The sequence below is a fragment of the Emcibacter sp. genome (assembly GCF_048269205.1).
Lineage (GTDB): Bacteria > Pseudomonadota > Alphaproteobacteria > Sphingomonadales > Emcibacteraceae > Emcibacter.
Genome location: NZ_JBLXJC010000003.1, coordinates 1 through 56824 on the forward strand (window position 1 = coordinate 1; position 56824 = coordinate 56824).

56 protein-coding genes and 2 tRNA genes are annotated in these 56824 nt (G+C 55.1%); 44 read left to right on the top strand and 14 right to left on the bottom strand.

Features of this window, described 5'->3' with window-relative positions; all coding sequences use genetic code 11:
* Positions 1–401: 401 nt before the first annotated feature.
* Positions 402–833: a CBS domain-containing protein gene (locus ACN0YD_RS12340; RefSeq protein ID WP_417320220.1), complete on the bottom strand. Its 432-nt coding sequence runs from the start codon at positions 831–833 to the stop codon at positions 402–404.
* 438 nt (positions 834–1271) lie between these two features.
* Between ACN0YD_RS12340 and ACN0YD_RS12345 the strand changes: the two genes are divergently transcribed.
* The 14 genes from ACN0YD_RS12345 to ACN0YD_RS12410 all read left to right on the top strand — a co-directional run bounded on the left by ACN0YD_RS12345 (position 1272) and on the right by ACN0YD_RS12410 (position 16894).
* A complete protein-coding gene (locus ACN0YD_RS12345; protein WP_417320222.1) occupies positions 1272–2036 on the top strand; it encodes a DUF1499 domain-containing protein in 765 nt (254 codons plus the stop codon).
* Between the two features lie 173 nt (positions 2037–2209).
* Positions 2210–3484: an ATP-binding protein gene (locus ACN0YD_RS12350; protein WP_417320224.1), complete on the top strand. Its 1275-nt coding sequence runs from the start codon at positions 2210–2212 to the stop codon at positions 3482–3484.
* 115 nt (positions 3485–3599) lie between these two features.
* Positions 3600–4943, top strand: coding sequence for an endonuclease domain-containing protein (locus ACN0YD_RS12355; RefSeq protein ID WP_417320226.1), 1344 nt, complete (start codon positions 3600–3602; stop codon positions 4941–4943).
* The gene (gene murD, locus ACN0YD_RS12360) at positions 4924–6237 is read left to right on the top strand and encodes a UDP-N-acetylmuramoyl-L-alanine--D-glutamate ligase (RefSeq protein ID WP_417320228.1); all 1314 of its coding nucleotides are present in this window, start codon (positions 4924–4926) and stop codon (positions 6235–6237) included. The genes ACN0YD_RS12355 and murD overlap by 20 nt, the downstream gene beginning before the upstream one ends.
* Positions 6238–6403: 166 nt before the next feature.
* On the top strand, positions 6404–7507 hold the full coding sequence (locus ACN0YD_RS12365; protein ID WP_417320230.1) for a toll/interleukin-1 receptor domain-containing protein: 1104 nt from the start codon (positions 6404–6406) through the stop codon (positions 7505–7507).
* Between the two features lie 97 nt (positions 7508–7604).
* Entirely contained in the window at positions 7605–7946 is a 342-nt protein-coding gene (locus ACN0YD_RS12370) for an ArsR/SmtB family transcription factor (protein WP_417320232.1), read from the top strand.
* Between the two features lies 1 nt (position 7947).
* Positions 7948–8967: an ArsJ-associated glyceraldehyde-3-phosphate dehydrogenase gene (locus tag ACN0YD_RS12375; RefSeq protein ID WP_417320234.1), complete on the top strand. Its 1020-nt coding sequence runs from the start codon at positions 7948–7950 to the stop codon at positions 8965–8967.
* Between the two features lie 9 nt (positions 8968–8976).
* Positions 8977–10191, top strand: coding sequence for an organoarsenical effux MFS transporter ArsJ (arsJ, locus tag ACN0YD_RS12380; protein ID WP_417320236.1), 1215 nt, complete (start codon positions 8977–8979; stop codon positions 10189–10191).
* 76 nt (positions 10192–10267) lie between these two features.
* Positions 10268–11089, top strand: coding sequence for a UDP-2,3-diacylglucosamine diphosphatase (locus ACN0YD_RS12385; RefSeq protein ID WP_417320238.1), 822 nt, complete (start codon positions 10268–10270; stop codon positions 11087–11089).
* The gene (locus tag ACN0YD_RS12390) at positions 11089–12105 is read left to right on the top strand and encodes a glycosyltransferase family 4 protein (RefSeq protein ID WP_417320240.1); all 1017 of its coding nucleotides are present in this window, start codon (positions 11089–11091) and stop codon (positions 12103–12105) included. The genes ACN0YD_RS12385 and ACN0YD_RS12390 overlap by 1 nt, the downstream gene beginning before the upstream one ends.
* Positions 12106–12228: 123 nt before the next feature.
* On the top strand, positions 12229–12582 hold the full coding sequence (locus ACN0YD_RS12395) for an HPF/RaiA family ribosome-associated protein (RefSeq protein WP_417320241.1): 354 nt from the start codon (positions 12229–12231) through the stop codon (positions 12580–12582).
* Positions 12583–12690: 108 nt separating this feature from the next.
* A complete protein-coding gene (gene trxB, locus ACN0YD_RS12400) occupies positions 12691–13629 on the top strand; it encodes a thioredoxin-disulfide reductase (protein ID WP_417320242.1) in 939 nt (312 codons plus the stop codon).
* Between the two features lie 276 nt (positions 13630–13905).
* Positions 13906–15960 carry a M3 family metallopeptidase gene (locus tag ACN0YD_RS12405; protein ID WP_417320740.1) on the top strand — a complete coding sequence of 685 codons (2055 nt, stop codon included), beginning with the start codon at positions 13906–13908 and terminating at the stop codon, positions 15958–15960.
* Between the two features lie 58 nt (positions 15961–16018).
* The gene (locus ACN0YD_RS12410) at positions 16019–16894 is read left to right on the top strand and encodes a dienelactone hydrolase family protein (protein WP_417320244.1); all 876 of its coding nucleotides are present in this window, start codon (positions 16019–16021) and stop codon (positions 16892–16894) included.
* 8 nt (positions 16895–16902) lie between these two features.
* Here the strand turns inward: ACN0YD_RS12410 and ACN0YD_RS12415 are convergent, their stop codons facing one another.
* The 3 genes from ACN0YD_RS12415 to desA form a co-directional block, all read right to left on the bottom strand.
* Complete coding sequence (locus ACN0YD_RS12415) at positions 16903–17742, bottom strand: class III extradiol dioxygenase subunit beta (RefSeq protein WP_417320246.1); 840 nt, start codon at positions 17740–17742, stop codon at positions 16903–16905.
* The gene (gene ligA, locus ACN0YD_RS12420) at positions 17742–18131 is read right to left on the bottom strand and encodes a protocatechuate 4,5-dioxygenase subunit alpha (protein WP_417320248.1); all 390 of its coding nucleotides are present in this window, start codon (positions 18129–18131) and stop codon (positions 17742–17744) included. Before ligA ends, ACN0YD_RS12415 begins: the two co-directional genes overlap by 1 nt.
* Before the next feature lie 73 nt (positions 18132–18204).
* Positions 18205–19608: a syringate O-demethylase gene (gene desA / locus ACN0YD_RS12425; RefSeq protein WP_417320250.1), complete on the bottom strand. Its 1404-nt coding sequence runs from the start codon at positions 19606–19608 to the stop codon at positions 18205–18207.
* A 376-nt stretch (positions 19609–19984) separates the two neighbouring features.
* On the opposite strand from desA, the gene ACN0YD_RS12430 reads away from it, so the two are divergent.
* The 6 genes from ACN0YD_RS12430 (at position 19985) to ACN0YD_RS12455 (ending at position 26680) form a co-directional block, all read left to right on the top strand.
* A complete protein-coding gene (locus ACN0YD_RS12430) occupies positions 19985–21301 on the top strand; it encodes an MFS transporter (RefSeq protein ID WP_417320252.1) in 1317 nt (438 codons plus the stop codon).
* Positions 21298–21981: a GntR family transcriptional regulator gene (locus ACN0YD_RS12435; RefSeq protein ID WP_417320253.1), complete on the top strand. Its 684-nt coding sequence runs from the start codon at positions 21298–21300 to the stop codon at positions 21979–21981. Before ACN0YD_RS12430 ends, ACN0YD_RS12435 begins: the two co-directional genes overlap by 4 nt.
* 235 nt (positions 21982–22216) lie before the next feature.
* Positions 22217–24088, top strand: coding sequence for a feruloyl-CoA synthase (locus ACN0YD_RS12440; RefSeq protein WP_417320255.1), 1872 nt, complete (start codon positions 22217–22219; stop codon positions 24086–24088).
* A complete protein-coding gene (locus tag ACN0YD_RS12445; RefSeq protein ID WP_417320257.1) occupies positions 24085–24516 on the top strand; it encodes a nuclear transport factor 2 family protein in 432 nt (143 codons plus the stop codon). Before ACN0YD_RS12440 ends, ACN0YD_RS12445 begins: the two co-directional genes overlap by 4 nt.
* Positions 24517–24540: 24 nt before the next feature.
* Positions 24541–25251, top strand: a complete 711-nt coding sequence (locus tag ACN0YD_RS12450; protein WP_417320259.1) for an alpha/beta fold hydrolase — start codon at positions 24541–24543, stop codon at positions 25249–25251.
* Positions 25252–25342: 91 nt separating this feature from the next.
* Complete coding sequence (locus ACN0YD_RS12455) at positions 25343–26680, top strand: MFS transporter (RefSeq protein WP_417320261.1); 1338 nt, start codon at positions 25343–25345, stop codon at positions 26678–26680.
* A 22-nt stretch (positions 26681–26702) separates the two neighbouring features.
* Here ACN0YD_RS12455 and ACN0YD_RS12460 read toward each other — a convergent pair whose 3' ends face one another.
* The 3 genes from ACN0YD_RS12460 to ACN0YD_RS12470 form a co-directional block, all read right to left on the bottom strand.
* The gene (locus tag ACN0YD_RS12460; protein WP_417320263.1) at positions 26703–27563 is read right to left on the bottom strand and encodes a pirin family protein; all 861 of its coding nucleotides are present in this window, start codon (positions 27561–27563) and stop codon (positions 26703–26705) included.
* A 103-nt stretch (positions 27564–27666) separates the two neighbouring features.
* On the bottom strand, positions 27667–28419 hold the full coding sequence (locus tag ACN0YD_RS12465; RefSeq protein ID WP_417320265.1) for an SDR family NAD(P)-dependent oxidoreductase: 753 nt from the start codon (positions 28417–28419) through the stop codon (positions 27667–27669).
* A gap of 41 nt (positions 28420–28460) precedes the next feature.
* Entirely contained in the window at positions 28461–29204 is a 744-nt protein-coding gene (locus tag ACN0YD_RS12470; RefSeq protein WP_417320266.1) for an SDR family oxidoreductase, read from the bottom strand.
* A 182-nt stretch (positions 29205–29386) separates the two neighbouring features.
* On the opposite strand from ACN0YD_RS12470, the gene ACN0YD_RS12475 reads away from it, so the two are divergent.
* The 5 genes from ACN0YD_RS12475 to ACN0YD_RS12495 all read left to right on the top strand — a co-directional run bounded on the left by ACN0YD_RS12475 (position 29387) and on the right by ACN0YD_RS12495 (position 34576).
* The gene (locus ACN0YD_RS12475) at positions 29387–30283 is read left to right on the top strand and encodes an AraC family transcriptional regulator (protein ID WP_417320268.1); all 897 of its coding nucleotides are present in this window, start codon (positions 29387–29389) and stop codon (positions 30281–30283) included.
* Between the two features lie 99 nt (positions 30284–30382).
* Positions 30383–32668 (top strand): sensor histidine kinase, encoded by a 2286-nt coding sequence (locus tag ACN0YD_RS12480; RefSeq protein WP_417320270.1) that lies wholly within the window; start codon positions 30383–30385, stop codon positions 32666–32668.
* The gene (locus ACN0YD_RS12485) at positions 32665–33123 is read left to right on the top strand and encodes a response regulator (protein WP_417320272.1); all 459 of its coding nucleotides are present in this window, start codon (positions 32665–32667) and stop codon (positions 33121–33123) included. The genes ACN0YD_RS12480 and ACN0YD_RS12485 overlap by 4 nt, the downstream gene beginning before the upstream one ends.
* Complete coding sequence (locus ACN0YD_RS12490; RefSeq protein WP_417320274.1) at positions 33120–34109, top strand: diguanylate cyclase domain-containing protein; 990 nt, start codon at positions 33120–33122, stop codon at positions 34107–34109. Before ACN0YD_RS12485 ends, ACN0YD_RS12490 begins: the two co-directional genes overlap by 4 nt.
* A gap of 2 nt (positions 34110–34111) precedes the next feature.
* Positions 34112–34576: a response regulator gene (locus ACN0YD_RS12495; RefSeq protein WP_417320276.1), complete on the top strand. Its 465-nt coding sequence runs from the start codon at positions 34112–34114 to the stop codon at positions 34574–34576.
* Between the two features lie 45 nt (positions 34577–34621).
* Here the strand turns inward: ACN0YD_RS12495 and ACN0YD_RS12500 are convergent.
* Positions 34622–34696, bottom strand: a tRNA-Thr gene (locus ACN0YD_RS12500).
* Between the two features lie 212 nt (positions 34697–34908).
* On the opposite strand from ACN0YD_RS12500, the gene ACN0YD_RS12505 reads away from it, so the two are divergent.
* From ACN0YD_RS12505 to ACN0YD_RS12565, 13 genes are all read left to right on the top strand, one after another.
* Entirely contained in the window at positions 34909–35046 is a 138-nt protein-coding gene (locus ACN0YD_RS12505) for a hypothetical protein (protein WP_417320278.1), read from the top strand.
* A 65-nt stretch (positions 35047–35111) separates the two neighbouring features.
* On the top strand, positions 35112–35666 hold the full coding sequence (gene dcd / locus ACN0YD_RS12510; RefSeq protein WP_417320280.1) for a dCTP deaminase: 555 nt from the start codon (positions 35112–35114) through the stop codon (positions 35664–35666).
* A gap of 16 nt (positions 35667–35682) precedes the next feature.
* Entirely contained in the window at positions 35683–36981 is a 1299-nt protein-coding gene (murA, locus tag ACN0YD_RS12515) for a UDP-N-acetylglucosamine 1-carboxyvinyltransferase (RefSeq protein WP_417320282.1), read from the top strand.
* A 23-nt stretch (positions 36982–37004) separates the two neighbouring features.
* Complete coding sequence (locus ACN0YD_RS12520) at positions 37005–37499, top strand: DUF2948 family protein (protein ID WP_417320284.1); 495 nt, start codon at positions 37005–37007, stop codon at positions 37497–37499.
* Between the two features lie 135 nt (positions 37500–37634).
* Positions 37635–38312, top strand: a complete 678-nt coding sequence (gene hisG, locus ACN0YD_RS12525) for an ATP phosphoribosyltransferase (RefSeq protein ID WP_417320286.1) — start codon at positions 37635–37637, stop codon at positions 38310–38312.
* Positions 38302–39600 carry a histidinol dehydrogenase gene (hisD, locus tag ACN0YD_RS12530; RefSeq protein ID WP_417320288.1) on the top strand — a complete coding sequence of 433 codons (1299 nt, stop codon included), beginning with the start codon at positions 38302–38304 and terminating at the stop codon, positions 39598–39600. The genes hisG and hisD overlap by 11 nt, the downstream gene beginning before the upstream one ends.
* Before the next feature lie 31 nt (positions 39601–39631).
* A complete protein-coding gene (locus ACN0YD_RS12535; protein ID WP_417320290.1) occupies positions 39632–40123 on the top strand; it encodes a UPF0262 family protein in 492 nt (163 codons plus the stop codon).
* A gap of 4 nt (positions 40124–40127) precedes the next feature.
* Entirely contained in the window at positions 40128–40625 is a 498-nt protein-coding gene (locus ACN0YD_RS12540; RefSeq protein WP_417320292.1) for an arsenate reductase ArsC, read from the top strand.
* A gap of 147 nt (positions 40626–40772) precedes the next feature.
* Positions 40773–40991, top strand: a complete 219-nt coding sequence (gene infA / locus ACN0YD_RS12545) for a translation initiation factor IF-1 (protein WP_139941500.1) — start codon at positions 40773–40775, stop codon at positions 40989–40991.
* 84 nt (positions 40992–41075) lie between these two features.
* A complete protein-coding gene (locus ACN0YD_RS12550) occupies positions 41076–41678 on the top strand; it encodes a Maf family protein (RefSeq protein ID WP_417320295.1) in 603 nt (200 codons plus the stop codon).
* Positions 41675–43090: a ribonuclease E/G gene (locus ACN0YD_RS12555; protein WP_417320296.1), complete on the top strand. Its 1416-nt coding sequence runs from the start codon at positions 41675–41677 to the stop codon at positions 43088–43090. Before ACN0YD_RS12550 ends, ACN0YD_RS12555 begins: the two co-directional genes overlap by 4 nt.
* Positions 43087–43278 carry a DNA gyrase inhibitor YacG gene (yacG, locus tag ACN0YD_RS12560; RefSeq protein ID WP_417320298.1) on the top strand — a complete coding sequence of 64 codons (192 nt, stop codon included), beginning with the start codon at positions 43087–43089 and terminating at the stop codon, positions 43276–43278. Before ACN0YD_RS12555 ends, yacG begins: the two co-directional genes overlap by 4 nt.
* 144 nt (positions 43279–43422) lie before the next feature.
* Positions 43423–43497: transfer RNA gene (locus tag ACN0YD_RS12565), tRNA-Phe, on the top strand.
* Positions 43498–43550: 53 nt separating this feature from the next.
* On the opposite strand, the gene ACN0YD_RS12570 is transcribed toward ACN0YD_RS12565, so the two are convergent.
* The 3 genes from ACN0YD_RS12570 to ACN0YD_RS12580 form a co-directional block, all read right to left on the bottom strand.
* Positions 43551–43907, bottom strand: coding sequence for a YigZ family protein (locus tag ACN0YD_RS12570; RefSeq protein WP_417320300.1), 357 nt, complete (start codon positions 43905–43907; stop codon positions 43551–43553).
* Positions 43908–44025: 118 nt separating this feature from the next.
* Positions 44026–46620: an autotransporter outer membrane beta-barrel domain-containing protein gene (locus ACN0YD_RS12575; protein WP_417320302.1), complete on the bottom strand. Its 2595-nt coding sequence runs from the start codon at positions 46618–46620 to the stop codon at positions 44026–44028.
* A 251-nt stretch (positions 46621–46871) separates the two neighbouring features.
* Positions 46872–47015 carry a hypothetical protein gene (locus ACN0YD_RS12580; protein WP_417320303.1) on the bottom strand — a complete coding sequence of 48 codons (144 nt, stop codon included), beginning with the start codon at positions 47013–47015 and terminating at the stop codon, positions 46872–46874.
* Between the two features lie 71 nt (positions 47016–47086).
* Here ACN0YD_RS12580 and ACN0YD_RS12585 point away from each other — a divergent pair, with 71 nt between their 5' ends.
* From ACN0YD_RS12585 to ACN0YD_RS12600, 4 genes are all read left to right on the top strand, one after another.
* Entirely contained in the window at positions 47087–47257 is a 171-nt protein-coding gene (locus ACN0YD_RS12585) for a rhodanese-like domain-containing protein (RefSeq protein ID WP_417320305.1), read from the top strand.
* A gap of 145 nt (positions 47258–47402) precedes the next feature.
* On the top strand, positions 47403–48119 hold the full coding sequence (locus ACN0YD_RS12590; RefSeq protein ID WP_417320307.1) for a substrate-binding periplasmic protein: 717 nt from the start codon (positions 47403–47405) through the stop codon (positions 48117–48119).
* Between the two features lie 160 nt (positions 48120–48279).
* Entirely contained in the window at positions 48280–49404 is a 1125-nt protein-coding gene (locus ACN0YD_RS12595; RefSeq protein WP_417320309.1) for a c-type cytochrome, read from the top strand.
* 109 nt (positions 49405–49513) lie between these two features.
* Entirely contained in the window at positions 49514–50620 is a 1107-nt protein-coding gene (locus ACN0YD_RS12600; RefSeq protein WP_417320311.1) for an amidohydrolase family protein, read from the top strand.
* 89 nt (positions 50621–50709) lie between these two features.
* On the opposite strand, the gene ACN0YD_RS12605 is transcribed toward ACN0YD_RS12600, so the two are convergent.
* Both ACN0YD_RS12605 and ACN0YD_RS12610 read right to left on the bottom strand, forming a co-directional pair.
* Positions 50710–50919 carry a cold-shock protein gene (locus ACN0YD_RS12605; RefSeq protein ID WP_417320742.1) on the bottom strand — a complete coding sequence of 70 codons (210 nt, stop codon included), beginning with the start codon at positions 50917–50919 and terminating at the stop codon, positions 50710–50712.
* Between the two features lie 79 nt (positions 50920–50998).
* Positions 50999–52363 carry a DEAD/DEAH box helicase gene (locus ACN0YD_RS12610; RefSeq protein ID WP_417320313.1) on the bottom strand — a complete coding sequence of 455 codons (1365 nt, stop codon included), beginning with the start codon at positions 52361–52363 and terminating at the stop codon, positions 50999–51001.
* 485 nt (positions 52364–52848) lie between these two features.
* Here ACN0YD_RS12610 and ACN0YD_RS12615 point away from each other — a divergent pair, with 485 nt between their 5' ends.
* Positions 52849–53832: a hypothetical protein gene (locus ACN0YD_RS12615; RefSeq protein ID WP_417320315.1), complete on the top strand. Its 984-nt coding sequence runs from the start codon at positions 52849–52851 to the stop codon at positions 53830–53832.
* Complete coding sequence (locus tag ACN0YD_RS12620) at positions 53829–55061, top strand: carboxylate--amine ligase (protein WP_417320317.1); 1233 nt, start codon at positions 53829–53831, stop codon at positions 55059–55061. The genes ACN0YD_RS12615 and ACN0YD_RS12620 overlap by 4 nt, the downstream gene beginning before the upstream one ends.
* An 8-nt stretch (positions 55062–55069) precedes the next feature.
* Here ACN0YD_RS12620 and ACN0YD_RS12625 read toward each other — a convergent pair whose 3' ends face one another.
* Complete coding sequence (locus ACN0YD_RS12625; RefSeq protein WP_417320319.1) at positions 55070–56710, bottom strand: acyltransferase family protein; 1641 nt, start codon at positions 56708–56710, stop codon at positions 55070–55072.
* Positions 56711–56824 lie beyond the last annotated feature (114 nt).

The following is a 56824-nucleotide window of genomic DNA, read 5'->3' on the forward strand; positions in this document are numbered from 1 at the left end:
CAAAGAACAAAAAAAACCGACACAAAATTCAAGGCAATCTCAACAACCGCCCCGCGTCGGTGAAGCCGGGTTATAAGACCATCATTCAACCTTGTAAATACCTAATTTCAGTTTTATGACGTTTTTTTCTGCAAACCGCAGAAACCCTTGCTTTTCCGTAGAAAAACCACAATGAAATCCACTGTCTGGATTATAGTCCGGCGCGGTCGGTTATGTTACCACAAATCCCGCCTTCGGAACAACGGGCAGCGGGACATCCGCGGAACCGTTCTACATATGTAAGAAATATCAAGAACTTATCAAGAGGCCCCTGAAAAACATTCCAGATTACTCAGCGATTCCGGAAAAATTTTTCGGGGAATCACCCCCGACTCATGCGGCCTGCCCGGAACGGCATTTCCTCAACCGGTGGCGATATAGGCCTTGAGCGCCTCGGCTTCCGCTTCGGTTTCCGCCAGTCGCTGTTTGACCGCATCCCCGATACTGATGATGCCGACAATATTGTCCCCGTCCACCACCGGCAGGTGACGGATGCGCCGGGATGTCATTTTTTCCATCACCGTCTTCACATCATCTTCCAGACTGCAGGTGTAAACGCCTTCCGTCATAAATTCACTGACCCGGCTGCCAAGGATATCGCCGCCATGCTTGGCAATGGCAATGACAAGATCACGTTCTGAAATCACCCCCACCATCTTGCCGCTCGCTTCCTTGACGATTACCGCCCCGATCTTGTTCTCCCGAAGAATCTTTGCTGTTTCATGCAATGTCTCCCGGGGAGAGACAGAAATAACCTCATTTCCCTTGCGCTGGAGAATATTACTGACCTGCACCGGCACCTCCTAATCCTTTTCATGAACGACTTGAGCAGCAATTGACCTTGCTGTTGCTTAGCCTCTGCCCGCGGAAATTCCCCCGCCTGACAGAACCTCCCTGCACTTAAGACCGGATTTTCAAAAGAACCGACCTTTATCAGACTAATAGATTGTCAGTCTGCATTGTACCACAAAAAGAGACGCAAAAGCCAATCAAGAAACATCATCCCCGGCCCCCGGCCCGGATTAGAACTCTTTTATACACCGCAGAATATGGGCCGGAACGAGACTTTTCGCAGCTCCGCGGGCGAATCAGACCCCTCCGGCTCGGACGGGTCAAGCTACCCCCGCAAAGAAATCCTTTCATTTTTCCCTGTTTTTACATATAGTTACATAAATTTATCGGATATTACCGATAATGAAAGGGATGTTTCGGCCCGCAGTACGGGGAAGACAATGATTATAGGCACACGGAAAAAGTCTCTTCTTGCCAGAGTGGTTTTTTATCTGGCCGTCCTGCAGTTGTTTGCCCTTCTTCTTTTTGCCGGCTCCATACGGCTGGATATTCTGAGCCCTCTCGAGGCCTTTGCCCTGACCCTGCGGACCGCCCTGTACGGCGGCATCGTCCTGACCATTCTGTCACTCCTGGTCCTGATCCCGGTCAGTCGCAACAAAAAGGTCCGGGGAACGGCCCAGGTGCTGCTGACCCTGCTGATCGGCATCGGCCTGGCCGGACCGGTCCTGTATCTGCAGAGAACCGGCGGCAATGTCCCGCCGATCCATGACATCACCACCGATATGGAAAATCCGCCCCTCTTTACTGTACTGCAGAAGGAACGGACGGAACGGGACAACAGCCTGGACTACGAAGGCGAACCCGTCGCCAATCTTCAGCGGGCCGCCTATCCCCATATCCAGCCGCTGATCACAACAATGCCCGCGGACCAGGCTTACGCCCTGGCCCTGCAATGCGCCCGGGACCTGGACTGGCGGATCGCCCTTGAAGATGAATCCACCGGCCGCATAGAGGCCACGGACCGGACCATGTGGTTCAGGTTCATTGATGATGTGGTGATTATGGTCAGCCCAGAAGAAAACGGCAGTCGTATTGACCTGCGCAGCGTTTCCCGGATCGGCCGCAGCGACCTGGGCGCCAATGCCAGACGCATTGCCGCCTTCATGGCTCTTTTTGACAAGAAGGCCGCACAGCCAGCCTCCTGAGACTCAAAAAAAACCAAACCCCAATCCTGCCCCGTCCGGACAGGAGGCCAGTCGGGCCAAAAATCTTTCACAACAGTTAGGCGCTTTTTAAGTTTTTGCGGCTATCATTCGCCCGGAAACAAAAACAAAAAGAATTTGCGGGCCCCCGCCCGCACACAGTGAGGCCAATCAAAGTGTCCGGTGGAAACTTCAAATCAGCCCGCACCCCTGTCGAAAAAACAGGACGTGAACGGCGAGCCGCATCTGCGGAAGGGATTGATGGCAGCCTGAAGAAAATGATTCTGGACCAATTGGAAGCCGGGATCATTCTTCTCGGGCCGGACAAAACCGTGCTCGCCGTCAACGACTGGTTCGACAGCTACTATAGTTTCCCCGGCGAGAGAATCACCGGCAGCACCATCGACCAGCTGTTTCCCGGACAGGAAAAAACCCAGCTCGCCAAATCCATTCATGCGGCCCTGCAGTACGGCATCCGCTCCATTCTGTCCCCGGACATGAACCTGACCCCCCTGCCGCTGATGGTCCGCGATCCGAAAGGACGCAGGAACAAGGATGCCCCCCTGCCACATTCCATCACCATCAAACCGTTCACTGACACCGCCGGCCGCAATAACTGCCTGGTGCAGGTCAACAGAATCGCCCCGACCACCCTTCGGGAGGCTCTGCTGTATGAACAGACCCGCCAGATGAGCGAACTGACGGAAAACCTGCGCATCGCCAAGGAGATTGCCGAACAGGCCAACCAGGCGAAGTCGGAATTCCTCGCCCTCATGTCCCATGAGCTGCGCACGCCCCTCAATGCCATCATCGGCTTTTCCGATATTCTCTGCGCGGAACTGCTCGGCCCCCACCAGGTGGGCCAGTACAAGGACTATTCCATCGATATCCGGGAAGCCGGCCAGCATCTTCTCAATGTCATCAACGATATCCTCGACCTGTCCAAGATCGAGGCCCAGAAGTTCGAGCTCTGTGATGATGTGGTGGATGCAGTCGAGGTGATCATGACCGTGGAAAATATGGTCCGGAATGCGCTGGAGAAAAACGAACTCGCCCTCACCTGCAGCTATCCCGACACATTGCCGGATCTTCTGGCTGACCGGCGCTCACTCAAACAGATGCTGCTCAATCTGGTGTCCAACGCCATCAAGTTCACCCCGCCCGGCGGCGAGATTTTTGTCAAGGCGGGCCTGTCGCCGCAGGGCGAAGTGGAAATCATGGTGCGGGACAATGGCGTCGGCATTCCCGAGGAAGACCAGGAAAGCATCCTCGAACCCTTTACCCAGTCCAGCTCACATTTGACCCGCACCATGGAGGGGACCGGCCTCGGCCTCGCCCTGGTGAAAAAAATGATCGAACTGCATGGCGGCCGTATCGACCTGAAAAGCCGCCTCAACAAGGGCACCACCATCGTGCTCACCTTCCCGGCCGACCGGGTGATCCCTTACTGAGGCCCATCCCCGTGCAATGTCTTTTCCATCTGGCTCCCGCCTTTTTTTCTGCTATGATCGCCGAAACTACGGAACGGGCCCTGATTTTGCCTGAATAATACAGAATAAGAAGTTCATGTCGTCACCAGAGACCTTCATTTTTTCAGATTTCCATTATGACCCGCAAGCGCGGCTGCTCAAGCTCAGCTATGGCTTCGACGACGGCAGTGAATTTGTCGAGGAAATTCGATTCGAGGGCGCAAAGGCAGACCTCACCCGGGAAGAGCAGCAGGTGCTCGACAGCCTGTTCCGCCAGTTTCATCTCGCCGCCGGTATTTCCTATTATAAAGCCTGGTGCCCGGCCAGGATGGAGGTTCGCACCGGACCGCTTAGCCAGCCCGAGGCCGACTTCTTTAAAAAATTCTACCTCATGGGCCTCGGCGAGTTTGCCGTGGAGAACAACCTGGACCTGCGCGAGCGCATCAATTTCCCGGTGACGGCGGATAAAGCCCCCGTCGCGGCCAACCTGAAACTGCCGGAGATGAATGCGGTGCCAGTGGGTGGCGGCAAGGATAGCATCGTCAGTATCGAGGCCCTGCGTCACGGCGGGAGGCCGCAACGGCTGCTGGCGGTTAATCCGGGCCGGCCGATCCTGGAGGTGATGGAACGATCCGATATCCCCGACCCGATCCTCATGCGCCGCAAGCTGGATAGCCGGCTATTCGACCTCAACGACAAGGGCGCCATGAACGGCCATGTGCCGATCACCGGGATCCTCTCTTTTGTTATGGCCGCGGGGTCAATCCTCTACGGCTATGACCATATTGTCATGTCCAATGAACAATCGGCCAATGAAGGCAACATGATCTGGAACGGGCTCGAGATCAATCACCAGTATTCAAAGTCGCTGGAGTTCGAGCGGGATTTCACATCCTACCTGCAGACCCATATTATAAAGGGCCTCACCTATTTCTCCCTGCTGCGCCCGTTGAGCGAGACCGGCATCGCCTGCCTGTTTTCCCGCTCGAGCCAATATTTCGATGTGTTCAAAAGCTGCAACCGCAATTTCCATATCGATGAAGGCGTGCGGCAATATGGTTGGTGCTGCGACTGCCCCAAATGCCGCTTTGTTTATCTGGCGCTGGCGCCGTTCATCGGCAAGGAAAAGCTTGTGGAGATTTTCGGCCGCAACATGCTGGACGATGCGCCCCAGGAAGCGGGCTTCCGCGAGCTCACCGGCCTTCAGGGCCACAAGCCCTTTGAATGCGTGGGTGAGATCGCCGAATGCCGGCTTATTATAAAAAGCCTCTCCCTGCAGCCGGACTGGCAGCAGAGCCGGCTGGTGCCGAAACTGGCGGCGGAAATTGACGAACCCGGCCTCGAGGCGAAGGCCCTTGAGAAAGAGGCTCTGAGAATGAGCCCGAACCACCAGTTGCCCCCGGCCTATAAGGAGCTTCTTGATGATTTTACAGGAGCTTGAGCACGCCCGCATCGCCGTCTGGGGACTGGGCAAGGAAGGCCATTCGGTTGTGAGCTGGCTGGCGAAGCATTTCCCGGAAAAGCCGCTCACCGTTATTGCCGACCGATTCAAAGGCACCCTGCCGGAGGGCGTCAGCTTCCTGCCGGAGGCGGAACTGCTCGACCACACCAAAGACTTCGATGTGATCGTCAAGTCGCCGGGCATCAGCCTCTATAAGCCGGAAGTCACGGCGCTTAAAAAGGCCGGGATCAAGATTACCTCGGCCAGCAATATCTGGTTTGCCAACCATAGATCAGGCAAAACCATCGCCGTTACCGGCACCAACGGCAAAAGCACCACCAGCGCCCTCACCCACCATATATTAAAGTGTATCGGCAAAAAGGCCAAACTTGGCGGCAATATCGGGGTCCCGTTGCTAGATCTGGAGCCGGGCGCCGATTTTTATGTGATCGAGCTCTCCAGCTATCAGACCGCGGACCTTGATCATGCGCCGGATATTGCCGTGTTGCTTAATCTGTTCCCGGAGCATATCCAATGGCACGGCAATCACGACACCTATTATAAAGACAAAAAGCGGCTGGCCGAGTTCCCGGAGTCCGAAGCGGTGCTCAATGCCTCCGATGCACTGACCCGCAAACTGGTCTCGCGCCACCGCAAGGCGCACTGGTTCAACACCACCGACGGTTTGCATCTGCACGGGGCCCATCTGCAAAAGGGGCGCAAGGTCATCGGCCCCCTGGCGGACTTCCCGCTACCGGGGCGGCATAATAAAGAGAATCTTTGCGCGGCCCTGACCATCTGTGAGGTTCTGGGGCTCGATCTGAAAGAATGTTTCAGTGCGGCGAAAAGCTTCCACGGCCTCAAACACCGACTGCAGAAACTGCCGCAAACCGGGCCGCATCTTTATATCAATGACAGCATTTCCACCACGCCGGAGGCCACCGCCGCCGCGCTGGAGGCACTCGCCGGACACCACGTCACCCTGATCGCCGGCGGCCAGGACCGGCGCCAGGATTTCACCGGGCTTGCCAAAGCCATCAGCCGGCTCGACGTCCATGCCCTGATCACGGCCTATGAGACCGGCGACCGGCTGGCGGATGAAGTCGAAAAAGTATGTCCGGACTGTGAACTCCATCGGGTGGAAAATCTAAAGGCCGCGGTAAAGCTCGCCCGCGAGATCACCCCCAAAGACGGCGTCATCCTCCTCAGTCCCGCCGCCCCCAGCTATGACGGCTTCAAAAACTTCGAAGATCGGGGCGAGAGGTTTATGGAACTGGCGGGCGAGCAGGCTTAGGCACAGGCCCCGCAACAACATTCTGCTTTTCTGATCATGGGTTCATCTCCGCTCGAAATTGAAATCAGCCGACTTCAAAAAATTGATAGTGTTGACTAGAAACACTACAAATAGGAGAATTCACTATATGCAAAATATATCATTAAGATAAAAGGATAATTAGCACGTGGAAGCTAAAGAAGAAGTTTTTATAAGCTACAGCTATGACTCCCCTGAACATATAGAAGCAGTTCTCCAGCTTTCTAACAAATTACGATCTGAAGGCATCAACTGCACAATAGATCAATATGAGGAATCTCCCGATGAAGGATGGCCTCGTTGGATGGACAAACAAATCCGCAATGCACAGTATGTACTGATAATATGTACCGAAACATATTATCAGCGTATTATTGGTGATGAAGAAGAAGAGGTGGGTTTAGGCGCGCGATGGGAAGGAAACTTAATTTTTCAACATTTATATGATGCGGGGACAATCAATAAGAAGTTTATACCAGTAATATTGGACGAAAAAGACCAACAATATATACCCGATCCCCTAAAAGGATTTACTAAATATGATTTAAGCAGAAAAAGTGGTTATGATAATTTATATCGGAGACTAACAGGCCAGCCAAAAATAAAAAAACCCAAGCTTGGCAAGCGGAAACCTCTCCCCTCAAAACCCGTCAAAACTGATCCAACATTGTATATAACAGGCCCCATTCAACCTGAACTCTGGGACAGCGCCAAGTGGAGTGCAACATTTTTTGTTATAGCACCTGACCGTCCACCGGTTCTTGGAATTGCGTTCAAAAACGAAAAACCTGCGCGGGAAATTTTTGAAGCATGGCATCAACGTTATGGTGAGAATGACGAATTAGAGGAAATTCGAATATCTATAATTGAAGGTCCTATTGAAAATGAATCACTTGGCTATTCAGTACATATAACTTCAGATCCTGAAGCCTTTAGGCAGCGTCTTAAAGAGAACGGCCAAGATATTGATGGCGATCTACTGATGTCAGTCAGCAGAATCAATCGAATGAACCCTCCCCCAGAGACCAACAACTTGGCGAGATTTAAGACTGCCTATAGAACATTCAAAACTTATTTCTTAATTCCTGGAATTATTTCTAAAGACGGTAAAGATCTAAAGCCTATTTTTGAATTAGGAATATTTAAGAGCAAAGTTCTATTTAGACATTCATCAGATGTTGGAGAGGATGATATCGATATCGTAGTCACTGGCACCGGATCAGTTTCCCGATCACCTAATGATTGGCCCTAACCTTTAAAACCCTTCAAATTTTGAGATAGCTTTTTCAATAGATTAATTCTCAGCATTTCTCCTTGCATTATTTCTATATTTCTGGAAATATCAAAATATGAAAGAATCAAACGTTGTAAACATGCTATCGGCGCTGGCGCAGGAGACAAGGCTGAAGCTGTTTAAGCTTCTGGTCAAGGCGGGGCATGCGGGCCTGAATGCGGGAACTTTGGCAGACAAGCTCAAGACCCCCAATTCGACCCTGTCCTATCACCTGTCGGCGCTGGAAGGGGCCGGGCTGATTTCGTCGGCGCGCCAGCAGCGGCAGATCATCTATACCGCCAATTACGACCGGCTGGAAAAGTTCCTCGGCTTCCTGGTGGAGGACTGCTGCCAGGGCTCGGGCGAGATTTGTCTCAACATCGAAAAAACCACACGAAAGATCAAAGGGAAAAAGTGATATGACCCGCATTGCGATCAACGGGTTCGGCCGCATGGGCCGGCTTCTCTTACGGGTGCTGCTCGACCGCCCGGAATTGGGCGAAGGGCTCGAACTGTGCCTGATAAATGAGAAGGAAGGCACCGCCGAGACCGCCGCCCATCTGCTGGAATTCGACAGCGTGCACGGCCGCTGGGACCATGACATCAGCTTTACAAACGACGGCCTTGTGATCGACGGACGCGCCATCCCGCTGAGTTTCTCCCCCGACATCGAGGGGCTGACGCTCGACAATATCGATATCATGCTGGAATGCACCGGCGCCTTTCGCAAACCGGAACAGCTTCAGAAATATCTGGATGCGGGCGTGAAAAAAGTCATCGTCGCCGCACCGGTCAAAGGAACCCGGGACGATGCCCTCAATATCGTCATGGGCATCAACCATGATCAATATGAGCCCGCCCGGCACCATATCGTCACCGCCGCCAGCTGCACGACAAATTGCCTGGCCCCGGTGGTCAAGGTGATCAAGGAGGGCCTCGGCATCCGCCACGGCGTCATCACCACCATTCATGATGTGACCAATACGCAAGTGATTGTCGACGCCCCGCACAAGGATTTGCGCCGGGCGCGCTCCGGCCTGATGTCGCTGATCCCGACCTCGACCGGCTCCGCCACCGCCATCACCACCATTTATCCTGAGCTTAAAGGCAAGCTCAACGGCCTCGCCGTGCGGGTGCCGCTGCTCAATGGTTCCCTCACCGACTGCGTGTTCGAAGTGGAACAGGAAACCAGCGCCGAAGAAGTCAATGCGCTCCTCAAAGAGGCCTCGGAAACGACCCTCAAGGACATCCTCGGCTATGAGACCCGGCCGCTGGTCTCCATCGATTATGTCAACGACCCCCGCTCCTCCATCATTGATGCGCCCTCGACCATGGTGGTGGACGGCACCCAGGTGAAGATCTACGCCTGGTATGACAATGAATGGGGTTATGTGAACCGCATGGGCGAGCTTGCCCGGCTGGTCGCCGATACACTTTAAGGCCGGCCGATGTCCGCAATAAGGAACTATAGCGTGGTCACCGCCGCTTACTGGGGCTTTACCCTCAGTGACGGCGCCCTTCGCATGCTGGTGCTGCTGCATTTCCATGCCCTGGGCTACAGCCCGCTGGAGCTCGCCACCCTGTTCCTGCTCTATGAAGTGATGGGCATGGTCACCAACCTGATCGGCGGCTGGGTCGGCAGCCGTCTGGGGCTCAATTTCACCCTCTATCTGGGATTGGCGCTGCAGGTCTGCGCCCTGATGTTGCTGTCCCTGCTCGATCCGCTGTGGACCAAAGACTTTTCCGTGCTCTATGTGCTGCTGGTGCAGGGGCTTGCCGGGGTGGCCAAGGATTTCACCAAGATGAGCGCCAAAAGCGCGCTCAAACTGATTGTTCCGCCTGAAGAAGAGGGTGGAAAAGAAGGCACCCTGTTCAAATGGGTGGCGCTGCTCACCGGTTCCAAAAATACTCTCAAAGGCATCGGCTTTTTCCTTGGCGGCTTCCTTTTAAGCCTGGTCGGCTATGCGCACTCCCTCTATCTGATGGCGGCGGTGCTGGCGGGGGTCCTGATCCTCTGCCCGCTGGTGCTGCCCGCCGGTTTCGGTCAGCTTAAAAGCAAAGTCAAATTCACCGCGCTTTTGTCCAAAAGCCGGGACATCAATATCCTGTCCGCCGCCCGGCTGTTCCTGTTCGGCGCCCGGGACGTGTGGTTTGTGGTCGGCCTGCCGCTGTTCCTCTATGATATCGCGGGCTTCAGCTTCACCGCCACCGGCACCCTGATGGCGGCCTGGGTGATCGGCTACGGCTTTGTGCAGGCGGCGGCGCCCGGCATTTTACGGGGGAACCAGGACCCCCGCGGCCTGTTCTGGGTTATCCTGTTGGCCCTGATCCCCTTTGCCATGGCGGTGCTGGAAGTCACACCCCTCGACTTCACCATTGTCGTGCTCGCGGGCCTGGCCCTGTTCGGCGTCATTTTTGCCGTCAACAGTGCCTTGCACAGCTACCTGATCCTGAAATATTCCGAACGGGATCATGTGGCCCTCAATGTGGGTTTTTATTATATGGCCAATGCGGCAGGACGGCTTGTCGGCACGATTCTGTCCGGCCTCAGCTATCAGTGGGGCGGGATCACCGCCTGCCTGATCACCTCCGGTATCATGCTGGTTGTGGCTGCCTTTTTCACCCTTTTCCTGCCCGGACCGGCAAAGGTCCTGTCATCATAACGCCATAAAAGCTTCCCTGCGGAGTCACAATTGCCTGTTACAAAGCCACCATGTACAGGCAAAAGGGTATGAATCATTGCTGAAAGAAAACAAGCGGAAGTACAGGGCGCTTTTCCTTTCCGATATTCACCTGGGCACCAAAGGGTGCAAGGCCGAATATCTTCTCGAATTTCTTAAATATCACGACGCTGACACCATCTATCTGGTGGGTGACATCGTCGACGGCTGGCGCCTGCAAAAAGGCTGGTACTGGCCCCAGGCGCATAATGACGTGGTGCAGAAAATGCTGCGCAAGGTGCGCAAGGGCACCGAGATGTTTTATGTCACCGGAAATCACGACGAATTCCTGCGCGACTATCTCGGCAGCCACTTCGGCGGCATCGAGGTGGTCAATGAAGTCATCCACGAGGATGCGACCGGCAAGAAATATCTGGTGGTGCACGGGGATGCCTATGACGGCGTGCTGCTGAACGCCCGCTGGCTGGCAAAGCTCGGCGACTGGGCCTATGAGACGGCACTGAAGATGAACAACTGGTATAACTTCTGCCGCCGCAAGCTCGGCTTCGGCTACTGGTCTCTCAGCGCCTATCTCAAGCTCAAGGTCAAGAATGCGGTCAAGTTCATGACCGATTTCGAAGACATTCTGGCCCAGGAAGCCCGCAAGCGCGAGCTCGACGGGGTGATCTGCGGCCACATCCACCACGCCCAGATCAAGATGATCGACGAGATTGTCTATATGAACGACGGCGACTGGGTGGAAAGCTGCACGGCGCTGGTGGAAAACCTCGACGGCACTTTCGAGATCATCAACTGGGCCGAAGAGCGCAAAACAATGCTGAACCTCCGCAAGGACAGTAAAAAGTCGAAAGACAAAGACATGGAAAGCCTGGTAGCCTGATGAAGATCCTGATTGTTACCGACGCCGCCCCACCCCAGGTCAACGGCGTTGTCCGCACCCTGACCCAGTTGCAGAAGGAATGCGCCGATCTCGGCCATCAGGTCGATTTCATCACCCCGGTCGATTGTTTCACCCTGCCCAACCCGCTTTATCCGGAAGTGCGGCTCAGCCTGTTTGCCCAGAAAAAAGTCCGCGACTATCTGGACAGGGAAAAGCCGGATGCGATCCATATCGCCACCGAAGGACCTTTGGGCTGTGCGGCTCGCCGGGTGTGCCTCAAGGAAAACCTGGCTTTCACCACCAGTTACCACACCAATTTCCCGACCTATTTTTACCAGAAGATGCGCGTGCCCCGCAGCGTCAGCTACACCGTCATCCGCTGGTTCCACAATGCCTCGGCCGGAGTGATGGTCGCCACCGAAGCCGTCAAACAGGAACTTCGGGATTTCCGCATCACCAACCTGATGGACTGGACCCGCGGTGTGGATACCACCCTGTTCCGCCCCACGGACGAAAAGGTCATGGACCTTGAAGGCCCCGTCTACATCCATGTGGGCCGGGTGTCGCTGGAAAAGAATATCAATGAATTCCTCGATCTGGACCTCGACGGCACAAAAGTAGTGATCGGCGGCGGTCCCGACCTGGAAAACCTGAAACGGAAATATCCGGACGCCATCTTCACCGGCCCCAAATTCGGTGAGGAACTTGTCCAATATTATAATCTGGGCGATGTCTTTGTGTTCCCGAGCCGCTTTGACACTTTCGGCCTGGTGCTGCTGGAAGCGCTGGCCTGCGGCGTGCCCGTCGCCGCCTATCCGGTCAACGGCCCCATTGATGTGATCGGTGACAGCGGCGCCGGCATCCTGGATCATGACCTGAAGAAAGCTGTCGAGGGTGCCCTGAGAATCTCCCCTCAGTACTGCCGCGACTATGCCATGACATTTTCCTGGCAGAACAGTGCCCGCCAGTTCCTCGATAATCTGGTTCTTATCGGTGACAATCGCAAGGCGGCTTGATCAGCCGCGATCCTCTCCTGTAGAATAAAAAATTAAATCACTGATACGATGCTTGATCTGGGACAATGAAATCCCCACATCAGTGTCCGAAAGTGGTACAAAATCACAAAGGAGAAAAATACCATGGAACAGCCCCTTCAGATCGTGTTCGACAGTCTTGACGCCAGCCCGGCCATGGAACAGCTGATCAAGGAAAAAAGCCAGAAACTGGAGCGTTTTTTCCATCATATCACCGACGCCAAGGTAATTGTCTCCAAGGACCACAAACACCACGTCAAGGGCAATGAATTCCATGTCACTATCGAGGTCAACGTCCCCGGCAAGAAACTGGTGGTCAGCAAGGACCCCGGCACCCATGAGCGCCACGAGGAACTTTTACCGACCCTGAATGACGCCTTCAACGCCATGGTCCGCCAGCTCGAAGATTATGCCGCCAAGCTGCGCGGCGATGTCAAACATCACGAAACAACGGAATAAAGAAAACCGTTCACAAATTACTGAAGGGGAAAGGTCTGGACAAAATGTCTGCCTTTCCCTAAATAAGTTATCTGTTTTTTTGGAATTATTATAATAAGGAGTCCCCCGATGTCAGAAGCCCGGCATTCCCGCCTGATTATTCTCGGTTCCGGCCCGGCCGGATATACGGCAGCCATCTATGCGGCCCGCGCCATGCTTGAGCCCCTTCTGATCCAGGGCATGCAGCCCGGCGGCCAGCTCACCACCACCACCGACGTGGAAAACTATCCCGGTTTTGCCGATGTGATCCAGGGCCCCTGGCTGATGGAACAGATGCAGAAACAGGCCGAGCATGTGGGCACGGAAATGGTTGCCGACTATATTATCGACGTGGACTTCTCGAAAAAGCCCTATACCCTCAAAGGCGACAGCGGCCAGACCTATACCTGCGACTCGCTGATCATCTGCACCGGCGCCCAGGCCAAATGGCTGGGTGATCCGAGCGAGGAAAAATTCAAGGGCTTTGGCGTTTCCGCCTGTGCCACCTGTGACGGATTTTTCTACCGCAACAAGGAAGTGGCTGTGATCGGCGGCGGCAATACCGCCGTTGAGGAAGCCCTGTTCCTGACCAACTTTGCCAGCAAGGTGACCCTGATCCACCGCCGCGACAGCCTGCGCGCCGAGAAGATCCTGCAGGACCGCCTGCTGAACCATGAAAAAATCGAGGTGATCTGGGATCATGCCCTGGACGAGGTTCTGGGCGATGAGGATCCGCTGGGTGTGACCGGCCTGCGCATCAAAAGCACAAAGACCGGTGAAACCCGGGAAATCCCGATCCACGGCCTGTTCGTTGCCATCGGCCATGCCCCGGCGACCGAGCTGTTCAAAGGCAAGCTGGATATGAAGGACAACGGCTACATCATCACCGCACCGGACAGCACCCTGACCAGCATCGAAGGCGTTTACGCCGCCGGTGATGTCACAGACGACATCTTCCGCCAGGCGGTGACTTCCGCCGGAATGGGTTGTATGGCCGCCCTGGAAGCAGAGAAATACCTGGCCCACTAGAAGCAGGTTAAAAAGAACGTCAAAAAGGAGGCCAGAGCGCCTCCTTTTTCATGCCCCCGCCCAGATGGACAAGATTGACCGCCAGGGCCCATACCGGTACAGTTCATACTCACCTAAAAAATAAAAGAGGGATATGTCATGAACTCCACCCGGCTCAAGAGCCTGGTCCTGTTGCCGCTGGTACTGGGCCTCCTCTCCTGCGATTCATCAGAAACAGATATGACCCAAGAAAAATCAGAATATAGTGCGGCGGCTGACAGCGTCTCTGTGGCAACCATGAAACATCCCCTTCTGGCCGAATGGTCCGGCCCCTACCAGGGAGTGCCGGCCTTTGACGAAATGGAAGATATACTTCCCCGCCTGAAAGACGACCTGCGGAAAGGCATGGCCGAGACACTGGCGGAAATTGACGCCATTACGGACAATACAGAACCGGCCACATTTGAAAATACCATCGTCGCCCTGGAACGCAGCGGCAAGGCGCTCGACAGGTTGTTCACCTATTGGGGCATCTGGTCGAGCAACATGTCCAGCCCTGAATTCCGCGACATCCAGAAGGAAATGGTGCCGGAACTGTCCGATTTTGAGTCCAAAATCAATCAGAATAAAACGCTGTTCGCCCGGGTTCGGGCCGTCTATGAAGGCGCCGCAGTCAAAAGCCTGCGCCCGGACCAGCAACGCCTTGTCAAACTGGTCTATGATGGCTTTGCCCGCAATGGCGCCCCCCTGGAAGGCAAAGCGAAAGAGCGCTATGCGGAAATCGAAAAACAGCTGGCCGAGCTCTATACCACCTTCTCCAACAACCTGCTGGCGGACGAGGAAAATTACGTCCATTACCTGACCGAAGACCAGTTGTCCGGCCTGCCGGATTCGGTGATTGATGCAGCCCGGGCGGCCGCCACCGCCGCCGGACAAGACGGCAAATACGCCATCCTCAATACCCGTTCCTCCATGGACCCCTTCCTGACCTTCTCTGACGAGCGGGAGCTTCGGGAAAAAGTCTGGCGCACCTATTACAATCGCGGCGACAACGGCGACCAATATGACAATAACGCGCTTATTGCCGAAATCCTGAAACTGCGTGATGAGCGTGTCGCCCTGCTGGGCTATGACAATTACGCCCAGTGGCGGCTTGAAGACCGCATGGCCAAAACACCCGAGCAGGCCATGGACCTGATGCAGGCCGTCTGGCCGGCGGCCATCGCCCGCGTGCGCGAAGAAGTGGCCGACATGCAGGCCATTGCCGATGCGTCAGGGGCCGGCATCACCATCGAGCCCTGGGATTATCGCTATTATGCGGAAAAGGTCCGCAAGGCCAAATATGATCTGGACAGTGACGAAGTGAAACAATACCTGCAGCTGGACAAGCTGCGCGAGGCCATGTTCTATGTGGCCGGCCGCCTGTTCAGGTTCGACTTCACCCCCGTGCCCGAAGGATCGGTCCCGGTGTTCCATCCCGATGTGAAGGTCTGGGAAGTCACCAACAGCGACACCGGAGAACATATCGGACTCTGGTATCTTGATCCCTTTGCTCGCAAGGGCAAGCGGTCCGGCGCCTGGGCCACCACCTACCGCAGCCATACCACCTTTGACGGCAAGGAAAATGTGCTGTCCGCCAACAACAGCAATTTCACCAAGGGAGCGCCCGGGGAACCGGTGCTGATTTCCTGGGATGACGCGGAAACCTATTTCCATGAATTCGGCCATGCCCTGCATTATCTGTCCTCCAATGTCGCCTATCCGACCCTGAACGGCGGCGTGCGCGACTATACGGAGTTCCAGTCCCAGCTTCTGGAAAACTGGCTGAGCACCGACGAGGTGATCAATAACTATCTGGTTCATTATGAAACCGGCGAGCCGATCCCGGCGGAGCTTATCGCCAAGATCAAAAAAGCGGCCACCTTCAACGAGGGATTCAAGACCACTGAATATCTGGCCTCCGCCCTCATCGACATGAAACTGCACACCATTGATCCGGAAGGCCTTGATGTGGACAAGTTCGAGCGCGAGACGCTCGCCGCCCTCAACATGCCGAAGGAACTACCCATGCGCCACCGCACACCACAGTTCGGGCATGCCTTCTCGGGCGAGGGATATTCCGCGGGCTATTACGGCTATATGTGGGCGGAAGTGCTGACCGCCGATGCGGCCGAGGCTTTCGAACAAGCCCCGGGGGGATTCTATGATGAGGACCTGGCCGCCAGACTGGTCGAGCATCTGTTTGCCGTCAGGAATGCAGTCGATCCGGCAGAGGCCTACCGGGCCTTCCGCGGCCGGGATGCGGACGTGGCGCCGCTGATGCGCTCCCGTGGTTTTCCAGTACCTGAGTAAAAATCACCCTCCCCCTGAATCTCATTTCAGGGGGAGCCACCTTTGAAAGGAAACGGACATGAAACGGAAACCCCCACAGGAAGTTTACGATCTGTATGACGGATATTGCCATGGTGACATGGACCGGCGAAGTTTCATGAACCGGCTCGGCACCTATGCGGTCGGCGGGGTAACCATGGCGGCACTGCTGGAAAGCGTCATGCCCGATTACGCCAGCGCCCAGGAAGTGGCCGGGGATGACAAGCGCATTGTCGCCGAACGCATCACCTATCCCTCCCCCAAGGGGGCCGGTACCATGGGCGGGCTTTATGTGCGCCCTGCCAAGGCCAGTGGCAAGCTGTCCGGCATTGTGGTGATCCATGAAAACCGGGGGCTTAATCCCTATGTGGAGGATGTGGCCCGCCGGGCGGCGCTTGGCGGATACCAGGTGCTGGCCCCGGACGCGCTCTATCCTTTAGGCGGCTATCCCGGCAATGATGATGACGGCCGGACCATGCAGCGACAGCGCGACCCGGAACAAATGTTCGAGGATTTTGTTGCCGCCGTCCATTACCTGCAAAAGCATAAGAACAGCACCGGCAAAGTGGGATGTGTGGGCTTTTGCTATGGCGGCGGGGTGTCAAACCTGTTGGCGGCCCGGGTGCCGGACCTGGCCGCGGCGGTCCCCTTTTACGGCCGCGAGGCGCCGCTCGATGAAGTGGCCAATATCAAGGCCCCGCTGATGATCCATCTGGCAAGTCTCGACAAACGGATCAACGAGGGCTGGCCCGCTTATGAGGCGGCACTGAAAAAACACGGCAAACAATATGAAATGTATATGTATGACGGCGCCAACCACGGCTTCCATAACTATTCCACCAGCCGTTACGACGCCGAGGACGCCGCGCTGGCCTGGGAACGCACCATGAGTTTCTTTAAGAAACACCTGGGCTGAAATCAGGGTCAGTCACATTCCAGCACGATATGGCCAACGGCAGTGTTGGATATGGCCACATGGTAATGCCGGTGGATTTCCTTCACGTTATCGCCGAGCGCGCCGCGCATGATCAGCCACATGACGGTCTCCAGCCCTTCGGTGCCGGTCTCGCGGATATATTCCACCTTGGGAATTTCAGCGAGTTCCTCAGGCTTATCAGCCAGACGGTCCATAAAGGCCTGATCCCATTCCGCATTGATGATGCCGGCCCTTTTGCCCTGCAGCTGGTGGCTCATGCCGCCAGTGCCCCAGACCTGCACGTTGAGGTCCTCGTCATAGCTTTCCACCGCCTTGCGGATAGCCTTGCCCAGGTTATAACAACGCCGGCCGCTGGCCACCGGATAGACCACCGTGTTCATGGCGATCGGTATCACCTTGCAGGGCCATTCTTCCGGCTGACCGAACATCAGGGACAGCGGCACGGTCAGGCCGTGATCCACTTCCATCTCGTTGATGATGGTAAGATCGAAGTCATCTTCAATCACTGAATGGGTGATATGCCAGGCTAGGTCCGGGTGGCCCTTGACCACCGGTACAGGACGGGCGCCAAAGCCCTCGTCAGCCGGTTTGAATTCCTCGCCACAGCCGATGGCAAAGGTGGGGATGATCTTCAGGTCAAAAGCCGAGGCATGGTCGTTATAGACCAGGATCACCACATCGGGCTTCTCCTGCTCCTCCCACTTCTTTGTGAATTCATAGCCGTCGAAAAGGGGCTTGAAATAATCTGTCTGGGTCTGGTCGGTATCAACAGCCCGACCGATCAGCGGCACATGGGATGTGCCGACACCTGCTGTAATACGCGCCATTACTGCCAATCCTTCAAACTACGGTTTCCTTCTGCCGGGCGACCGCCTTTGGCCAGCATCTCGGCATATTCATCTTCTGTCATATCGGTCATGGAGGCCACAGCCGTACGCACACTCACACCATCGGTGGCGGTGATTTTGACCAGGAAATAGACATTGCCGCCAAGCTCGATCAGGCGGGTCAGGTCACGGTCAATGACCGCCTGCTTCATGTCCTCAGTCAGCGGCCATTCATCAAGGTAAGCCCGCTCGTCAGCCAGGAACCTTTTCCGGTTCTCTTCCTTCATCAGGGACATGCAGAACTGGTTCAGGTGATAACCTTTCCGACACTGGGCAGAATCGAAAACCGTTGTTCCCGGTATATCTTTGTAAGGCTTATCAAGCGCCATGGGGGTCTCCATAAATAAGATTGCGGAATGCGGCGGAACCGGCAAGGGGCTCCGCCGCTGCAATAGCCTTGGCTTAGCTGTTTTTACGCCAGCCCTCGATATCCGCATATTGTTCACGGGCCACGGCCGCATAAGGCACAGGGCTCACCAGGGCGCGGATTTCGAACTGCTTGTGCGGCTCAACAGTCGGCTTGGTGGTGCCGCCATTTTCCTCACCCCAGACAAATGTCAGCTGGGTGCCGGGTTTGGCATATTCGGGATCCAGAACTGCCAGGGTCAGCATCTTGCGTTCGTTGGAGCTGTACCCCACCCAGGTGGACACACCCACGGTCTCACCCTTGTCGTTGGTGACCTTGTCAAACGGATGCATGGAGTAAACGGCAGACGGGAATTCCCAGAATTTACCGCGTTCCATCTCGCCGCTGTCAAGCTGGGAGGAGATCACTTTCATCACATCGTCGCTGTGCAGCGCCAGGGTCACTTTCTGACGGTGTTTGTTGTTCGCCATTTTCTCCAGCGCCTCGCGGCCGATGAAGTCATGGTCGAATTTCACAAATCCGCCATAGCCCAGGTCCCAGGGTGTGAAGTAATAGTCTTCAATAGTGTCGGAAACAAAACTGCCGCCGATGGAAGCCTTGGCTTCATAGTCGTTTTCGGTCAGCCATTCCCGGTAAGGTTTCATCTTATCACCGGAATAGACCGCCGGAACCGGAGAGGGAATCCAGCCAGACTCCAGAGTGTTGGAGGAATAGGCGCGGCCACCGACCCGGCGCAGGCCGAATTCCTTGCCGGCCTCGATGATGGCGTTCTGTACCGGCTCTTTTTCATCCCAGGGGCCGAACAGTTCAAAACCGGGCTGACCAGCCATGCCGTGACGCAGGGCGCGAACAGATTTGCCGGCAATATTCATTGTGCACATGTGGAAGAACTTCAGGTCCGGCGGTGTTTCACCCAGCACTTTTTCCATCAGTTTCATGGCGTTGGGGCCCTGAACCTGGAAACGATAGTTGTCGCGACGGGATGGGTCCTTGCGGGCCGCGGTACGCTGGTCAACATGAATGGTAACATCCCAGTCGCCGGTTTCCGCATGGAACTGGATCCAGCTCAGGGTCGGCATGCGGCCAACCAGGCTAAAGCTGTTTTCCGCCAGATAGAACAGGATCACGTCGCCGATCACATAGCCGTCATAGCTACAGGGCACAAATTGTTTGGCCCGATCGACCTGGAAATTCTTGAAACTGTTGATGCCCAGATAAGTCAGAAGAGCAAGGGCATCGGGACCTTCCAGAAGCATATCAACCATGTGATAGGACTGATCAAACAGCACACAGGTGTTCTGCCATCCCCACTGCTCATCACGCCAGTTGGTAAATTCCGCCGGCACACCCGGGTAGGCGTTGGGTCCTGCCTGGGAGTTGCGCAGCATCTCCACCGGGCCCTCGAATGATTTCATATAGTCTTCCAGATTTTTCACCATGTTACCTTCTCTTTTGATTATCAGACCTGTTTTCCAGACAGGTCAGAGCTACAGAATTCCTGACAATATGGCGAAGGAGAACCTCATTCGGACGCCATGCTGCCAGTTTTTTATTGGATACATTTTGTAGTCTGTTTTTGCGATTATTCAAGAATTATTTCACTTTTAACATTAAATGGGATACATTTTTTAACAACAGTCTTGGCAAATAAGGTATATTTTTAAAGCTGGTATATATAAATCGGGGCCTATATATTTTATGTTCGCTTGAAAGCAGGCCGGACGGCGGGGTTGCCGGACCTTTCGGAGAAACCACGGGAAGGCTCGCTCCGGATCGGAAGATATATAAGGCCCAGGGATTATAGGGAAAAACCAAATGAGTTCAGTAACGCAGTCTTCAACAGCATCCCTGGGGGAGCAGCCTGTCAAACTTCTCCATGTGACTACAGTATTATTCTGTTTTGTCTTCAACATGCTCGACGGGGCCGATGTCCTGCTGGTGGCCTATGCCGCTCCTTACTTTTCCGAAGACTGGTCCATCAGTCCCCAAGCGCTGGGGCTGATTTTCAGCGCCGGCCTGGTCGGCATGACCATTGGCGCACTTTTCATTGCCCCCTTTGCCGATGTCTTTGGCCGCAAGACCACCATCATGCTGTCCACCACCATCATCGCCATCGGCATGATTCTCAGCAGCATGGCCCCCAACGTGGAAACTTTCATCGGCCTGCGTCTTTTCGTAGGGCTCGGCATCGGTTCCATGCTGGCCAGTGTAACGGCTCTGGCCTCTGAATATGCGCCGCCCCGATATCGCAACCTGGCCGTCACCATCGCCACCTCCGGCTATGCCCTGGGCGCTGTAGTAGCAGGGGTTGTTGCCGTGAACATCATCCCCCTTGTCGGCTGGCAGGGACTGTTCCTTTATGCCGGCATTGTTTCGGCTGTGATGCTTCCCCTGTGTCTTCTGTTTATGCCGGAATCCGCAGAATTTCTTCTGGCCCGTCAGCCCCGCAAGGCACTGGACAAGATCAACAGGATTTACATGGCAACTGCCCTGCCCCCGCTCAGCACCCTGCCGCCCCGGGAAGACAGTACGAGGAAAATGCCCGGCATTGCCAAACTGCTTTCACCTGTCTATCGCCGCGACACCCTGTTGCTTTGGGGTGCCTTTTTCTGCGCCTTCATGACCCTGTACTTCCTGACCAGCTGGGTTCCCAAGATTGCCGTTGATGCGGGCCTGCCCAAGGACAAAGGGATCTATGCCGGTGCCACCTTTAACTTTGGCGCCTTTGTGGGACTGCTGCTTCTCGGATGGATTGCCGCCCGGCTGAGCCTGAATATGCTGATTGCCGTCTTCTTCGGCCTGGCCACACTGGTGATGATTCTGTTCGGCGCGGTGCATAGCCCTATCGAGCTGTTCTTTGTCGAAATTTTCTGCATCGGCTTTCTGGTCCAGGGCGGTTTTGGCGGCCTTTATGCGGCCGCCGCCCGGCAATATCCTGCCGTCATCCGCACCACGGGGGTGGGCTGGGCTCTGGGCGCCGGGAGGTTCGGCGCCGTGTTCGGTCCCTATCTCGGCGGGCTGACCATTGGATGGGGGATCAGCCTTCTGGGGAACTTCATTATCTTTGCCGTTCCCATTGCCACAGCCGGCCTGATCATGCTCTTTCTGAAAGGCGGTCAGGCAGATCAATGACTAAGAAACCGGTCCAGCAGTTACGGGAAATGATTCTTTCAGGTGAGCTCGCCGCTGGAGAACGCCTGACCGAAACAGGTCTGGCGGAACGGCTCGGCATGTCGCGAACACCCATTCGAAACGCCCTTCCCGCCCTGGCGGCAGAAGGATTCCTGATTCCCGTGGGCAAGCGCGGTTTTGCGGTCAAGGAGTTTAATGACGAGGAAACCCTGCGCTCCATCGAACTGCGCGGCACCCTGGAGGCCCTGGCCGGACGGACCCTGGCAAGAAACGGCGCCTCCCCGGAAGTTCTTGAAGAACTGAGTGACTGCCTCCGGGAAGGCGACGAGATTTTCGAGAAACGGTATGTCACAGACGACGATGAAAATCTCTATAGCGCGATGAACATCCGATTTCACCGCACCATCGTGGAAAACTGTCAGTCGCCAATGCTGGAATCCTTCATCGACCGGCTGTATCACGTCCCCTTCATTGCCCCCTCGGCGATCGTCTTCGACCAGGTGGGTCTTGACCGTGCCTATGAACTCATGTTCCGGGCCCACGGCCATCATCATGCCATCGCAAACGCCATTCGCGATCGGGACGCCGAAAGGGTTGAAGCCCTGTTCAGGGAACACAGCAAGATCCAGTTTGAAAGCATGTTCTCAACCAGTCAGAAGGGCGGGGTGCCGAAGGACTGACCCTCTTGACAGAGGCAAGGCCATCATTCATTAAAAAAGGTCACAGAATTCGTTTTTTGCATACAAAACACTTCCTTCTTAGAACATGTTTTGTGTCCCATTATTGATAATATTGGGCTTTTTTTCATAATAAACATAATTATTGTATCCATTTTTAGGATGAGATACATTACTGATTCTAAGCTACACAAACAAATTTGAGCTTCTCCGGCCACGAGAATTAGGGAAGAGTTTTATGGAACAAAACAAGACGGTTGAGCAGACCTGGCAGCAGGCCCCCATGCGCGAGATCTCCCTGTGGAAACCGGATATCAATGTAAGGCGCACCGAAGACGGCACCATTTATATTACCCAGAAAAAACCCCTGCCGGAATTCCCCGGGCGCATCATGGAACCGCTGGTTCATTTCGCCGAAACAGCCCCGGACCGTGTTTTCCTGGCCGACCGCGGCAAGGACGGGGAATGGCGCAAGCTCACCTACAGAGAAGCGCTTGCAAAGGCGCGGAATCTGGGCCAGTTCCTGCTCGATCAGGGACTGAGCGCCGATCGGCCGCTGCTCATCCTGTCCGGTAACGATCTCGAACACGCCCTGCTTGGCCTCGCCTGCGCCTATGTGGGTGTCCCCTATGCCCCCGTGTCTGCTGCCTATTCCAACCCGGCCACGGAATATAAGCGGCTCATGGAGATCGTACCGCCGCTAAATCCCGGCATGATTTATGCCGCGGAGAAGGAGCCTTTTTCCGGCGCCATCGCCGCCATCGCCAACCCAGACACCAAACTGCTGTTCGGCGACAGTAAAAACGACCAGGGCATCGATTTTGCCAGTGCCGTCGCCACACCGGCGACACAGGCCGTGGATGAAGCTTTTGACAGGGTTACCGGCGACACCATCGTCAAGTTCCTCTTTACGTCGGGCTCCACCGGAACCCCCAAGGCTGTGATCAATACCAACAGCATGATTTCCGCCGGTCAGATCATGACCAGTGAAACCTTCCTGTTCATGAAAGAAGAACCTGTCGTGGTGCTCGACTGGGCGCCCTGGAACCATACCGCGGGTGGCAACAAGGTTTTCTATATGGTCATGTTCAACGGCGGCTCGCTTTACATTGACGATGGACGCCCGACCCCGGGCGAGATCCATAAAACCATTCGCAATCTGGAAGAGGTATCCCCCAGCTGGTACTTTAACCTGCCCAAGGGTTTTGAAATGCTTCTGGATCACATGAAAACCCACCCGGAATTCTGCCAGAAATTCTTCAAGAACCTGAAGATGCTCTGGTATGCGGGCGCCAAACTGTCCCAGCACACCTGGAATACCCTGGAAGAGCGGGCCGTGGCCACCACCGGCACCCGGATCCTGATCGGCACCGGTCTCGGCGCCACAGAGACCTCCCCGGTTGCCCTGTTCTGCACCTGGCCGCAGGAAGAATCCGGCAATATGGGCCTGCCCTGTAATGGTTGTGAACTGAAACTTGTCCCCACCGAAGGCAAATATGATGCCCGGGTACGGGGACCGAATATCATGCCGGGCTATTACAAAAACCCGGAAGCCACCAAAAAGGCCTTTGACGAGGAAGGTTTCTATTGTTTCGGGGATGCCCTCAAACCTCTGGATCCGGACGATTTTTCCATAGGCTTCCTGTTTGACGGCCGCACGGCGGAAAACTTCAAGCTCAACACCGGCACCTGGGTCAACACAGGCGCCCTTCGCGACAAGATCATCGACCATTATGAAAATGCCGTGAAGGATGTGGCGATCGCCGGCGCCGACCGGGATTTCCTGAGCGCGCTGATTTTCCCCAATTTCGACGTGGTTGCGAAAAAGCTGAATCTTTCCAGCACGACCCCGGAAGAAATTGTTGCCACCCCCGAGGTCCGGGAATATTTCAAAACCAAGCTTGATGAACTTGCTGCCCAGAGCACGGGGTCTTCTACCCTGATCCGCCGGGCCCTGCTTATTGAAATTCCGCCTTCCGCCAAGGACAATGAGGTTACCGACAAGGGATCCGTCAATCAGCGGGCCCTGATCCAGAACCGGGCGCATCTTGTCGAGGAAATCTATGACGGATCACCGCGGATCATTGAAATCAGCAAGAGGAAGAAATGACAGAGGACGAAAGACGGGCTATCGAATGGGACTGTCAGCAATTGCTGAACCGTGTGACCCGGCTTCTGGATGAAGGACGCTGGCAGGAACTGGCCGATTGTTATACCGAGGATGCGGTTCTTGCCCGCCCCAGCGACCCCGAAAATCCCTTCAGGGGGCGTGCGGAAATCCTGAAATCTCTTGAGGCCCGCCCGCCCCGTGTCAGTTGCCATCTTCTGTCCAATTGCCTTTTTGACATCAAGGAACCGGATCTGGTTCATGCCCACAGCCGCGTTCTGCTGATGAGCGCCGAACCGGGCGAGGACGCCCCCCTGCAAACCAACACGCCAATTCTGGTGGGAAGTTTTTCCGACCAACTTGCGAAAATCGACGGCCGCTGGCTGATCAGAAAACGGCAAGGCAGCGTGGACATCAAATACGCTCCGTAAAACAGGCAAAAGACAGATCTGAAAATGAACGATAGCTCCCCTACACTTGTCCTGATCCCCGGCCTGCTTTCCGATGATATCGTCTGGAAACATGCCGCAGAAAAACTGGGTAATCTCCTGCCGGTAAAGATCATGGATGTGTCCGCCGGAATTTCCCTGACACGAATGGCCCAGGACTTTCTGGACCAGGTCCCGGGCGATCTCTATGTGGCCGGGCACTCCATGGGCGCCCGCATCGCCATAGAAATGTATCGTCTTGCGCCGGAGCGGGTGAAAAAACTGGCCCTGGTCGACACGGGTATTCATCCCCGCAAGGAAGGTGAAGAGGAAAAAAGACAAATCCGGGTGAACCTCGCCTACAACGAGGGCATGGAAGCCCTGGCCGCAGACTGGCTGCCGCCCATGGTTCATGAAGACCGCCATCAGGACAGGGACCTGATGGAGGCCCTGACGGCCATGGTTCTGAGAGCAGACCCCGAGCAGCACGAACGCCAGATCAGGGCCCTGCTTGACCGTCCGGAGGCCGCCCAGATCCTGCAGGAGGTCACCTGCCCGACGCTGCTGGTGGTGGGACGCCAGGATCAATGGAGCCCTCTGGATCAACATGAGGAAATGCTGGAAAAGCTACAGAACACGGACGCCCGGCTGGTGGTCATCGAGGACGCCGGGCATTTTGCCCCCATTGAAAGGCCAGAGGCGGTTGCCGAAGCCCTTGCAACCTGGGTCAGGGCATGATCAACTGAATATATACTCTGAGCGAGACGCCGGTCGGGTCTTTTTCAGTCAACCATAATAACCAATACTTCCGGAAAAAGGGATACCGGCAATGACAAAAGACCCGCGTGACATTCTCAACAACGAGCCCATGAAAGCCAGGCAGGTCCTGATTGTCGGACTCTGCCTCCTGCTCAATGCCCTTGACGGCTTTGACATTCTGGCCATTACCTTTGCCGCCCCCGGCATCGCCCAGGACTGGGCAGTGGGCCCCGAAATGATCGGCATTGTGATTTCCACAGGCTTGTTCAGCATGGCCGTCGGCTCCATCCTTCTTTCTCCCATTACGGACAAGGTGGGACGGCGGTTCATGGTCATTGCCTGCCTGCTGGTCATGGGGGTCGGCATGCTGCTTTCGGCCTTTGCCACCGACATCATCAGCCTGTGCGTTTACCGTTTCATCACCGGTCTCGGCATTGGCGGCATCCTGCCCACCATCAACGCGGTCAGCGCGGAATTTTCCAACGAGAAGCGGCGGCATTTCTCCGTCTGCATGATGGGGATCGGCTATGCCATCGGCGGCGTTCTCGGTGGATCTGCCGCGGCCTTCCTGCTCAGCATCTATAGCTGGGAGTCCGTGTTTATTTTCGGCGGTGTGATGGCCTTTATCATCCTGCCCATCGCCTGGTTTCTGATGCCGGAATCCATCGAATTCCTGATTGCCCGCAAGGGACAGGGCGCGCTTGAACAAACCAACAAGATCCTGCGCCAGCTTGGTCATTCAGAAGCGGATCATATCAGGATGGCCGAAGCCGGGACGAAACCTGCCGGGCTCTCCCTCCTGTTCACACCCCGGAACCTGCCCCAGACCGTCGCCCTGTCAGTGAGTTATTTCCTGCATGTGATGACCCTTTACTATGTGCTTGGCTGGGTGCCGACCCTGGTGACCGGCCTGGGGTTCGACAAAGTTGTCGGCACCGATGTGTCTGTCTGGGTCAACATTGGCGGCATGTTCGGCGGCATCCTGTTCGGCTGGGCCGCGACCTACTATGACCTGCGCAAACTGCTCGTTGGAATCCTGCTGACCGGCGGTGTCCTGGTTATCCTGTTCGGTCAGGTACCTGCCGATCTGGTACTTCTCAAGTCCGTCGGTTTCCTGGTCGGGTTCTGTATGTCGGGCAGCGTCATCGGTCTTTACGCCCTGCTGGCGGCAATCTATCCCACGACGCTCAGAGCGACAGGCACCGGTTTTGTGGTCGGCGCCGGCCGCGCCGGCTCCGCCATCGGACCGGTGATTACCGGCTTCCTGCTCGCTGCAGGCGCAACCCGGGGGGAAACCTCCATGATCATGGCCATGGGCTCCATCATCGCCGGCCTGGTCCTGCTTAGCCCCTGGATCAACAGACGCCCTGTTCCCGAGATGGCGCACAAGCCTCAACCCGGACAATAGCCACCTGTCAGGCACAAGGAGTTTATTCCGGAAGCGGAATGAACTCCTTGTCATCTCCCGGCACTTTCGGGAACCTGCCCTGTTTCCAGTCGGCCCTTGCCTGCTCTATCCGCTCCCGGCGCGAGGACGCAAAGTTCCAGTCCAGAAAACGTTTGCCCATTTTTTCCCCGCCAATGATAGCAATTTGGGAATCGCCCAAAGCCTGGATTGTCTCTCCTGCAAAATCCTCCAGCACAGCCATATGGTATTGCTCCACATCCTGCTGGCCAATTTGTACTCTGCCGGAAACCACATAAATCGCCAGTTCGTCTGCTTCCGGGACTGGCAGGCTTTGTCCCTCAGACAGGCGAGCTTCCACATAAAGGGTCTCCGCAAAGGTGATGACCGGCGAGCCCCGCCCCCAGGCCTGACCCATCATGACCCGTACCGGGACACCTTCCACATCAAAGGCCGGAATATCCGCGTCAGGATAATGATGGAACGAGGGCTCTCGTTCTTCCTCCTCTTCCGGCAAGGCATGCCATAGCTGCAATCCATGAGCCCGGTGGTGAACCGTATGCACTTCCTCCCGCTCCCGCTCTGAATGGACAATACCCTTTCCGGCCACCATAAGGTTGACAGCACCCGGCGTTATAACCTGCTCGCTACCGAGGGAATCCCGGTGCAGAATCTCGCCTTCGAACAGATAGGTGACCGTAGCCAGATTGATGTGAGGATGGGGCCTGACATTGACGCCCTCACCGGGCGCAAATTCCGCCGGGCCCATATGATCAAAAAAAATCCACGGTCCGACCATACGCTGGCGGACGTGAGGTATTATCCGCCGGACGGAAAATTCCCCCAGGTCAGTTTTCTTTGGTGTGAGAATATGGGCAACAGCCATCCGCAGACTCCCTGATGATGTCGGAGTGATCCCGTGATCTTACTTGCAAATGGAAAAATTGTCGACTCCTCCACCCGCATCAGAAGCGGAACAATGCCATTTCCTAGAGAAACATGCCGCCTGAGAATTCAACCCGCTGGCCGGTGATCCAGCCGGCCTCAGGGGACAGCAACATAGCCACCGCTCCGCCGATATCATCCGGCAAACCCACGCGACCAAGGGCGGTATTGGCGGCAACAAAGTCATTGACCTCCGGATTGTCACGCACCACGCCGCCGCCGAAATCGGTTTCGATGGCGCCGGGCGCCAGGGCATTGACGGTAATACCGCGCGGGCCGAGCTCCTTCGCCATATAGCGGGTCAGGACATCCACCGCCCCCTTCAGGGCACCGTAAGCGGCATATCCCGGCAAGGCGAAACGAACCAGGCCGGAAGAGATATTGATAATCCGTCCGCCGTCCTTCATCAGGGGAACCAGTTTCTGGGACAGGAAAAAAGCCGCCTTCAAATGGATATTGGTCAGCTGGTCAAACTGCTCTTCGCTCATTTCCATAAATGGCGCGTTGATGCCGATACCGGCATTATTGACCAGAAAATCGAAATCCTCCCGATCCCAGTTTTCCTGAAGCGCGCCGTTGACGGTATCCGCAAAATCGCCAAAAGTTTCGCTTTTCGCCACATCAAGCTGCAGGGCAATGGCTTGGCGTCCTTTTGCCTTGATCTCTGTAGCGACGGCTTCGGCTTCCGCATTTTTGCTGCGATAAGTCAGGATAATGTCATGTCCGTGGTCCGCCAGATGCAGAGCCATGCTTCTGCCAAGTCCGCGGCTGCCGCCGGTAACGAGCGCAATGGTCATATCTGAATTCCTTTCTATAGATCTCTTAATCAATTTTCCCGTCAGAAGGCATGTCCAACGCTTGATGCCGGCCGGACAATCATTTCACTCACATCCACCTCGGCGGGCTGTGCGACAACATAAAGCACAGCGCTGGCAATCGCATCAGGCGATAGTGATATCGAGCGCAAGTCGTTAACAAAGTCTTTGGCCATCTGATCGGTGATATCGTGTCCCAGTTCGGTTTCCGTCACCCCCGGAGAGATCAATGTGACGCGGATTTTTGCCATTTCCTGGCGCAATCCTTCAGTGATGGCGCGAACGGCATATTTACTGGCGCAGTATACGGCGCAGGAAGGTCCAACCGCATGAGCGCCTGTGGAAGCGGTATTGATAATATGGCCGGCTCCCTGGGCCTCCATCACCGGCAAAGCCGCCGCGATACCATGCAGGACTCCTTTGATATTGACATCAATGATCCGGTTCCATTCGTCCATTTTCAGCGCATTCAAGGGGGACAGGGGCATCACACCCGCATTATTGAACAACACATCAACGCGCCCGAATTTCTGCCGGCCAAATTCCACAAAATCACCGACGCTCCCGGCATCCGTCACATCAAGGGAACGATATTCAGCCGCACCGCCGGCCGCACGGATCTCCCGCACAATTTTTTCCAACCGGTCCGTTCGCCGCGCCCCGAGTAGAACAATGGCGCCTTCCCCGGCCAGACGACGCGCCGTGGCTTCGCCAATCCCGCTGCTTGCGCCGGTAATCAGAACAACTTTGTCTGTCACATTCTGCATGCTTCACATCCTTTTGTTTCCAAAATATCACGTCAGCGCAGAATAGAGCGCACCTGGGTTGATCTGAATACACAGAGCTCCCGCATGATTGCCTAATTCTCCAAATGAAGACCTCATGACTGTTCTTTGCCAATATATATTTCTATAGTACAGTCTCTGGAAGCTAAGGGATTTTCAAGGTTATGGACGATAAACAGAAAAATGATCTGATAGCTCTGATTGAAAAATTCTCCAGCGGAGAAGGCATTCACGATACCGTCATTCCCGGCATGAAATGCATCAGAATGTCGGACCTCAACATGCGTTTGCCGACGGTTTACAATCCATCTGTTTGCGTGATTGCCCAGGGCAGGAAACAGGTTCTGCTGGAAGACGATCTCTATCAATATGCGCCGTCTCAGTATCTGATGATTTCCGTTGATCTTCCCGTAATCGGTCAAGTCACCGAAGCCACCCGGGAAAAACCCTATCTATGCCTGCAGATAGATATCGACGTGAAACAACTTTCCGACCTGATGGTCAAAGCCCCGCTGACCGCCAGAGCGGAACCCGCAACCGGACGCGGCCTGTTTGTCGGACAGGTCGACCAGCTTCTGGGAGACAGCGTTTTGCGCCTTGCCCGCCTTCTGGAAACCCCGCAAGACATTCCCGTGCTGGCGCCGCTGGCCGTGCGGGAAATCCATTATCGGCTGTTAAGTGGCCAATATGGCGCCATGATCGCCCAGCTTGCGATCAAGGGAAGCAACCTGCAGCGTATTGCTGCCGTCATCCACAAGCTGAAAAGCGATTTCGACAAACCCATAAGTGTGGATCAACTGGCGGAGATTGCCGGGATGAGCCTGTCTTCTTTCCATGCCCATTTCAAAAAAGTAACGGCCATGAGCCCGTTGCAATATCAAAAACGCCTGCGCCTGACAGAAGCCCGGCAAATCATGCTGACCGATGCCCTGGATGCTGCCAGCACGGCCTACCGGGTCGGTTACGACAGTCCGTCCCAGTTCAGCCGCGAATATGCCCGCCTGTTCGGCGCCCCGCCGGTCCGTGACGTGGCAAAGCTGCGGCTGAGCGCATCAATCTGAACGATAGCCGTAATCTTACACGCCCGGCCCCCCTGTTATTATTTTCTTAACCACTATTCATTAGAGTTTTATTAAATTCTAATGTACTTGAGGAACCTCATGGCCCGGCAAGCGCTGCTCCTGCGGCATAAAATTATTCTGCTGACCTGCAGCATGGTCTTGATCGCAACCTTGATCGTGGACGCCGTGAACTATCTTCATACCTCGAAGATCGCTGTAAATACGGCGATTGAAGGTCTTGCTGCAGAAACACGGCTCACCGCAGAAAAATTCCGCGAGGGTTATCTGCAGATGTATACCGATGCCTATATAGTCTCAAAAACCCCCCCCATCTCGGGTCTCTATAGAAGTGTGGAAAATGGCGGCATAGACCCTTTTGACGGCTCCTCATACGAACGATGGTCAAACAGGCTGCAAACCATTTTCAGTTCCATAATGGAGGCGCGGCCCCATTATATCCAGATGCGCTATATCGGGCTTGCCGACAATGCGCGGGAACTGGTTCGCGTTGATCGCAAGAATGATGAACTGATGAGTGTGCGTGAAAAGGACCTTCAGAGCAAATGGGGAGAGCCCTATATCCAGCAAGGCCTCCTCCTCGGACCGGAGGAAGCCTATTTCTCGGAAGTCACCTATAACCGTGAGCAAGGCAAGATCGACAGCAGCAAGACCCCCACGGTCCGTGTGGTTGTCCCCGTATTCCGAAATGAACACCTGTTTGGTTTTATCGTGATCAATACCGACTTCCCCGCCATGCTGACCAAAACCTTTGAAACTCTCCGTACCGAAAAAAGAACCTCTGTCATCAATCATGCCGGCGACTATATGACGCTGGATGAGGACGGCGTCCTGGAAGAGTTTCAATTTCATCAGGATTATACCGTTCCTCCCCCGGACAGGCTTTTGGAACTTTCCCATTCACCAAACGACGAACAAGCCCTGGTGGCTGACGGTCACGCCTCCTATATGGTGCGTCTGCAGATCGGTGTAGAAGGGGAAAGCGCTTTTCTGGGTGTTGTCGAGGAAGTTCCAATTTCAAGACTGATCGAGGCGGCAAATAAAACACGTATAGATACACTGATACTGGCTTTTGCCCTGACCATCCTGTCTGTGATGCTCGCCGGCATGGCGGCACATAAAATGACCACGCCGCTGAGGCGCATGACCCAGGGAATCGTCGCATTCGGGCAGACCAAGGATACAGGTGTCCTTGATCTACCCACAGAGCAGAAAGACGAAATCGGCAGACTGGCCCAATCATTCCAGACGCTTCTGAACGCCCTGATCGAAAGCGAGAAACGCGCCCACGCCGTGATTGACAATACGGTCGACGGCATCATCACCATCAATCACCGAGGAACCGTTGAACGATACAACCCGGCCTGTGAGACCATCTTTGGCTACTTGCCGGAAGAAGTCATCGGCCGCAACATCAATATGCTGATGCCGTCTCCCTATCACGAAGGGCATGATGGCTACCTTAAAAACTACCTGACGACCGGTGAGAAAAAAATCATCGGCTTTCGTCGGGAAGTGGAAGGTCGACGCAAGAACGGCAAGACATTCCCGCTTGAGCTCGCCGTCAGTGAAGTTGGCCTGGAAGAACAGAGGCTTTTCACCGGCATCATCCGTGATATCACTCTGAAGAAGCTCCACGAAAAAGAAAGACAGGCCCTCATGGAGCGACTGGAAAAATCAAACAAGGAACTGGATAATTTCGCCTATATTGCCTCCCACGACCTGAAAGAACCGCTGCGCGCCATTCACAACCATTCCGCCTTCCTGAAGGAAGATTATGAAGATCGTCTTGAAGAAGACGGACTCCAGAGACTGGATCGCCTGATGGAGCTAACCCGCCGGATGGAAAAACTGATCAGCGATCTATTGTATTTCTCCCGGCTTGGCAACATCGACAAGTCGGTCAAGAAAACGGACATAAACAAAATAATTAAGGATATCCGGACGACCCTTCATGATTTCCTTGAAGAAAAAAATGTCACCATATCCGTGCCGGAAAAACTACCCGTTGTAACCTGTGACGGCGTCAGGGTGACCGAACTGTTTCGCAACCTGATCGTCAACGCAGTAAAATATTGTGATAATCCGACCCCCCATGTGGAAATCGGTTGCACCGGCGACAGCAAAAATAGCCGGGTTTTTTATGTAAAAGACAACGGCATCGGCATAGACCCTGAATTTCACGATGAGGTCTTTCGAATTTTCAAACGGCTAAACAGCAGAAAAAAATATGGCGAAGGCACGGGTGCGGGCCTCAGCTTTGTAAAGAAAATTGTCGAAAGTCATAATGGCAGAATCTGGATTGAGTCCGAAAAAGGCAAAGGTTCTACGTTCTTCTTCACACTCAGCAAGGACCAAGTTAAATGAGCATGAAAACATCCCAACCCATTTTGCTGATTGAAGACAGTGACGACGATTATGAGGCCACACTGAGAGCCCTCAAAAAAGGAGGCAATCTCGCCAATCCGGTCTTTCGCTGCGAGCACGGGGAAGAGGCCATGGATTTCCTGATGGCCAAAGGAGAATTTGAAGACAGGAAAGACGCCCCCAAACCGGGCATCATCCTGCTTGATCTCAATTTACCCGGCAAGGATGGTAAAAAAATCCTCAGTGAAATTCGCGCGGACCCCTCTACACACCATATTCCCGTGATCATTTTGACCACGTCAGACAACGAGAAAGATGTAGAAGAATGTTATGTGCTCGGCGCAAATACATTCATTCAGAAACCCGTGAAACTAGACAGCTTCATGGATGCCATCAACCACCTCAAGGAATATTGGCTTGAAGTGGCGATCCTTCCGAAAGGAGGCGGTGCTTGACACAAAGTCTGAAAATCTTATTGATCGACGATAACGAAGACGATCTGTTCAGCTACAGCCGAATCTTAAAAAAAGATACGGACATCGACTATCATATTGAACAGTCGGATGACGGTCGCGAAGGCCTGGAAATGGCCCGGAACGGAGAATTTGACTGTGTATTGCTGGACTATTCGATGCCAGGATGCGACGGCCTGCAGATCCTCAAGGAACTGCAGCTCACGGATTATACCCAGCCCGTCCTTATGCTGACCGGCGAAGGCAATGAAAAAATTGCGGTGTCGGCTCTGAAGGGCGGCGCCCATGATTATATCGTCAAGAACGAAGCCCTGGATAACAACAATTTATCCCGGGCCATTCAGGCGGCGATTGATCATAAAAAACAGGAAGCCGCCAAGTTGAAAAACGTCATGACAGACGAATTGACCGGGCTTCCCTTGCGAACGCCTTATCTGCAGCATCTTACCCAGTCCCTGAAAGCAGCATCGCGCCACAATACTCTGGTTGCGGTCCTGTTTATCGATCTGGACGGCTTCAAACCCGTCAATGATACGCTGGGACATGCCGCGGGAGATGCGATTCTGGTGGAAGTGGCCCGACGATTGTCGGCCTGCATAAGAGAAATTGACTGTGTTGCCCGTTTTGGCGGTGACGAATTTGTCGTCACTCTTGTGGATCTGGAAAGTGACGGGTTCACCACCTGCACGCTTGTCTGCGAGAGAGTCATAGACGCGATCTGCAATACAGCTTTTCAGCTGGAAGACAATAGCATTGAAATGTCGCTGAGCATTGGTGTTGCCATCTCCGACACGGAAGCAGAAGCACCGGAACGGCTCATGCGCCATTCCGACGAGGCCATGTACCAGGCCAAACGTGACAAAGAGCATTATGTCTGTTTTTACCGCAGTCATCTCGCTATCGAGCGGCGCCCCGATCTAATCGCGCCGGAAACCCCGGTCAGAAGTCTTTCTGGAAACAGAGGCTGAAGATGAAACATGAGGTGACAAAACCGATTTTAGTCATAGAAGACAGCAAAGACGATTTTGAGGCGATCCTCTATGCGCTTAAGCAGGACGGTAACTTAAAAAATCCGATACATCGCTGCGATGACGGATTTGAAGCGCTGACTTATCTGCAGGAGTGTACGGAAAAAGATTCCACCCGGCTTCCCTGCCTGATCCTGCTCGACCTGAACATGCCCGGACGCGATGGACGCCACATCCTCAAGGACATCAAATCCGACGCGAATCTGAACCATATCCCAACCGTCATTCTGACCACCTCGGAAGACCAGAAAGACATCGGGCAGTGCTACAGGAACGGCGCCAGCGTCTACATCCAGAAACCATCCAGCATCTTTGACTTCATTGAAATCATCAAGCCCCTGAAGGAATATTTATTCGAACTTGCCCTGCATCCCAAACAAGGTAACACTAAACCGCAAAAGCCATAGCCTGCCGGTTCTAAAAATCCTGAAAGAAAATAAACTCTGGAATAATGGTGCCGCTGGAGAGAATTGAACTCTCGGCCTCACCCTTACCAAGGGTGCGCTCTACCACTGAGCTACAGCGGCCCGAAAGACGGGACCTGGCCGGATGCCTTGCGACTCCTGCCGGAATGGCGCGGAACATGCCATAGCTTTCAGACCTGTGCAAGACCTATATTGGAAATAATTGCGAAATGCCACAGGGCTGAGTAAAAAGGAAATCAGAGAGATGCGACCGCAGAAAAGATGGCCATACTCGGGCCATCTTTTTTTGTCAGAAGAAAACCAGGGCGAGAACAATGAGCGAAAACAAAAAAACAGCAAAACAGGAGCAGCAGGACAAGCTTGCCGAAGCCCTCAGGGCAAACCTGAAACGGCGAAAGGATCAAAGCCGGAAGCCATCGGCCGAACCCAAGTCAGACAAGCCGAACTCCTGACTTGTCAGCCCGATTCATCTGGGCTAAGACAGAAACGGAAGCATATTTTAAAAGGATAGTACCCCATGGCCATCATGTCCGATAAATGGATTAGGGAAAAAGCACTTTCAGAAGGCATGATCGAACCCTTTGTTGACCGGCAGAACCGGGAAGGCGTCATTTCCTATGGCCTGTCCTCCTATGGTTATGATGCCCGGGTGTCCGAGGAATTCAAGATTTTCACCAATGTGGACAGCGCCGTGGTGGACCCCAAGGATTTCTCCCAGAAGAGTTTTGTCGACCGGCCGTCCGACGTCTGCATCATTCCGCCCAACAGTTTTGCCCTCGCCCGCACTGTGGAATATTTCCGCATTCCCGAGGATGTGCTGGTGATCTGCCTTGGCAAATCCACCTATGCCCGCTGCGGCATTATCGTCAATGTGACCCCGCTGGAACCCGGCTGGGAAGGCCATGTGACCCTGGAATTTTCCAACACCACACCGCTTCCGGCCAAGATTTACGCCAACGAAGGGGCCTGCCAGTTCCTGTTCCTGCAGGGTAACGAACCCTGTGAGGTGTCCTATAAAATGCGTTCGGGCAAATATATGGGCCAGACCGGCGTAACTTTGCCCAAACTCTAAAAATTAAAGGAAACCCATGGACCGACTGGTCATCACCGGCGGCGAACGCCTGGAAGGACAGATCCCCGTCAGCGGGGCCAAGAATGCAGCCCTGCCGCTCATGTGTGCGGGACTGCTGAGCAAAGACAGCCTTGTGCTCTCGAACCTGCCACAGCTTGCTGACATCCGCACCCTCGCCGACCTGCTGAAAGGTCACGGAGCGGAACTGAATGTGGAACGTGACGGCGGGCTGAACGGCGGCGGCAGGACCCTGTCCATTGCCACCCCCGAAATCACCAGCACCACCGCCCCCTATGACATTGTCCGCAAGATGCGGGCCAGCATCCTTGTGCTGGGGCCCCTGCTGGCGCGCGAGGGGGAAGCGACGGTTTCCCTGCCCGGCGGATGCGCCATCGGCAACCGGCCCATCGACCTGCATCTCAAGGGATTTCAGGAAATGGGCGCGGAAATCGAGCTGAAAGAGGGTTATGTACGCGCCCATGCCCCCGGCGGCAAACTAACCGGCGGAACGGTCCATTTCCCCATCGTCTCCGTTGGCGCGACGGAAAACATCCTGATGGCCGCCACCTTGGCTGAGGGCACCACCATCATCGAAAATGCGGCCCGGGAGCCGGAAATCTCCGACCTGGCCCATTGCCTGAATAAAATGGGCGCCAGGATCACGGGCATCGGTACCGAAACCCTGACCGTTGAGGGGGTACCGGCCCTGCACGGCGCGGAACATGCCGTCATGCCCGACCGGATCGAGGCCGGCAGCTATGCCGCAGCGGCGGCCATCACAAACGGCCGGATCGAACTGATCGGTAAAAACCTGAAATCCGTACTGACAGGAAGCTACGACGTCCTGAAAGACGCAGGGCTCGGCTTTGAACAAACCGACGGGGGTCTCATGTGCTGGCTCAAGACCGACCGTATCCAGGGGATCAATGTGGTCACCCAGCCCTACCCGGGCTTTCCCACCGATATGCAGGCCCAGGTCATGGCCCTGATGACCCTGTGCGACGGAGCTTCTGTCATCACAGAAACCATCTTTGAAAACCGCTTTATGCATGTACCGGAACTGACCCGTATGGGCGCCGATATTACCGTGCACGGCAATACCGCCACCGTACGCGGGGTGAAAAAGCTTCTCGGGGCGCCGGTCATGGCCACCGACCTGCGCGCTTCCATGTCGCTGGTGCTGGCCGGGCTCGCGGCAGAGGGAGATACCCTGGTGAACCGTATCTATCACCTGGACCGCGGTTATGAAGGGCTTGTGCAGAAGCTGACGGCGTGCGGTGCAAAAATTATCAGGGAAAAGGCTGACGGCGTCTGATCAAGTTGTTATAGTATTCCATTATGACTGAGGAAAAACAGACATTTAGTCCATTGAGGCTCAAGGCGGAGGACCAGGAAGACCTGGTCATCATGTCAGCCTATCTGCAGGATGCGGTAACCGTGATGGAAGATATCACCTGGCTGCCGGCCGAACGCCGTTTCGTCCTCATGCTCAACCGATATACCTGGGAACAGACCTGCAGCGAAACAGGCCGGCCGCTGGATATGGAAAGCAACGCCTGTTGCCGGATCCGCACCGGACTGCATTTCAATGACGTCCTGAAAGTCAGCCGCCAGAATTTCCCGGTCAACCTGAAGTCCCATGTGCTGGAACTGCTGACCGTGGAGGCCAGACAGACGGAAGACGGTAACTGGCTCATCGACCTGATTTTTGCGGGAGACGAAGTGGTTCGCCTCGAGACCGAAATCATTGACGCCCAGATGCAGGATATTGGCCACCCCTGGCCGGCTAAATGCCATCCCAAACACAAGATTCTGGAATCCCTGAAGGACTAGACCGGATTTCCACCTCTTTTTCGCCCTTTATCGGGGATTTTCTTTCAAAAAGCCTGGATTCAATGCTGGCTTCTTTTGACTCAATTGCGTAAAAGTGGGCGACTTTGAATTTTGAAGTTGAGTGCCAGGAGAAATATGGTGTCAAAGCCTGACAATACACCGGAACAAATGATCATGGCCCTGCCCAAGGGTCGGATTCTAGAGGAAGTCATGCCCATCATTCGCGGGGCAGGCATTATCCCCGAAGCGGATTTCGACAACCCGAAATCGCGCAAGCTGGCGTTTGACACCAACCATCCGCATCTGCGTATCATCCGGGTCAGAAGCTTCGACGTGGCCACCTTTGTCGCCTTCGGCGCCGCCCAGATGGGCGTTGCCGGCAACGACGTGCTGATGGAATTTGATTATCCGGAAATATACGCCCCGCTCGACCTGGATATCGGCCACTGCCGCCTGTCGGTGGCGGAACTTGCCGACCTCTCCAAGACGGATGATCCCAGTCGCTGGAGCCACATCCGGGTGGCGACAAAATATCCCAACCTGACCCGCAAGCATTTTGCCGCCCGCGGTGTGCAGGCGGAATGTATCAAGCTGAACGGCGCCATGGAACTGGCCCCGAGTCTTGGCCTGTGTCGCCGGATCGTCGACCTGGTCAGCACCGGTTCGACACTGAAGGCCAACGGCCTGGTGGAAATCGAGAAGATCGTCGACATCACCAGCCGCTTTATCGTCAATCGCACCGCCTTCAAGACCCGGAACGAGGAAATCAGTGAAATCCTCTCGAATATCGGCGAGGCCCTCAATGGCAAGTAGGCTGGACAACCGCACCGCGGATTTCGAGAAAGACTTTACGGCGCTTTTGAACAGCAAGCGGGAATCCGACCAGGATGTCACCGATGCGGTGAAAGCCATTCTGGCCGAGGTGCGCGAGCGCGGCGATGCGGCCGTGATCGACTACACCTCTCGCTTTGACAGGCTTCAACTGACCCCTGAAACCATGCGGGTAAGCCCCGAAGAAATTGCCGCCGCACGTGCCAATGTTAAAGATGACGTCAAGGCGGCATTGCAGGAAGCGGCGGACCGGATCGAGGTCTTTCACAAGCGCCACCTGCCCGAAGATGACAGCTTTACCGACGCCCAGGGCGTCACCGTCGGCGCCCGCTGGACGGCCGTTGATGCGGCCGGCATTTATGTGCCGGGCGGCAAGGCGGTCTATCCCTCTTCTGTCCTGATGAACGCGATCCCGGCCAAGGCCGCGGGTGTGGAACGCATCGTTATGGTGGTCCCGGCGCCGGACGGTTATCTCAATCCGCTGGTTCTGGTGGCTGCCGAACTGGCCGGTGTGACCGAAATATATAAAGTCGGCGGCGCCCAGGCTGTCGGTGCGCTGGCTTACGGCACGGAAACCATTTCCCCGGTGGATGTCATCACCGGTCCGGGTAATGCTTATGTCGCCGCCGCCAAGCGCGAGGTCTTCGGCATTGTCGGCATCGACATGATCGCCGGGCCTTCGGAAATTCTGGTGGTGGCCGACAATAAAAACGATCCCCGCTGGATTGCCATGGACCTGCTCAGCCAGGCAGAACATGACGAGGTGGCCCAGAGTATTTTGATCACCGATGACGAAGCCTATGCCAAAATGGTGGCGGACGCCGTGGAAGACCACCTCGCCACCCTGCCCCGGGCCAATATCGCCCGCACCAGCTGGGACGAGCATGGCGTCATTATTGTTGTGAATGACCTGGAGGAGGCCGCACCGCTGGTAAACCGGCTGGCGCCCGAGCATCTGGAGCTTGCCGTGGACAATCCACGGGAGTTGGCCAAAGACATGAAACATGCGGGATCCATATTCCTTGGCCGTTACACTCCGGAAGCGATCGGTGACTATGTTGCGGGACCGAACCATGTTCTGCCCACTGCCAGAAATGCCCGCTTTACCTCCGGCCTCAGCGCCCTTAACTTCATGAAAAGGAATACGCTGATAGAATGCAGTGCGGAAAGCCTGGCCCGGATCGGGCCCGCAGCCGTAACCCTGGCCGAAGAAGAAGGTTTGCAGGCGCATGGACGATCCATTTCAATCAGGCTAGACGCCAGTGAATGACATACTAGAGACCGACATGTAGGAAACGAAGATGACCGCCGGGACATCAAAACAGCGCATCAGCCATATCGAGCTGGATGAATCAAGCATCATCCGGCGCAATGCCGATATAGAGCATGAACGACGGGTTGCCATCTTTGATCTACTGGAAGACAATCTTTTCTCTCCCCTTGGTGAGCTCGAAGGCGGTTATGACGGCCCCTATGACCTGCGGCTGCGCATGGAAGACAACCGGCTTGTCTTTGACATCGGCAGCGATGACGGCCGACCACTGGCCTCCATCACCCTGCCCCTGACCCCTTTCAAGCGCATCATCAAGGAATATTTCCTGATTTGCGACAGTTACTACACTGCCATCAAGAGCTCCAGCCCGCGCCAGATTGAGGCCATCGATATGGGCCGGCGCGGCCTGCATAACGAAGGTTCCGAACTTCTGATGGAACGGCTGGCGGACAAGGTGGAACTGGATATGGATACCGCCCGGCGGCTGTTTACGCTGATCTGCGTCCTGCAAATAAGGTAAACGCATGGCGGGATTCAAACGTCCTCCTTTGCCTGAAAAACCGGCGCATCTTCCGGCCGACGAGATTAACAGCGTCCTATTCATGTGCAATTTCAACTCGATCCGCTCCCCCATGGCAGAGGCGCTGACCCGACATTACTGCGGCCACAGGATATTTGTGCAAAGCGTCGGCATCCGTCCCGACTCAGATGAAGTCAATCCCTTCGCCGCCACCGTTATGGAAGAAATCGGCCTTGATATCAGCGATCATATCCCAAAAGGGCTGGACCAGATCGAAGACAGCTCCTTCGATCTGATTGTCAGCCTCAGCCCCGAAGCGCATCACACGGCTCTCGACTGGACCCGGACCATGGCCTGCGAGGTGGAATACTGGCCGACCCTGGATCCGAGTCTTGTCAGCGGCAACCGGGAACTGATTCTGGATGAATATCGAAAGGTGCGGGAGATGCTGAAAGAACGAATTCTACAGCGGTTCGATGTCATGCAGTCGCCCGGACTGTAGATACCCACCCCAAGTGGACGAATTATCGCGATTTTACAGTAAAACCAACAAAAATGGTTGCATTTTTCGGCATGTCGCATATTTTCTGCCATGGAAAAAGCTGTTTCCGTGAGAACGGAAACGTAGATTTACACTTTAGGAGCCCATATGGCCAAAGAAGACCTTCTTGAAATGAACGGGACCGTGGTGGAACTTCTGCCCAATGCCATGTTCCGTGTCAAACTGGAAAATGACCACGAAATCCTTGCCCACACGGCGGGAAAAATGCGCAAAAACCGCATCCGTGTCCTGGCCGGTGACCAGGTTACCGTGGAAATGACCCCCTATGATCTGACCAAGGGCCGGATCACTTATCGCTTCAAATAAGTCCGCCCCCTATGAGACCTGTAAGGTGACTGGTGGACTTCCCCCCCTTCACAGAATATTCAAACGTCGGGTATTCTGATCCCCATGACTGAGTCCGTCCCGCAGCATATTCCCCTGATTCTGGCTTCTGCCTCCCCCCGGCGGCAGGAACTCCTGGCCCAGATCGGGATCGTTCCTGACGACATCTGCCCGGCGGAAATCGACGAGACCCCCGAAAAGGATGAAGAGCCGCGCCGGCTGGCCGGGCGTCTGGCCGTGGAAAAAGCGAACGCTGTGGCAGCGCAAAAAACGGATGCCTTCATCCTGGCCTCCGATACGGTGGTCGCTTTGGGACGCCGCATCCTTGGCAAGCCTGCCGACGCAAAAGAAGCCGTAAAATACCTGCAGATGCTGAGCGGCAGACGCCACCGGGTTTATTCCGGCCTGTGCCTGATCACACCCGAAGGCAACGTCCTCAACCGGGTGGTGATGACGGTGGTCAGCTTCAAGCGCCTGACCCCGAAAGATATCGAAGAGTATATTGCCTCCGGCGAATGGCAGGGCAAGGCCGGCGCCTATGCCATCCAGGGACTGGCCGCCCGCTTTGTCAAAAGCCTCAACGGTTCCTACAGCAATGTGGTGGGACTGCCCCTGTTCGAGACCGCCAATATGCTGGAGGGCAGCGGCTATAAGGGTCGGACACCATGAGCCGGGAACTCCTGATCAGCAGCAGCCCCGGGGAGACCCGCGCGGCGCTCCTGGAAAACGGCCGGCCGGTGGAAATCCGCCTGTACCGGGATCATGACCCCTCCTTTGTCGGCGCCATTTACATGGGCCGCATCAGGTCGGTGAGCCGGGAACTGCAGGCCGCTTTTGTCGAACTGGACAGGGGACTGGAAGGCTTTCTGCAACTCAAGATGCTGCCCAAACCGGCGACAGGCGATAAAACGCCGGTAAAGCCAGCCAAAAAACCAAAAGACCTGACCCGGCTGGTTGCTGAAGGACAGAAGATTATTGTCCAGGTCACCCGCGATCCGGTGGACGGCAAGGAAGCCCAGATCACCGGCCGCATTGAACTGCAATCCTCGGGAATAGTCCTGCACCCCTTCCGCTCCGGCGCCTTTGTTTCCAGCCGTATCAAGGATCCGGACCGCCGTCATGCCCTGAAAAGTTTCGGCGAAAGCCTTGATCTCGACGGCTGCGGTATCACCTTCCGCACCGACGCCGCCGACCTTCCGGACAAACAGCTGGCCGATACGGCACACAGGCTTCTCGGCCAATGGAAATCGATTGAGAAAAACCTGGCCGTGACCCTGCCGCCGAAGCTTCTGGCCCAGGGCCCGGACCCGATCGCCCAGATCATGCGCACCTTCGGCAACAATTCTCTGGATGCCATCATTTTTGACCAGGCCCAGGATATGAAACAGGCCCATCAATGGACCGAGGTTTTTGCCCCCGAACTAACCGGCAGGCTTGAGCAGGCCGCCACGCGCGAGAACCTGTTCAGTCTCCATGGTGTGGAGGACGACCTGCAGTCCCTGTTTGAGAAACGTATCCCCCTCGACTGCGGCGGCTGGATCACCATCGAGGAAACCGAGGCCCTGACCGCCATCGACGTGAATATGGGCGAGGCCCATTTCTCCAGCGACCGGGAGCAGCAGATCCTGCGCCTCAACCGGGAAGCCGCCCGGGAGATTTTCCGCCAGCTCAGGCTTCGCGCCATCGGCGGGCTCATTGTCATTGATTTTGTCAATATGTCCGGCAAGGGCGAAGTCACCAAACTGATGGATGTGATCGATAATCTGATCCAGGCCGACCCCCAGCAGCTTCAGCGCTCCAACATTTCCGCCTTCGGGCTTCTGGAGCTGATCCGCAAGGCGGACATCAGGTCGCTTGGCGCGCAGATGCTGGCGGCAACAGAGCCTGTGCCCGATGTGGCCACACGGGCGCTGGAGGTACTGCGCGAGGCCACCCATGAGGCCGGACGGGAACCGGGCAAACCCTATGTGATCAAAGGACCGGCAGGCGTCCTTGACTGGATCAGGAAACATCCCGACTATAGCGAGGCCTTCATTCGGCGCACCGGCAGCCCGCTCAAGCTTGAGGAGAGCAAGGAATGACCAAAAAGGAACCGGCCAACACAGTGGCCAAATGCCCCATCTGCACCCAGCCGGCGACAAAGAAATATCATCCTTTCTGTTCCCAGCGCTGCGCCGATGTGGACCTTGGCCGCTGGCTCAAGGGCTCCTATGCGATTCCCACTGAAGAAGCCCCCACGGTCATTTCCAATGAGGAAGAAGACTACTGAAGCCCGAGGGGCGAACCCGGGAAATCTTTTCAACTCAAGTCCTTGTCATAAAAATGCATTTTTTAAATTTCGGGACTGGACAGCCGCACCCTTTTTTCCTATAACGCACCGGCTTGCCTCGCTTTGGAGGCTTTGGCCCCTTGTGCCCGGGTAGCTCAGGGGTAGAGCAGCGGATTGAAAATCCGCGTGTCGGTGGTTCAAATCCGCCCCCGGGCACCATTTAAAAAAACCGCTCGTCCGATCCCGGACTGGAGCGGTTTTTTTATGCCTGCTTACTTTTGAAAGGCATGATCCAGGTAATAACGGACCGCGTCCTGGACATGACGGAAACGGTCGCCGCCCAGGTGCTTGCCGCCGTACCAGCGGGTCACCACCACGATATGACCTTCCAGCTGCTCCCGCTCCAGCATGCGGGCGATCACCAGCCCGGCCCCGGCCTCGCCATCGTCATTCTTGACCGGCTGGCCGTCATGAAAGAACGCCCAAGTGTTATGGGTGGCCTTGGCGAATTTCTTGTTGCGGCACAGTTCCTTGATAAAGGCACGCGCCTCCTCGGGCGAGGCGCAGGGCCCGCCCGATACCGCATATTTGGACCCGCGGTCGGTAATGATGCCGTTGAATATCTGCATGCCTCTTCTTAACGGGGCAAAGCCGATAAAACAACAGAAAGCAGGTGGCGTTCCGCCAAAAGAAAAAGGCAGGGTATAAGCCCTGCCTTTTTTGTTATTTTATACTTTGATGACAGGATCAGAAGGCCCAGCTCAGGGCCGCACGGGCCGCATGATCGGTCATGTCGGAGGAATATTCCCCGTGATAACCGAGCTCCAGTTCTGCCCCGCCAAGATCAAAGGCAACGCCCGCATCCACAAAGAACGTATTCTCGGAAAGCGGCGTGCCGGTAATGGCGAAACTCTCGCCACCGGCGAAGTTCAGGTGAACTTCCGGGGTAAGGTCACCGAAGGTATGGCTCCAGCCCGCACTGCCCAGCAGCCGGACATGTGTCGCACCCAGGGCGATTTCGCCGCTTGCGACACGCAGGCCGATCGTGGAGATCACATTGCTGTTGGTTTCAGAACCAGCAGTCAGCGCAGCCGTGCCGTCAAATTCTGAAAAACCATCCAGATGCTGGCGCACATAGGCGACACCGGCGAAGGGTTCAAAGGTCATCTCGCCAACTTCCATGCTATAGCCCGCATCGGCAAAGACATGGATTGTAGAGCTGTCATAATCGGCACGCAGATACTGGTTATCCTCGCCGACAATGGCCTGACGGTCGGTGATGATATTCTGCCAGCCGAAGTCAGCCGCAAGTTTAAGGCGAAGGTTGCCCAGCCGTGTTCCTGTATAGGCGCCGGCATGATAACCATCCGCATCACCGGAGGACTTGCGGTCGTCGGAATCAAAGTCCATTTGACCATAACCGACAAAGAAGCCCGCGCTCCAGTTCTCCATAAACCGGGCATCCATGCCGAGGAAGAACCCGCTGTGATCCCGGTCGAATTCAGCGGCATTTTCTTCAGCCTTGTGATGACCCCAGGTGCCGAACAGCTTGCCCCAGCCGACAATCCCGGTGTTTTCACCTTCCTCGCCGTTTTCTTCCAAAGTCTCTTTCAGACGATCGGACAGGACATCGCGCACAATATAGCTGTCCTCGATCAGCATGCTCTGCACGGAGGCATGGATTTCACCGGTCAGTGTATTGAAGGATTCCCTGGCTTCTTCCACGGTGCCGAGAGCCACCACGGCATTCCACAGGTCGTTTCCAACGCCCAGGCTGTCGAGCCATTCGGCCACCTGTTTCTCATTTTCCGTTTCGGCAATGCTTTCAAAGGTTACCGTCTGGATGATGGTGAAGGTGATGGCGTTGGCTGTATAGCTCAGTTCCGGGGACAGGAAAGCGCTGAGTGCCAAAGTCTCCAGGTCGTCAAACGTACCTGTCACAGTGCCACCGGTGGTCAGGATGGTATAGGTGGTATCCAGGGCGTAATCCGGATAGGGCACGATCTGCACGGTGCCGCCATTGATGACGGCATTGCCGGTGGCTGTCACCAGGTCGGAATTGCCGTCGCTGTCAATTTCCACAACATAGGTTGAGCCCGCATCAAAGGTAATATCGCCAGTCACTTCCAGGGTGCCGATGGAATTGCCGGGGGATACCGCGCCGCCGCTTTTTACCACAGCGGAGGATACCTTGCCCGACCCACTCAGCGTGCCGCCGTCTTCAATGGCGACGGCCCCGTTGAAGGTGGTGTTCATGGACAGGTTGCCGCCGTAAACCTCCATTGTTCCGGAAAAATCGGTCAGGTCGCCGGTCAGACTGGTATAACCGGAATAGCTTTCAAGCGTCCCGGTACCCATCAGGTTGGCGGCAAATTCATAATCTTCGGAGGTATGATTGAAAACAATCGCACCGGTGCTGCTTTCGCCGCCGGCAAGGCCGGCGCTGAAAAGGACGGTTCCCACTTCCAGAGTTCCCGGTGCAACAGCATCGTCACCGGCGGCAGCGCCAATAATCAGGGTGCCGCTGGAGCCGTCCTCATAGGCCAGGTCCATGCGGCCTGCCACGGTCAACGTTGCGCCACCGGCAACAGTCAAGGCGCCGGAACCGGTCCAACCGACAATGACGTTAGAATCCGTGGATACCCTGGCGCCATCCGAAATGATTATCGAGCCATCCCCCTGGTTGCCCGCTACGATATATCCGTCAGTATGCAAAGAAGCCCCGTCGGAAACCGTCATTTCCCCGGCGCCACTGAAACCGACCCAGACAGAGCCGCTGTCGGTCCAGCTGGTCCCGGCTCCGGTCACCAGCAGGGTACCCGCACCATCACCAGTCATGCCGAGGTAAGTCTCATTTGAGGTCACCGTGGCGCCGGCGGACACTGTCATTTCGCCCCGGGCCTCATTACCCACGACGAAACGATCATTATTTATCCATTGCGAGCCGGCACCTGTGACAACAGCGGATCCGTCCGCTTCATATCCCACGACAGTTTTGTCGACTTCGACAATGCCTCCGGCGGAAATGGTCAGTGAACTGCTCTCTGCGGTGTCCCCGATATTGAGCTGGGTGCTCGACAGATCCCAGGGGCTGGCCTGGGTGCCACCGCCGGTGCCGATCACCGTTTCGTCGGTGCCGTCGATGGTGACTTCCGGAATTGTGGCCCGGGCCTGAAAGGCCATCATGCTGCCGGTCAGAGCCGTCGCCAGAAACAGGCCGCAGCGCGCGGCAGACAAATATCTGTTTCGCTTTTCCGCACCGGTGGTTTTAAATTTATTAAATGAAATGAAATTGGTCCGGGTTGCCTTATGCGCGACCGGAGCATTCTTGTACATACGCATTGTGTCCTCCTTGCATACCGGTATGAGCCAGGATGTCGCTGGACACGACATATGTCGCACGCCCAAGGCAAATCTTGTCAATGCCCCCTCCCCATACCAAAACTGTTACATAACTCTGATGATCCGGTAAAAAGACCTCAACCCGTTCGCCCGGAACATCCTCTATCTAACGCCGGACCATTACTAAACAATTAAAGATTTAATCCCGGTGCAGAATATCGTCTTCTGATTGAGGACCCGGGGCGGCATGGTCAAAAGGAAGAAAGCGAGATGTCGATCTTTGCGGGCAGGTTTGCAAGCACGGTCCTTTTGGCCTCCATCGTGATGTCGCCTTCTGGGCTGATCTCGAACTCACAGATGCCGACCGCTTTGCCATAATAGACGAGACATGACACATAATAGAGTTCCCCCTGAGCGACGGCCTCTATGTTTCCTCCAAAGACCTGCTGGCGGCCCTTAAAAGGGCGTGCAGATCATCGCCTATTGTTCCTGCCCGCGGCCCGCGGCCGATCATGTGATCATGAACCTGCGCAAAAAGGGCTATACAAGAACCGCCGTACTTTATGAGGGCATCTTCGGCTGGATGAACCTGGGCTATCCGGTAATGCGAGGCGACGTGCGGGATCAGGCGGAATAAGTTTTCCACCTGTTTACAAATCAGTCAGCACCGAAAGCTCCACACCGTATATCAGGAAATAATAAAAATATAAGACGACTAACAGGCAATATGTTATGTTGGCTTATAGGACAAGGGGCGGTCAGTCTGATTCAACGGGTAACTTGTGGAACGAAAACCACCGCTTCTGCTCTTCTGTTTTATTGCGGCCATTGCCTGGGCGCACAGCAGTGATGCACGGGAATTGACATTTACCACCTTCAGAAATGCCCCCATCCAGAAACTTTCCGCACAAATAATTTCCGAAGCCTATGCGACCCTTGATATCAAGGTATCAATCAAGGAACTGCCGGGTCTGCGCGCCCTCGTGGTGGCAAACTCAGGTGAGACCGACGGGGAAATCAGCCGTATTGGAGGCATAGAGAAGAAATTTACCAACCTGATTGCCATTCCAACACCTGTGAACCATATTGAAATTGTTGTTTTTTCTGAAAATTCCGCCCTCAAAATAGAAAACTGGCACAACCTTCAAGGACTAAAAGTAGGAATAGTAAGCGGCTCCGTTTTTACAGAAACCCTTGACCAAGGCCTGAACACCCTGAGAATCAACAATTACAAGCAGTTGTTTACGATTCTGAAAAGAGGAAGAGTAGATGTTGCCGTGAGTCCCTACATCAATGGCTTATCAATGTTAAAAACCAATCCACACTGGACCATTCTTCCTGTCTCCCCGTCCCTGCAAAATGAAGATCTTTATCATTATATTCATAAAAGACATCGACATCTGATCCCAAAATTAAACCAGATTTTTCAGGAGATGCACTCAAGTGGCAGGATTAAACATCTGAGAAATCAATTCCTCGAAGAACTGGTAAAGAACTGAAATCCACTCACTGCCTTCCCTGAATTAACCCGAGAACCCTATCCTGGTTCATTTCATTTGAAACCCAGAGTATGCCCCTCTATAAAGAGGTGCTCGATATACATAAAAAAAATGTCAAACCTGCACAGGCCAGACAGACCTTGCATAAATGGGAGATGAAATGACACCAGTGAAACCGCTTGCCGTCCTGTTGATCGGCCTTGTAAGCCTCCTCGCCGTCTCTTCCACCGCCATAGCCCAATCACATGAACACAAGGCACATGAACCCGGCACCCTGCCGCCACCGCGGAAACTGACCGAAGAACAGAGCAAGCGGGCCGCCGAAAACTACCAGAAATACTGTGCGCTGTGCCATGGTGCAGACCGGGAAGGCTATGCCAATGACCATGCGCCTTCCTTAAAAAGCCGGAGCCTGATGGAAACCGGCATTCCCCATGCTGTGCTGCGCCCCATGTCTTACGGGCGCGAGGGGACGGCCATGGGTGGCTACCTTGATGAAGTGGGCGGACCCATGAGTCTGGACGAGACTTGGGACCTGACCTACTGGCTTTACTGGCAGGCGGGATATAAACGGGTCAAGCTTTCCACTGACCCGGTGCACGGTGATGTGGAAAGAGGCAAACAGGTCTATACGGAAAACTGTGCCAGCTGCCACGGCGTGAACGGCGAAGGAGTGAACGCCCCGGCACTCGGCAATGCCTCGGCGCTCGCCCACAACACCGATGAAGTTATCCGCTATGCCATCCGCAACGGCCGTCAGGGCACCCCGATGCAGGCCTGGGCGGGTATCCTCAGCGATGAAGATATCGACAATGTGACGGCCTTCCTGAGGAGCCGTGCCGGCGGCTGGGAGCAGTCACAGCCTGTACTGCGCAAACTGCCGACCCCGGAAGACTATATCGTCAATCCGGACGGTGAAGATCCCGAGTTCACCCTGAGCGACGGCCTCTATATTTCCTCCAAAGACCTGCTGGCGGCCCTTAAAGGCAAAAAGCGGATGGTGCTTCTGGACACCAGAGTTCCCTCGGTCTGGCAACGGGCCCATATCGAAGGCGCGATCCCGGTCCCCTATTACACCGACTTTGACAAAATCACCGAGGACCTGCCCAAAGACGTACAGATCATCGCCTATTGTTCCTGCCCGCGGGCCGCGGCCGATCATGTGATCATGAACCTGCGCAAAAAGGGCTACACAAGAACCGCCGTACTTTATGAGGGCATCTTCGGCTGGATGAACCTGGGCTATCCGGTGATGCGCGGCGATATCCGGAAAAAGAGCGAATAACTTCCTTTGGCCGGAGCGGCGATTTCCAATTGTTGAAAAACAGCGCGCTTTCAACTACAAACCGGAGAAGTATATCGCTGAAATTGTCACCTCATGGAAAGAGCCGCCAATGACCACATGCATCACCCTTCCGAAATGGTATGATCTTCACACCCATTTCCGCCAGGACGCAACATTGCCGGCAACAGTGAAGGACCATGTGTCGATGCAGTGCGCCGGCGCTCTGGCCATGCCCAATACCGCCCCCCCTGTCGGCAAGGTGTTTGAAAAAGAACAGGTCTCAAACTACAAAAGCATTGAACAATATCGCGCTGAAATCCTGGAGGCGGCGAACGGAGCCTTCAGGGAGGTTATCGTTCCGCTTTACCTGACCCATGACACAACGCCGCAGATGATTGAGCAGGGCGCGGCCGCGGGCCTTCTCAAGGCCTGTAAATATTATCCGCCCCATGGCACGACCGGCGCGGAGTTCGGGGCCCCGCTTGAAAGATTTATGGAGAATGGCGTTTTCCAGGCCATGCAGGAGGCCGGTGTAACACTCTGCATTCACGGCGAAGAACACGGCCTTGCGGCAGAGCGCTATTTTGACCGGGGCGAAAATGCCGAAGAGATCTTCTACAGAGAGCATATGCCGCGTCTGGTCGAGAAGTTTCCCACCTTGCGCATTGTCGGTGAGCATCTAACCACAAAGGTTGGCGTAGACTTCGTAAATGATGCACCGGACCATGTGAAGGCCAATATCACGCCCCAGCATCTGCTCTATACGGTCAGCAGTCTGCTCAACGGCCTTAAATATCACCTTTATTGCCTGCCCCTGGTGAAATTCGAGGAAGACCGGGCCGCCCTGCGCGACGCAGCTACTGCTACCGATAATTCCAAGTTTTTTGCCGGAACGGACAGTGCGCCCCACACACAAAAAACCACCCCCTGCGGCTGTGCGGCCGGCTGTTATACCGGCGGGATCGCGCCCCAGCTTTATGCCCAGGCGTTCGAGATGGCCGGTGTTGATCTCGGCACACAGGCAGGACAGGTCATTCTGGAAAAGTTCCTCTGTACCATTGGCCGGGAATTTTATGATTTGCCGACACCTCAGGAAACGTTCACCCTCGAAAAAACCCCTGAAGATATCCATCCTCTAAAGATTGGCGATCAGACCATTATTCCTTTGCCGCTGGGCATGGAATGTGAAGTGCCCTGGCGCATCAGGCGCCGGTAAATTCTTTCCAGGAAAAATAACCGGCAAAAACAAAAAGGGCGCTGATCATTTCTGGTCAACGCCCTTTATTCTACTGAAATATCTGCCGGTTAGGCTGTTTTCAGGTTAATTGCAGAGGTCTTGCCGGTTTTGCTGCTGACTTCTGTGTCATAAGAAACCTGCTGACCTTCATCAAGGCTGGACAGGCCGGACTGTTCCAGAGCGGTAATGTGTACGAACACATCGGAGCCGCCATTATCAGGAGCAATAAAGCCATAGCCTTTTGTCGGGTTAAACCATTTTACAGTACCATCATTCATCATAAGTTTCCTTTTGTTTGATGAGGGGGTGGCAACAGCGCCGCCCCAATGTTTGTTATTCACATGACCCCGTAACGGATCATGCTACGCGTGTTTGTTTCTGGGTTGATGCATTGTTTCCCGAAGATTTCAGGAAACGAATTTCACTAAGCGGATGGCTCCCTTCCTGTACGGATGTTCCCTGTCGGGGAGAATCTGTTCGGGCGACGTCCTTCCGGGGGCCGCCTTTACGCTTACGGGATACCCGCCGCGGCTTTGCCTTAACGCCGGTGTTGTTTCGCTCTGACATATTACGTGCTGGACGCCCGATTGAGGCCGGAACATTTCCGCCCTCACGTTTGATTCTAGCGCCAATCAGCTTCTCGATATCCGCCAGCAGCCCGCTTTCCGATGGATCACACAGAGAGATCGCCTGGCCGGACTTGCCGGCCCGGGCCGTTCTGCCGATCCGGTGTACGTAGGCCTCGGCCACATTGGGCAGTTCAAAATTAATGACATGGGATACATCATCAATATCAATGCCACGCGCGGCCACATCCGTGGCGACAAGGACAGGAGTCTCCCCATTCCGGAAAAGCAGCAGCGCTTTTTCACGCTGGTTCTGGCTTTTGTTGCCGTGAATGGCGCCCGCTCCGATACCGGCAGCCACAAGCTGCTTGCTCAGGCGATCGGCACCTCGTTTGGTGCGGGTGAAAACGATCGCACTGCTGACATCATGGCCGCTCAACAGATCGACAAGCGCTGCCCGTTTGTCTTCCTTGGGCATAAACTTCACCGATTGTTCAATACGGTCAATGGGTTTTGCCGCCGCAGCAACCGCAACTGTTTGCGGGTCCTTCTGGAAGTCCTGGGCCAGTGACTTGATTTTTGCCGGCATGGTAGCCGATACCATTACGGTCTGGCGCTTCTTGGGCAATTTGCCCATGATCCGCCGGATGGCAGGATAAAATCCGAGATCCAGCATCTGGTCGGCTTCGTCCAGAACAACAGTCTCAACCTGGGCAAGACCAATGGCATTCTGGGACAGCAAATCCTCCAGTCGACCCGGAGTGGCGATAACGATCTCCGCTCCGTTGCCAAGCTTGCGGATCTGCGGACCCGGCTTCACACCGCCAACAATGGAAACAGTCCTGAGCGGCAGGTCGCCTGCCAGGCTAAGTGCATTTCTTTCGATCTGCAGGGCCAGCTCACGGGTTGGGGTGAGGATCAGGAAACGGCAGGATCTCGGCCTGCTTTTTTCAGAACGCCTGCAAAGTATATCAAGAATTGGCAGCAAAAAAGCGGCAGTCTTGCCGGTACCCGTCTGGGCAATGGCAATGACATCACGGTTCTCTAGCTGCGGGGGGATGGCTTGAGCCTGAACGGGCGTCGGGTTCGATAGTCCCTCTGCCGACAGGGCAGAAAGGAGGTGCCTGGACAAGCCAAGCTCTTTAAAAGTCGTCAAATAAATCTTTCTTTATGCCACGGGGATCTTCTTCAGGCCTATGCCTGTCAAGGGTCTCCGGACATTTATTTTCAGGGAAGCTCGCGCAAAACAGCTGCCGGTGGTTTAGGCCTTATTGGCCCTGATGGTGGCAACCTTCTTGGTCAGAAATGCTGCTATCATGTGGCTTCTGCCAATGTTTAAACACCATTTACGCGCAAAGCCTGACTGTCTTAGAACACTAAACTGCAGAAAAAGCAAGGTAATTCGTGAGGGACTAGTATTTTCGGGCCGGCATATCGAACCGCAACGGAGGGGAATCCGGAACAGGAGATATACAAAAACCGCTGTACTCCGCGAAGAAGGCAACTGAGTCTGTTAAATTTTTTGTAATACCCCTCTGATAGAACTGACAAAAAATTTGGCGTAAAAAAATTGGCGGGGGCTCCATCGGACGATATAGTGCCCTTTGGCCCGCCGGGGAAACCCTGAAAGAGCAGAGGGATATGAAAACCAGAGTTGTCCTGACAGTCGATACCGAGCCGTCCATCGCGGGCGCCTTTGACAGGCCGGAAAGCGATACGCCGCTCCTGCATGAACCTGTCTGGGGTGAAGCTGATGGCGAGAGCCAGGCGCTGGGATTTATGATCCGCACACTACAGGCCCACAATCTGGTGGCCACTTTTTTCGTGGAAACCACACATACTTCCTGTTTCTCCCCTTCCGTCATGGGTGAATACGTCAGACGCCTGACGTCTGCCGGCCAGGACGTCCAGCTTCACCTGCATCCGTCCTGGTGCTCTTTCCGGGAGGGCCGGCTTGGAGACGGGCCCAGGATATCAGATCACTGCAGTGAACTGGGGGAAGACAAGCTTGCCGCCCTGATTCGGGAAGGGTGCGACATTATCGAAACCTGGACAGGCCGGCGTCCAACCGGCATGAGGACGGGAAACTTCTCCACTTCACTGAGCGTCTTCCGCGCCATGCGGCAAGCCGGACTGGACTATGCCTCCAACATCTGCACCGCCGTTTCCGCCCCCCCGGAAGAAGAACTCCGGGTGACCGGCGGCGTCTACCGCTTTGCCGGCATTACCGAACTGCCGGTGACATGCTTTTTCGACCTTGGCCCGGTCGGACGCGGCAGATTGCGGCCCATGCAGATTACCGCCCTGAGTGCAGCCGAACATATCGGCCTCCTGAATCAATGTCATGACAAGGGGATGGAAGTGGCCATGATCGTCACCCATCCCTTCGAGTTCATCAAGGTGGATAATTATCGCTATGAAAACATACGTGCGAACCGCCTGGTCCAGAAAAGACTTGAAAAGGTCTGCCGCTTCCTGGACGACAACAGGGACAGGTTCGAGGTTGTCCCCCTGGCCGAAGCCGCCTCCAGGAGCATTGAAGCCCCTCCCGCCAAATTGCAGGGCAGTCCGCTGCTGTCCACGCTCCGGGCTGTGGAAAATTTCACAAATGACAGGTTCCTATGACCGAAATACCCGACACCGTCATCCTTCTCGGCACCGACACCCCCATAGGGCTGGCCATTGTCAGGGACCTGGGCAGACACGGCTTTAACACTGTCGGCATAGGCCACAGCGCCACGGCGCTGGCAAGCAGGTCCAGATATTGTACCCGTCACGAGGTACGGGCCGGTAAGAACGAAGTTCTCATTGAACAGATTGAAGAACTTGCCCGGCGCCATAACGCCCGCTTCCTGCTGGCCATCAGCGAAGGGGATTTGCTGACCATCAACCGTTTCCGGGACCGGCTGGAAAAGGTGATCACGCCATTGACCCCAACCAGCGACCGGCTGTCCCGGGTGCTCGACAAGACCGTATGTCAGGATCATGCCGAAAAGGCCGGAATCCGGGTGCCCGCCACCTGGAATTTCGACAATCTGGAACAGGCCCGGCGGGATGCACCAGGGCTCACCTACCCCCTAGTCCTGAAATGGGCCGACCCCAATCTGGTGGCCGGAAGACTGGAACAGGCCGGCCTGGAGCTGATCAAGACCGCCTATGCCCGCACGCCGGAAGACCTGATCGAACAGCTTGCCCCATACGAAGCCATTGGTGCCTATCCCATGGTGCAGGAATATTGTCCGGGCAAGGGCCTGGGACAAATGTTCCTGATGAAAGATGGTGAGGCCGTGCTGGAATTCCAGCACGAACGCCTGCATGAATGGCCGCCGGAAGGCGGCGTGTCCAGCCTCTGCAGAAGCCTTCCCCTCACAGAGCATGAGGGAGCCCGGGAAAAATCCCGCGCCTTACTGAAAGACCTGGACTGGACCGGCGTCGCCATGGTGGAATACAGGTATGACCCGGCGACCGGAACCTATTATTTCATGGAAATCAATGGACGTTTCTGGGGCAGCCTGCCTCTCGCCATCGCCGCCGGTGCTCCCTTCGCCGCCGGCCTTGTCACCTGCTGCGGCAGGAATGAACCGGTCCAGGACCAGGGTAAACCCTACGCCCTTCTCCAGTGCTGCTACTGGATTCCGGAAAGCAAACGGCTTTTGCGTCTTCTGATTGCCCGGCGCAGAATCAGGGATCCCTTTTACCGGCCGGATACCCTGAAGTCGCTTGCAGGATACCTGCTGGCCCCATTACGGCCGGATGTCTGCTATTATGTCTTCCAGTGGCGGGACAGCGGGCCGTTCTTTGCGGACCTTGCCAATATTCTGAAGAAAATCAGCAGCAATATCTTTCAGCGCTGACGCTTCCGTCAACTTCCGGCGCGACTGGCCTCCAGCTCTTTCTTGAGTGCATCAAGGGCCATGTGGATGCGATTGAAACAGGAATTGAAATATTCCCGACTCAAACGATGCGGATCATACAAAAGGGCGAACCGTGGCCGGGCCCAGAGACCCAACAGGGCAATCTGCACATCATGGCCCTTGAGATGCGGGCTTAGCTTGCGGATGTGCCGGTCTTCCATTACCAGGAACAGATCGCCGTCCCTGATCTCGAAATCCTGGAGATCGGTCGCCGCATGGACATTGAGGTCCACATCAAAGTCACCCGCAACGTCCACCGCCGTGGGATAGGCTTCCATACCGGTTCTGGTGGCAAGCCCCATGGATACCACCGGCAGTTCCGGGGAAAGTTTTTTCATAAGATGATGACCAAAGGGACTGCGGCAGATGTTTCCATGGCAGACAAAAACCAGCCTGCGAACCCGACCGGCATCAATCCGGCCGTACTTGCGATAGGGACCGAAACGCCACATAAAATTGGCAATCATCAGCCGGATCAATCCGCGAATGGTGCCATGGCGGGTGTTAATCCAGTCATCAAGAAAATCGAATACGCCCTGTATCCAGCGCTTCCAGACATGTTTCTTGTTTTCTGTCACCAGGGCTACAAGATAAGTCGTGGTGACCGTCAGGGCAAGGATCAGCAAATAGGTGCCGATATCCGTGTTTTCCTGATAAAAGGCCGCATGGAAAAACAGCAGCAGCGGCTGATGCAGCAGATACAAAGTAAAAGTTGACCCGGCGATATTCCTGATCGGTTTTTCAACTCTGTCAAAGAGGGTGGTATGGGCATCACAGAGCCCGCGCACGGCGACAAAATGAGTGGCGACAACCAGGCCAAGATAATAGTCACTGATAAACTGCCGGCTGAAGGCCAGATCCCGGTGCCGGGTTTCTCCCATCAGGCCTTCCAGAAAGTTCCAGCCCCATTTTCCGATATCGAAAGAGATGTAGGCCGCGATCCCGGCGATCGAGACAAAAAACAGAAAACCCGCCACACCCGGACCGATCGCCCTCAACCAGGGCGCCTTGTAAATATAGACGCCCAGCCACCACAACGGCATGAGCAGAAGAATTTTCGGCCCGATCATCAGACAGACCGCGGCAAAAAGAAGAAACCGCTTCCGGCCTTCGACAAATGCCAGAAAAGCAAAGCCGATATAGTACCAGACCTCGTAATTCAGGCTCCAGTAGGGGACATTGCTGAACAGCTGAATGGAAAGTGTCCAGATTTCCCCGGTAAACAGCAGCGCGGCAAGAACGCGCACCGGCGCCAGGTCCCAGGCCTGATAGCCTTCCGGATAGGCTGCGGCATTCAATAGGCCAAACCCGACGAAATCAACCAGAGCCGTAATCAGGATTGCAGGTATCGCCACGGAATAAATCCGCGCCATGCGGGCGACAGCATATCCCTTCATGGTCTTTTCTTTGGTTTCTGCGGTAAATGCAATGACATAACCGGACAGGACAAAGAAAATGATGACCGCCTCATGGCCCAGGCTAAACAGGGTCATATGCGGATTATAGATCGAGCGCGAATGAAAAAGCAGAACCAGGAAAGCTGCGAAAAAACGCAGAAGATCCAGGTAAATGGAAAAGGAACGTGTCATGTCTTTGGTGCTTGTTTCCGCTTATTGTTATCTGACCGTGTCTGGGTGGCACACTAGCCGATAAAAGCTAACTTAATCTTTACAGGCACCTTCACAAAGGAAAAAACACTAAAC

What these genes read in the sequence shown, in the direction of transcription:
- ACN0YD_RS12345 (WP_417320222.1), top strand. Translation starts at nt 1,272, where the DNA reads ATGATTATAGGCACACGGAAAAAGTCTCTTCTTGCCAGAGTGGTTTTT.
- ACN0YD_RS12355 (WP_417320226.1), top strand. Translation starts at nt 3,600, where the DNA reads ATGTCGTCACCAGAGACCTTCATTTTTTCAGATTTCCATTATGACCCG.
- murD (WP_417320228.1), top strand. Translation starts at nt 4,924, where the DNA reads ATGATTTTACAGGAGCTTGAGCACGCCCGCATCGCCGTCTGGGGACTG.
- ACN0YD_RS12370 (WP_417320232.1), top strand. Translation starts at nt 7,605, where the DNA reads ATGAAAGAATCAAACGTTGTAAACATGCTATCGGCGCTGGCGCAGGAG.
- ACN0YD_RS12375 (WP_417320234.1), top strand. Translation starts at nt 7,948, where the DNA reads ATGACCCGCATTGCGATCAACGGGTTCGGCCGCATGGGCCGGCTTCTC.
- arsJ (WP_417320236.1), top strand. Translation starts at nt 8,977, where the DNA reads ATGTCCGCAATAAGGAACTATAGCGTGGTCACCGCCGCTTACTGGGGC.
- ACN0YD_RS12390 (WP_417320240.1), top strand. Translation starts at nt 11,089, where the DNA reads ATGAAGATCCTGATTGTTACCGACGCCGCCCCACCCCAGGTCAACGGC.
- ACN0YD_RS12395 (WP_417320241.1), top strand. Translation starts at nt 12,229, where the DNA reads ATGGAACAGCCCCTTCAGATCGTGTTCGACAGTCTTGACGCCAGCCCG.
- trxB (WP_417320242.1), top strand. Translation starts at nt 12,691, where the DNA reads ATGTCAGAAGCCCGGCATTCCCGCCTGATTATTCTCGGTTCCGGCCCG.
- ACN0YD_RS12405 (WP_417320740.1), top strand. Translation starts at nt 13,906, where the DNA reads ATGAAACATCCCCTTCTGGCCGAATGGTCCGGCCCCTACCAGGGAGTG.
- ACN0YD_RS12410 (WP_417320244.1), top strand. Translation starts at nt 16,019, where the DNA reads ATGAAACGGAAACCCCCACAGGAAGTTTACGATCTGTATGACGGATAT.
- ACN0YD_RS12415 (WP_417320246.1), bottom strand. Translation starts at nt 17,742, where the DNA reads ATGGCGCGTATTACAGCAGGTGTCGGCACATCCCATGTGCCGCTGATC.
- ligA (WP_417320248.1), bottom strand. Translation starts at nt 18,131, where the DNA reads ATGGCGCTTGATAAGCCTTACAAAGATATACCGGGAACAACGGTTTTC.
- desA (WP_417320250.1), bottom strand. Translation starts at nt 19,608, where the DNA reads ATGGTGAAAAATCTGGAAGACTATATGAAATCATTCGAGGGCCCGGTG.
- ACN0YD_RS12430 (WP_417320252.1), top strand. Translation starts at nt 19,985, where the DNA reads ATGAGTTCAGTAACGCAGTCTTCAACAGCATCCCTGGGGGAGCAGCCT.
- ACN0YD_RS12435 (WP_417320253.1), top strand. Translation starts at nt 21,298, where the DNA reads ATGACTAAGAAACCGGTCCAGCAGTTACGGGAAATGATTCTTTCAGGT.
- ACN0YD_RS12440 (WP_417320255.1), top strand. Translation starts at nt 22,217, where the DNA reads ATGGAACAAAACAAGACGGTTGAGCAGACCTGGCAGCAGGCCCCCATG.
- ACN0YD_RS12445 (WP_417320257.1), top strand. Translation starts at nt 24,085, where the DNA reads ATGACAGAGGACGAAAGACGGGCTATCGAATGGGACTGTCAGCAATTG.
- ACN0YD_RS12450 (WP_417320259.1), top strand. Translation starts at nt 24,541, where the DNA reads ATGAACGATAGCTCCCCTACACTTGTCCTGATCCCCGGCCTGCTTTCC.
- ACN0YD_RS12455 (WP_417320261.1), top strand. Translation starts at nt 25,343, where the DNA reads ATGACAAAAGACCCGCGTGACATTCTCAACAACGAGCCCATGAAAGCC.
- ACN0YD_RS12460 (WP_417320263.1), bottom strand. Translation starts at nt 27,563, where the DNA reads ATGGCTGTTGCCCATATTCTCACACCAAAGAAAACTGACCTGGGGGAA.
- ACN0YD_RS12465 (WP_417320265.1), bottom strand. Translation starts at nt 28,419, where the DNA reads ATGACCATTGCGCTCGTTACCGGCGGCAGCCGCGGACTTGGCAGAAGC.
- ACN0YD_RS12470 (WP_417320266.1), bottom strand. Translation starts at nt 29,204, where the DNA reads ATGCAGAATGTGACAGACAAAGTTGTTCTGATTACCGGCGCAAGCAGC.
- ACN0YD_RS12475 (WP_417320268.1), top strand. Translation starts at nt 29,387, where the DNA reads ATGGACGATAAACAGAAAAATGATCTGATAGCTCTGATTGAAAAATTC.
- ACN0YD_RS12480 (WP_417320270.1), top strand. Translation starts at nt 30,383, where the DNA reads ATGGCCCGGCAAGCGCTGCTCCTGCGGCATAAAATTATTCTGCTGACC.
- ACN0YD_RS12485 (WP_417320272.1), top strand. Translation starts at nt 32,665, where the DNA reads ATGAGCATGAAAACATCCCAACCCATTTTGCTGATTGAAGACAGTGAC.
- ACN0YD_RS12495 (WP_417320276.1), top strand. Translation starts at nt 34,112, where the DNA reads ATGAAACATGAGGTGACAAAACCGATTTTAGTCATAGAAGACAGCAAA.
- ACN0YD_RS12505 (WP_417320278.1), top strand. Translation starts at nt 34,909, where the DNA reads ATGAGCGAAAACAAAAAAACAGCAAAACAGGAGCAGCAGGACAAGCTT.
- dcd (WP_417320280.1), top strand. Translation starts at nt 35,112, where the DNA reads ATGGCCATCATGTCCGATAAATGGATTAGGGAAAAAGCACTTTCAGAA.
- murA (WP_417320282.1), top strand. Translation starts at nt 35,683, where the DNA reads ATGGACCGACTGGTCATCACCGGCGGCGAACGCCTGGAAGGACAGATC.
- ACN0YD_RS12520 (WP_417320284.1), top strand. Translation starts at nt 37,005, where the DNA reads ATGACTGAGGAAAAACAGACATTTAGTCCATTGAGGCTCAAGGCGGAG.
- hisG (WP_417320286.1), top strand. Translation starts at nt 37,635, where the DNA reads ATGGTGTCAAAGCCTGACAATACACCGGAACAAATGATCATGGCCCTG.
- hisD (WP_417320288.1), top strand. Translation starts at nt 38,302, where the DNA reads ATGGCAAGTAGGCTGGACAACCGCACCGCGGATTTCGAGAAAGACTTT.
- ACN0YD_RS12535 (WP_417320290.1), top strand. Translation starts at nt 39,632, where the DNA reads ATGACCGCCGGGACATCAAAACAGCGCATCAGCCATATCGAGCTGGAT.
- ACN0YD_RS12540 (WP_417320292.1), top strand. Translation starts at nt 40,128, where the DNA reads ATGGCGGGATTCAAACGTCCTCCTTTGCCTGAAAAACCGGCGCATCTT.
- infA (WP_139941500.1), top strand. Translation starts at nt 40,773, where the DNA reads ATGGCCAAAGAAGACCTTCTTGAAATGAACGGGACCGTGGTGGAACTT.
- ACN0YD_RS12550 (WP_417320295.1), top strand. Translation starts at nt 41,076, where the DNA reads ATGACTGAGTCCGTCCCGCAGCATATTCCCCTGATTCTGGCTTCTGCC.
- ACN0YD_RS12555 (WP_417320296.1), top strand. Translation starts at nt 41,675, where the DNA reads ATGAGCCGGGAACTCCTGATCAGCAGCAGCCCCGGGGAGACCCGCGCG.
- yacG (WP_417320298.1), top strand. Translation starts at nt 43,087, where the DNA reads ATGACCAAAAAGGAACCGGCCAACACAGTGGCCAAATGCCCCATCTGC.
- ACN0YD_RS12570 (WP_417320300.1), bottom strand. Translation starts at nt 43,907, where the DNA reads ATGCAGATATTCAACGGCATCATTACCGACCGCGGGTCCAAATATGCG.
- ACN0YD_RS12575 (WP_417320302.1), bottom strand. Translation starts at nt 46,620, where the DNA reads ATGCGTATGTACAAGAATGCTCCGGTCGCGCATAAGGCAACCCGGACC.
- ACN0YD_RS12595 (WP_417320309.1), top strand. Translation starts at nt 48,280, where the DNA reads ATGACACCAGTGAAACCGCTTGCCGTCCTGTTGATCGGCCTTGTAAGC.
- ACN0YD_RS12600 (WP_417320311.1), top strand. Translation starts at nt 49,514, where the DNA reads ATGACCACATGCATCACCCTTCCGAAATGGTATGATCTTCACACCCAT.
- ACN0YD_RS12605 (WP_417320742.1), bottom strand. Translation starts at nt 50,919, where the DNA reads ATGAATGATGGTACTGTAAAATGGTTTAACCCGACAAAAGGCTATGGC.
- ACN0YD_RS12615 (WP_417320315.1), top strand. Translation starts at nt 52,849, where the DNA reads ATGAAAACCAGAGTTGTCCTGACAGTCGATACCGAGCCGTCCATCGCG.
- ACN0YD_RS12620 (WP_417320317.1), top strand. Translation starts at nt 53,829, where the DNA reads ATGACCGAAATACCCGACACCGTCATCCTTCTCGGCACCGACACCCCC.
- ACN0YD_RS12625 (WP_417320319.1), bottom strand. Translation starts at nt 56,710, where the DNA reads ATGACACGTTCCTTTTCCATTTACCTGGATCTTCTGCGTTTTTTCGCA.